The following is a 57,365-nucleotide window of genomic DNA, read 5'->3' as shown; positions in this document are numbered from 1 at the left end:
GTGATGTCTGAATGACGTTCAATAAAATAGCAAATAGACCGAACATTATTCAAATGATCAACCGATTGAGCCCCCCGGACCTAACCGTCCCATTCGACGCTATCCCGACAAGTCGCCTCCTTGGTGACGTCACACCGCAGGCGTTCGCCGAGGCTGTGAGCCGTGTCGGCGATCAAAGACAGCAAGTACCCATGCAGCGGGCCGTGCAGGTCATCGACGCTGCAGGCGCGGCAGTCTTGCGCAACATGGGTATCCCATCTACGGGGCGCCCGTTGAACGATGTGGTCGCCCAACTGTTGCAAAACATCAACCCCTGGCGAGCAAAGATGGACCACCCTCGCTTCTTCGCCTTCATTCCCGGCCCCGCATCGCCGCTATCGGCGCTAGGTGATTTGGCTACTGCCATGCACAACGTTCACGCTGGTAGTTGGCTTCAAAGTTCGGGACCCAGTGCGATCGAGGCGGGACTCATCGACTGGCTTGCCTCTCGTGTGGGTATGCCGGCATCGGCAGGCGGACTATTCGTATCTGGCGGCTCGATGGCGAATCTCACAGCGCTCACTGTGGCACGTGACCAGAAACTCGCGCCGCATGAGAGACCGTCTGCCGTGGCATACGTTTCGGAGCAGACGCATTCCTCCGTCGCCAAGGGCCTGAAGATCATCGGTTTCCTGCCCGATCAGATCCGACGGGTGCCGACCGACATAGCGTTCCGTATGGACATGACCGCACTGGCTAGCGCCATCGAGCAAGATCGCGCCATCGGGCTGAAGCCTTTCGCAGTCAGTGCCAGTGCGGGCACCACCAACACTGGCAGCATTGACCCGCTCCGGCCCATTCGTGCGCTCTGCGATCTGCATGGCATGTGGATGCATGTCGATGGCGCTTACGGTGCATCGGCAGCACTGTCGCCGGCCCACCAGGGTCTTCTTGATGGGATCGGCGAGGCCGACAGCTTGAGCTGGGATGCCCACAAATGGCTGTTTCAGACGTACGGTTGCGGAATGGTGCTGATGCGCAATCGCACGCATCTCACGCAGACATTTAACACCCGACCGGAATACCTTTGGGACGCACAGGCCGACGCCGATCAGATCAACTACTGGGACTTGGGCGGAGAGCTTACAAGGCCGGCGCGTGCGATGAAGCTCTGGCTGACGCTGCAGGTGCTGGGTTCACAGGCGGTTGGTGACGCGATTGCGAGAGGTTGTCAGTTGGCGCAATGGGCCGAGGACGAACTACACGGGCGTTCCAACTGGGAAGTCGTATCGCCCGCCCAACTAGCCATTCTGACCTTCCGGATGACGTATCCAGGCATGTCGTCGGAGGCCGCCGACGCGTTGAATCGCGCAATTTCACGGCGCGCACTTGACGATGGTTTCGCCGCGGTATTGACCACCCAGTTAAGAGGCCGCACGGTCCTGCGCATCTGCTCCATTCACCCGGATGCGACTGAGACGGATATGCGAGAAACCATTCGCCGGCTAGATGCCTATGGCGCAGCCGAGGTCTCTGCGACGGCGACCACGGCACTGCCGCGGTAATCGAAAGCCATTTCTCAAAAATCTTATAAAAATGGAGTAATCAAATGCTTGATAATGACAGCCCACTTATAAATAGTAAGGTTATTTACAAAGCCCTACTGCAAGAAGCAACCTATCACGTCGCGACTACAACAGTGCTGGCTGGCGGCGTAACGCTGTGGCACCGCCATACGAGTGTGTACGACCGATTCACTGTAGTGAGCGGTGTGTTGACAGTCGAGCTCAAAGTTGACGACGTCGTAACCAAAACGGAAGTGTGCGACTATTATGTTGTCGAGCCTGGCGTGAGTCATCGCGTCACAAATGAAACCGACAATGATGTTGTGTACGTTACGGTCCAGTCAGGAGGATCGAGAGATTTTGTGTTAGACCCTCGCTAGCAAGCTGCGGAAAGTAGGTCGCAGCGCAAATTCGGACAGTCAGAGAAGTGGAATGCTCCGGGTCTGAGCCTTCGTTAGAAACCGAACGCTGGCGCAGGTGGTCGCCGCCAAACTGATGCTGCAGTGGCGACCACGCTCCGCCTGCTAGCAAACCGCTGTTGCGGAAACCGCTATTAACTTAAACCAACCAGCCTCCACGGCTCCCGGGGCGGTTCATCCTGCCGCTTCGCGGTCTTGCCTTGCATCTCCTCGCGCTATTTTGCGAGGACGATGTCGCGCTCCCCTCCAGACTGGATGTTGATGTATACCACTTCGTCAAACGTCTCATTTTTGACGTGATGGATGACACCGGGTTCGATCGTGCAATGGTCATCGACGCGCCTTTTGTCGACCAATGCTCCTACCTGCGTTTCAACAGTGAGCACGCCTAGAACGACGAGGAAGCGGTCTTTCACATTTGTATGGTGATGCCATTCGGTTTCGCCGCCGGGAAGGACCGTGGTCTGGGACACGGCGTAATCGTCTTCTACCAGCAGCGCTTTATATAGTACCTTGCTGTTCGCGAGTGGAATGTCCTTGTCGTTCATTAAAGCCTCCAGAGAAATGAGACATTACTTTGGGGATGGTGTTCAAAACGACTTCCGCAGCGCTGAGTTGACCGTGTGAGTGCGGCCAAGCGAATTCGATGAGCGATTCCGCCCGAATTCAACGGAAGATTCGGTGCAAGCAAGCGCGCTATGGCCCGCGTTTCCGGCCGTCGGCCATTTTGACGCCGGCGGCAGAGACCAGGCGCAATGCGCGGGAACTTTGCCTTGCCGGCGTTTGCCGATGCGACCTATGTGTCATCCCATTGAAGCTCGGACGGATAGCCGCGAGAACGATACCCGTCGGGCGAGCGCGGCCTGCGCCGGCGCCTACGCCGGGCGCCGCTAAAATGTCTCGGCGTCCGGATGTCCACCGGTATCCATATGACGATGTTTGCCGGCAGCGTCGGGACCGTTGTTGGGAGCTGCGGCGCACATTCCACTGCATCGCCCGCGTCGAGCGCACCATGTAGCCGCATTTTTCGGCATGCGTACAACTGTTGAAGCATTGCCTCGATGTTCGGCCCGTGCGGCAGGTCGTTGGCCTGTTCGGCTTGAGTTAGCGAGTTTGCTGGGTCACGCGATGCCAGCGATGGCTTGATCTGTGCCTTCAGGAGGGCCTGAAAATTCTGACTTGAGGTAATCCCATGCGGGTTGTGATTGCCGCGTGGGACGCTCACAGAATTCGGCAACACGTAGAGAACCGGGGGCAGGGCGCGAACGCTAGTCATAGATGCTCCCTACCTAGGCCCGGCGCGGCGAACGCAGCATCCACAACAACTGCAGCACGGCCCCCACGATAAAGATTCCTGACCACGCCGCTAGGGCACCACGCACGATGGGGGAAGTAGGGCCGGTGGCCAGTGGATGTGCGACAGGCAGGCGGGTCAACGTCTCGTTGATGCCCGGCACCAGCAAAAGGAAGAAGGTGAATGAAAAGCCGAGTTGAGCCAGGTATCTACGCGCACGGCTCAAAAAGGACAGTCGTGGAACGAGCAACGCGCCAGTCATTGTCAACAACGCAAGGATGCCCAGGGCGTGGCCGGCATTGAAGCCACCGGTGCTGGACAAGCCGAACGACGTGAGCACGGACAGTGCCAAACCGCCCAGATAAATCCGGCCCGAGCGCCGGGCTGGGTCGATGGAGCGATAGCGCACAAAACTGTACAGGCCGGCAGCAAACGGCACCAGACTGATAGCGGTATGAACAGCGCCAAGGGTGGAAAGGGGATGTGGCATGGGATCTCAGTTCAATCAACAATCAGCCAACTAGTTGGTTGGTTGTTGGGATTAAAAAAATCGCTTGGCGCTGTTGAGCAGGCCAAACGATCCGTTTCAGTTACTCAAATGGCCTATGGCTGCATGTGCGATGGTTTGAAAGGACTCGGGATCGCCGAGTGCGCGAGCCGTCAGCATCGCGCCATGTACCGTGGACATGAAAGTCTGCGCTTCAACGAGCGCGTTGTTGCCCTGCAAGCGCAACTGCCCCTTGCCTTCGCCCCGTTCCAGAACCCCTGCGATCCAGGCAGTCAGGTCCTGGAAATAGCCTTGCACCTCGAATGCAATTTCAGGCGGAATCATGGGTGATTCGGCGGCCAGCATGGCGCAGATGCACATCGTCGAGGAACCGTCGCGTATGCATCGAGCCCAGTAATCTGCGTAGGCCTTCAATTGCGCCAATGGATCATCACCGACGTGGCGCTGCAATGCAGCCAGACCTTCCACTGACTGCTGACGGTGGCGCATGACGACAGTCAGAACGAGATCGACCTTGCTCGGGAAGTGATGATGGATGCTGGCTTTGCCGATACGCACCCGCTCGGATAGGTCCGCATAGCTGAAGCCGTTATAGCCGCCTGCGGCGAGCAACTGCCGGGCATGCTCGGCGATTTCGGTGGCCCGGGGTGAGAGTTCCACAATCATGAAATAAGGGGTCTTCGTCTTCGATTCGATGAACCATCCTACTAGTTGGTTGGTAGTCGTGTCAAGTCGTCGCGGTTCGTCGGGACCATAAAGTTGTCAAACGACTCAACGCCACGCTATTCGGGCTCGATCCCGGCAGCCTTTATCACGCGTCCCCACTTGTCAGACTCAATACGCTGAAAGGCGGAGAGTTCGGCAGGCGTTGTCGTCCAGGCTTGTGTTCCGGTCAACTGAAAGAAAGCCTTCGGTTGCTTATCTGTGACAGCCTGTACGAGTATGTCCCTGAGTTTCTGGGAGATCGAGGCAGGCGTATTCGCTGGCAGATAAGCGGCAAACCAGTAACCCATCTCAAAATCCTTGATGCCAGCCTCCTGCATGGTTGGCACATTGGGCAGTTGGGGAATACGGGTGGCAGTCGTCGCGGTCAGCGGTCTCAGTTTCCCCGCTGTGATCTGCGGCAGACCAACGATCGTGTCGACAAGCATCATGTCGATGTGGCCGMCCAGCAAATCGTTCATGGCGTTGGGATTACTGTTGTAGCCAACCCACGTGAGGTCAATCCTCGCCAATTGTTTCAGCATCTCGCCTGCAACGCGGCTCGATGAGTTTCCGCTGCCAAACGTCAGCTTCCCGGGGATCGATCGCGCCTGCCGGATAAGCTCGCCAAGATCCCTGTATTTGGCGTCCGCACGCACAACGAGCACCTGTCCGCCGCGTCCGAGCGCGGTCACCGGCTGGAAGTCGGTCAAGGGGTTGTACGGAAGCTTTCTGAACAGATGAGGATTCGCTGTCTGCGTTGTGTTGGTGGTAATGAGGACGGTATATCCGTCAGGCACGGCACGCGCAACGTGCTGTGCCGCGATGATGCCCGAGGCGCCTGGCTTGTTCTCGACCACGATCGCCTGGCCGGTTTTCCCCATGATGGCGGCGCCCAAGGCACGGGCCAACTGGTCGGTGGCACTCCCCGCGCCAAACGGCACGACGAAGCTGACGGGCTTTGACGGATATTCGGCTGCGAGCGCAGCCGTGGTGCTGAGCGATACCAAAGCCATGGCGGCCGCAACCGCGTGTGTGATCCTCATGTCGTCTCCTTTCTGGCAAGGGCACGGGCTGCCTTGCCGTTTTCATGAGATCAGGATACGAACCGGACGACACGCGCACCATCGAATTTCTCGCGGCCTGCTGTTGACCTTTTGTAAAAGCGCCTCAGCTCGCGACAGTGGAAGAGAGCCACTGGCGGAAGGCCCTCAGTGCGCTGGACTCGGGCCTGTCGGTCGCCCACGCGAAGTAGTAGGTGTGCTCGCCCCGGTCGAGTGAAAAATCAACTGGCGTCACCAACGTGCCATCCGCGAGCTCTTTGGCAACCAGGTCTCGCTGGGCGATCGCGATGCCGTGTCCCTCGACCGCAGCCTGATAGGCAAGCAGCGAGGTTTCATACTTCATGCCACGGGACGGATCGAGGTTCCTCACACCTGCCGCGTCGAGCCAAAGCATCCAGTCTTCGGGGCGAGCAAGGGAATGAAGCAGGCTGTGCCTGGCCAGGTCGCGCCTGGAGCGAATCTGCAGGGAGGGCGCTGCGACGACAACGAGCACGTTCGGGATCAAGCGAAGCGCGCTGAGTCCTCCCCAATGGCCATTTCCGAGCTGGACACCGGCATCGATGTCCTCGCGCTGGAAATCCAATGGCTGGAAGGAAGTCGTTAATTGAACGTCGATATCCTTGTGCTGCTGATGAAAGCTCGCCAGGCGAGGTATCAACCAGCGCACCGCGAATGTCGCGGGTGAGCGGATGCGGAGCGTGTTGCCGCCGTATCGGCTGCCGGTGACGGCCAGCGTTGCCTCTCGCAAGCCAGCAAAGAGAGGCATGAGCTCGGAAAGATAGCGGGCGCCGGCGGGGGTCAACTGCATGCGACCGCCCGGCGCCCGATCGAGCAGTGCGGTGCCGAGATAGCTTTCCAGCGTCCTGACCTGGCGGCTGACGGCCGCAGGCGTCACGCTGAGTTCTTCCGCGGCCTTCGTCACACTCAGTAGTCGACCCGTCGCTTCGAATGCTCGCGCGGGATTCAGCGGGGGAAGTAGATTACGGCGCGCCATAGCTGGAAAACGATCCGAGAATCTCGAATGCTCCAAGTCTATCCCACAAGTCAGCCCTCGACCCTACCGCGCTCCCTCGGCCTTCGCTTCGGCTTGCCGCTCCAGAAGCCGATGCACCGCCCGCTTGTGCTCGTCGCCACAAAGCAGGATGGCCTGCATCGAGGCGGCCATCTCCAGCGCCGCCGGTAGCGACATGCCGGCAGACTCTCTAACCAGGCTCTTTGCCATTCTCAGCGAAATAGGGGGCTTGCGCGCGATTTCCGCAGCCAAGGCAAACGCGCTCGCATCCAGATCGGCATCGGCCACCACTCGCGACACGATCCCGAGCCGGTGGGCTTCTCCCGCATCGATGAATTCACTGGTCAGCGTCAGTTCCAACGCCTTGGCGGGACCGACGATCCGCGTGAGGAACCATGCGCCACCGATGCCCGACACCAGGCCGAGGCGCAGGAAGCTTTCGGCAAAACTCGCGCTTATCCCGGCAATGCGGATGTCGCACATCAACGCCAGATCGCATCCGGCGCCGACGGCCGCACCATTGACCGCGCAGATGGACGGGACTTCGAGGCCAACCAGCGCACGCGTGATGCGATGTAACTCGCGACGAAGCCGGTCTTTCACCTCGCTCACGCTTCCTGCCATCAGATCACTGCCCTGCTTCATGTCCTTGACGTTGCCACCCGTACAGAAGTGGCGGCCGGACGAGCGGATCAGGACGCAATGGACATCCGCCATCCCATTGATGCTTTCCAGTGCCTCGGATAGACTTGCCGTCATCGCAAGGTCAAGGGCATTGCCATCCAAAGGGCTATTCAGCGTCAACGTCAGGACGCCGGACTCCAGCGTGCTGAGGACCCGCCCATTCTCCGGCGCATTGCTAGCGATCATGTTTTCTCCTGGTGCATGGGATTGGGTTAACGTCCGACGAAATTGGCCGGCCGCCGTTCGAGGAAGGCTGACATCCCTTCCTTCTGGTCACTGAGGGAAAAGCCCGCCTGAAAGGTTCTTCGCTCGAACAGGAGGCCCTCTGACAGCGAGTTTTCGAACGATCTGTTCACGGCTTCCTTGATAGCCATCACGACAGGCAACGAGTGTCTCGCAATGGATTTCGCGACTTCGATGGCCACCGGCACTAATTCCTCTCGTGATGTGAGCTTGGAAACAAGCCCCATGCTCAGCGCTTCATGCGCAGATATCGGTTCGCCAGAGAGACACATGAGCATCGCCGAGGACTTTCCAATGGCACGCGGAAGTCGTTGAGTGCCGCCAGCGCCGGGCACGATGCCAAGCTTGATCTCAGGTTGGCCGAATTTCGCATCCTCCGCGGCGATGACGATGTCGCATATCATCGCAAGCTCGCATCCGCCGCCGAATGCATAGCCGTTGACCGCGGCAATCACAGGCTTTCTCAGTGTGCGGAGAGTGTCCCAGTTGCGGCCGATGTAGTCCCGCTGGAATGCTGTCGGATAGTCCAGTTGCCGCATCGCTGCGATGTCCGCGCCGGCAGCGAAGGCGCGCTCGCTTCCCGTGATGACGGTGACCGCCACGTCCGGATCGGCCTCGTTTGCGAGCAGCGCTTCGACCAATGCATCGATCAGTCCATCGGTAAGCGGGTTAAGCGTATTGCTGGAAGCAAGGCGAAGCAGCACGACGCGATCATGCGCAAGTTGCCTGAAAATAGGCGCACTCATAGGGAATCCATTTCCATCTGGTAGGGCGGGGCGACCCGTGTGGATGTGTCAAGGACGGCTCCGCATCGGATGAGCTCTTCGATCTCATCGTCCCTCATGCCGTAGAGGCTCAGCACCTCGGCTGTGTGCTGCCCTGTCACAGGAGCAGGCGTAGGCCATTCATCCACTTCGTTCGATTCATGCTGCGGGCCCAGTGCGAACCGATGCGTGCGGAGGCGTCCTGCGACCGGATGCTCGACCTCGCACGACAGGTGGCTGGAGGCGTACTCAGGTGAGGCCATGACCTGGTCGTAGCTCAGCACCGGAGCGCAGATGATGTCCCTCGCGGTGAGGCTATCGACCCACTCCGCGGTAGTGCGGGCACGGAATCTCTCCGAAAGAATCTCCCGCAGCGCGTCGCGATTGGCTACCCGTCCATCGTTGGTCGAGAATCGGTCATCCGACACATCATCGGCAAGCGCCAAGAGTTCGCAGAGCGCGCGCCATCGTGCCGGATGATAGGCGACGACCATGATCCACCCGTCGGCGGTGGGATACGCTTCGTTGGGGCACGCGTAAGGGGCGGCACTGCCGGATCTCTCGGGCTCCTTGCCTGAAGCGAAGTAGGCGGCAAAGCTGGCCTGTTGCAGCATGATGGTTGCGTTGTACAGGCTGACGTCCAGATGTTGCCCGCCGCGCTCGGTCCGGGCACGCCGCAGGGCAGCGAGAACGGCGATCGTTGCAAGGTATCCCGTCACCATGTCGGCGATGGGGGTCGGGACTTTGGCGGGAGGGGAGCCCTGCTCGCCAAGCGTACTCATGAGCCCGCTCACCGCCTGGATAATGCCGTCAACACCGGGCCGCGAGCTTAGCGGTCCTTCCTGCCCGAATGCCGAGATCGAACAGTAGACGAGCCGCGGATTCTGCTCCGACAGCGATGCGAATCCCAGTCCCAGTTTATCCATGACGCCGGGTCGGAAGTTCTCGATAATGACGTCAGCGCTGCGGGCCATTTTMTGAATCGCCGCGCGTCCCTCGGGTGACTTGAGATCGACCGCGAGACTACGCTTGTTGCGATTGACGCTCATGAAGGTCGGGCTCTCGCCGTTCAGCCATGGCGGTCCGATGCAACGCCCAATTTCGCCATCGAGCGGTTCGATCTTGACGACGTGCGCGCCGAGGTCGGCGAGCGTCATCGACGCGACAGGTCCTGCAAGCACGTGGGAAAAATCAAGGACCTTCAGTCCCGTCAAGCTGTCTCCGAGCATGCTCGTCTCCATGAATAGGTCTTCTATTGCTGGAGCTTAGAGCCATGCCACCATGCCTCCAATCGACTTTATGGAACGCTGCGTTGACTTTTTGTTTCGGGGGAATGGGTCGCACTTCAAGACGTTGCTGCCGGATCGAATCTGCGTTGCGTGCGGTAGCGCGCTGCCCGGACGCGACAGCCTTACTTATCAAGCCCGCTCATTAGCACGTACTTGACGATTTCAGTGTTGGCCACTGTGATCTGATCGTTGAGATCTGAGAGACTGGTCGGCTCATAGAACAGACTGCCCTTCGCATGGGGCTTTCCACCCAAGACAACCCTGGCCCCGGCTTGCTTCGCATCCTCGACCAAGGCGGCGAGCTTATCCAGCGCAGCTTGGTTGATCAACGGCCCGACGACGGACTCCTCTTGAAGACCCTGATCCACGCGAATTCGGGCGACCCGTTCGGCGACCGCTTCGACGAATCGGTCATGGACGCCGTCCTGAGCAGGCGGTCGCCAAGTTTCCACGCGGGCAACAGGGTACGATTACGCAGCACCGTTGATGGGCCATTTGTCCCAAGACCGCTGCTTGCTGCTATCCGGCCATGGCCACGGAGCAAGTCACCGACCGCTCCTGGCCGCTCGCTGCCATAGACGCCCCTTAGCAAGGGCTTGGCAGGCGCCAAGCAAGTACCGCCCATCAGCGTCGTTCGACGCATCCGCGAAGTCGAGGCGGCGCAAGGATATCGTCCCGACTTATAGCGTGCCTGCCCTCCGGTTCGGTCAACGCACTTCCGTGCATCCCATTCTTGGTACACACGAAAGCGAAGATCTTGGTTCTTCAATTCGCGCGGTCGAGCGTACAGAATGCGGACATCAAGACGGTCTCCCAGTCACTCAGCCAGCGCCAAGTGAGACGGTCTCTAAGCCCTACGCCTTTGGAGAGCTGTCGTCATGGATCGTCTCGTCTCGATGCAGGCTTTCACGCGAGTGGTGGATGTCGGCAGCTTTGCAGGCGCCGCGGAATCTCTGAATCTTCCCAAGGCCACGCTTACCCGACTGATCCAAAAGCTGGAGACGCATCTTGCGGTCAAGCTGCTGCACCGGACCACGCGCCGCATCAGCGTGACCACCGAGGGCGCCGCCTACTACGAACGCTGCGTACGCATCCTGGCCGACATCGACGAAGCGGAGTACCTGCTGACAAGCCATAACAACTCGCCGCGCGGCACGCTGAACGTGGACACCACGAGCGGGATCGCGAAAATGGTCCTTATGCCGCAACTGCATGACTTCTGCAATGCGTATCCGGAGATCAGGCTCGAACTGACCAGCAACGGCAAGCCGATTGACCTGCTAAAAGAAGGCGTGGACGTGGTGCTGCGCGTGGGCGCGCTGGAAGAAGCCATGGTGGCGCGCAGCATCGGCTGGCTACGGCTGGCGCTCTACGCGTCGCCGATCTATTTGCGCCGCTTCGGCACGCCCCAGGATCTTACGGAGCTGGCGCAGCACAAGGCGGTGAGTCTTCTGTCTAACCGCACCGGACGCGCGACGCCGTGGTCGCTCGCTCGCGGCGGCGAACGCGGCGAAGTGCTGCTGCCCTCCGTAATTGCCACGAACGATACCGATGTCCATCTGGGCTGCGCGTTGGACGGCCACGGCATTGCATGCATGTCACGGGCGACAGCCGCGCCCTATGTCGACAGTGGCCGGCTGGTGGAAATCATGTCCGGCTGGCAGAGCGACCCAATACCGATCTCCGCGATGTATCCGCAGAACCGGCACCTGTCGGCAAAGGTGCGGGTGTTCGTGAACTGGGCTGCCGACATTTTTTCCCGGCATCCGCATTTCGGTGCCGAGGCGCCGAAGCTCGCGGCCTGATCCGGGCACATACCAACGCGTTACCCAACCTCGCATGTCACGCGCGGCGCACACCCGAGGCGCCGTGGCCTTCTGTGGCAAGTGCAGCATTCAACCTACTTCAAACTGATCCTTTCGGGCACTGATTTGAGCAAAAACAGCCTCGAAATCGCTATCTGACACCGCTAAAGTGGAGGCTCACAACCAACCAATGAAACGTCCGCGCCAGAAGTGCGCGCCGCCTTGCCGAGTGCCCTTCGGCGTATGGCTTCAACCTCGAAGATCAACATGACTACCGCAATCAACATGACCAACGCCGTTATCGAATGCATCCTGAATCGCAGCGCGGCCAAGTACTACGATCCGGCCGCCACCTTGAGCGACGACCAGATCCGCGAGCTGGTCCGCATCGGCACATCCGCGCCGACGTCGTTCCACATGCAGAACTGGCGATTTATCGCCGTGCGCACGGCGGCCGCCAAGGCCAAGCTTAGCCCGATTGCCTGGAGCCAGCCGGCAATCACCGATGCCGCCGTGACCTTCATCATCATCGGCCAACTGGCCGACGCCAGCGTGATTCCGGAACGCCTGGCGCCGCTGGTGGCGGCTGGCGTCATGCCGGCGGCGATGGTGCCCGAGTGGGAAAACCCCGCACGCAATCTGTACCAGGACTATCCGCAACGCCAGCGGGATGAAGCCGTGCGCACCGGCACGTTTGGCGCGGCGGCAATGATTTACGCGGCCCGTTCGCTGGGCATGGGGTCGACCCCGATGATCGGCTTCGATGCCGAGGCGGTGCACGGTGAATTTGGACTGGCGGCCAACGAGGTGCCGGTCATGCTGCTTTCCGTGGGCCCCGAGCGTCCGGGAAACTGGGCGCAGAAGCCACGCGTGCCCGTGGCCGATGTGCTGGATCTCGTTTAACCGTCAATCCCAGTCAATTTATCCAAGGAGTCCACAATGGCAAGAACCGCAGTGCTGAACCAGGAACAGGTACCCGCCGAATCGAAGGCGACGCTCGATGCATTCACGAAGAACATCGGCTTCACGCCGAACATGATGGCAAGCTTCGCGCAGAGCCCGATTGCGTTCAACGCATGGGCCACGCTGCTGGGCGGCCTGAGCAAGGCGCTCGATGTGAAGACGCGCGACGGGATCGGCCTGGCTGTGTCCGAAGTGAATGGCTGCAACTACTGCCTGACCGTTCACAGCTTTACGGCCGAGCATCTGGCCAAACTGCCGGCCGATGAGATTATCCTTGCCCGAAAGGGCCACGCCAGTGATCCGAAGCGCGACGCGGCGCTGCAGTTTGCGCGCAAGGTAATCGAGACGCGCGGCCAGGTGAGCGACGCAGACCTGAAAGCAGTGCGCGATGCGGGCTACACCGAACCAAACGTCATCGAGATTGTTGCGCTCGTGGCCATGTACTCGCTGACCAACTTCTTCAACAACGTGTTCGATCCGGACAAGGACTTCCCGGCGGTGGCGCCGGCCGGCTCGATCTGAAGCCAGCAGGGACGTAGCCTGTGCTGTGTAGCGGCTACGTCCCGTGTGCGATAGCGATGAGGCGTTCAAGTGGATCAATATTCCGACGGTAAAGTGTCCCGGATTGACTGGCTGAGCCAGCTCCTGCAGATGATCGACATCACCGGGCAACTGCAGGTGCGCTGCGTGTACGGCGCGCCATGGCGCGTGGCCTGGGACGAGTCCGCCGCGCACGAGATTCCCTATCACATGGTGCTGAAGGGACGGGCCGTACTTGAAGATCCGCAGACGCGCACGGTCACGGAGCTGTTGGCTGGCGATATCCTGTTGCTGCCTCACGGCGCGGCGCATGTGCTCCACGATGGTAGCGGGCATGTACCCGGGGCCACTTCCAATCGCCAGGGCTCCGCAGGCTGGACGCTTAGCGAGAATGACGGCAATGGCGAGCCCCTGGACATGCTCTGCGGACGGTTTTTCATCGGTCCCCCGCACGACCGGATGATTCGTGATTACCTGCCCGCAACGTTCGTGGTGCGGGCAACCGACGGCGGGGGTGCAGACAATGTCTTGTCCGCCACCAAGGATCTGGCAAGGCTGATGGGGCTCATGCGCATGGAATGCGCCACCGACAAGCCGGGCGGATACGCCATGCTCAACGCGTTGAGTTTTGCACTGTTCACACTGGTGCTGCGCGCGGCGAGTGAATCGCAACAGTCCCCGGCAGGCTTGCTGGCGCTTGCCGGCCATCCACGACTGGCCCCGGCGATTTCGGCCATGTTCGCGGATCCGGCCCGACCCTGGAACCTGGCGGAGCTCGCCGAGCTGTGCAGCATGTCTCGCGCTACATTCATGCGGCATTTCCAGTCAAGTCTTGGGCGGTCGGCCAATGACCTGCTGACCGATATCCGGATGAGCCTGGCGGCCAACGCGCTGAGAAAGCCCGGAGCGACCACCGAAGCAGTGGCTGACTCGGTCGGCTACCGGTCCGTGGCGGCATTCCGGCGCGTGTTCACCGAGAAAATGAGCATGACCCCAGGGCAATGGCGCCGCCTGGCACGCCAGGGAACGTGATGCGCGCCGTGTTGATCCTTTTGCGCAGCTTATTGCGCCGATGCAGTCTCGAAATCGGTATTGCGTAGAGCTAGATTGAAAGCTCAAGCATCCGAGCAATCTGAATGGAAAATCAAATGAGAACTCTTGCACACCAGCTTCGGCTGCAGATCGCCGAAAAGGGCGTTGAATCGCTGTCTCTTCTGGCTCCCCTTAGATGGACGCTCGTCATCGTGTTCCTCTGGTTCGGCGGCATGAAGTTCACTGCCTACGAGGCCAGTGGCATCGCGCCTTTTATCGCCAACAGCCCGATCATGAGCTGGATGCACATGCTGCTTGGCGTGCAAGGGGCGAGTTACGCAATTGGGATACTCGAACTGTCGACCTCGGTGGCGCTGATTCTTGGCGCGTTCCGGCCCATATTCTCGGCATTGGGCGCTGCCATGTCGGCGGCAACCTACCTGATCACGCTCACGTTCTTCTTGAGCACTCCGGGCGTGGCGGAAGGGACGGCAGGGGGATTTCCAGCCATCTCAGCGATGCCGGGTCAGTTCCTGCTCAAGGATCTTGTCTTGCTCGGTGCCTCGGTTTCCCTGCTTCTGGCGTCGGTCGCGGGCCATGGGAGAGTGGCAAGACCGGTCGATGATCTCGAACAGACGACGGCATGATGCACTGACCTCGGCTTCCGGCGCGGTTGCAACCCCCAGCAGGAGGCCCGACGCTGCGGGGGATGGCGTGGCGAACCACTTCGATAGCGGCGACGGCGCCATGCCGAAATCCATCGCCTCCCGGACGATCCGGGTATCGGGCGCGCCGTCCGGGAGCCTGAGCAGTATCGCCAGGCCCGCGGCTGTCCACGCGGCATCGCGGAGACGCAACTGCTCGCACAGCGCTTCACGTTGCGTGGAGTAAAGCCGCTTGAGACGGCGGATGCGACGGATGTAGTGGCCATCGCGCATGAACTGAGCCGTGGCGAGTTGGATGATCGGTGTGGGCGCAGGCGCAAGCGTTGCGGCGACTTCTGAGAGCGGGGTGATCAGTTCGGGCGGCGCCACGACAAATCCGAGCCGCAGAGCCGGGCTGATGGTCTTGCTAAATGTGCCGATATGAATGACCCGGCCGGCTCCGCTCAGCGATGCCAAGGCGGGAGCCGCCCGGCCATCGAGCTGCAGTTCGCTGAGGTAGTCGTCTTCGATAATCCAGGCGTCGCTGGCAGCCGCCCATTCAAGTAGGTGCCGCCGTCGCGTCAACGACAGCGTCGAGCCCAACGGCGCTTGCTGCCCGGGCGTCACGACGGCCAACGCGGCATGCGGCGCACGCTCGATGCCATATTCGACGTTGATGCCCTCGGCGTCCACGGGTACCGGAACGGTGGTCAGGCGTGCAAGCTCGAGGGCCTTGCGGGTGACCATGAAGCCGGGTTCTTCCATCCAGGCCTTTTTGCCGTCCAGCCCCAGCACCCGCAGTGCGAGACCCAGGCCAGAGATGTAGCCAGAAGTGATGAAGACCTGATCAGGCAGGCAGTGCAGGTTTCTGGAAATGGCGAGATAGCCTGCAATCTCCCGACGCAGTGCGAGCTCGCCACGGGGATCGGGATATATCAATGACGAGAACGTGCCCGTTTTCAGTAGATTCGAAGAACGCGCGCGTGCAAAGAGCCGGTCAGGTAGCCCTTCCAGCGCCGGTATGCCGATCTGGAAGATAGCCGGTCCCGTGTTCATCTGGAGATAGGTACTCATGAATGACCCGGGCCGCGGCGCTTTTGGCTGGGCCACCGGTACGCGTGGCCTAGGCGCGACGCGGGTGCCCCGTGCACCGAAGGTTTCGATGATCCGCGCGTCGGACAAACGCTCGTACGCCGCTTGTACCGTGCCGCGCGCTACACCGAGACGCGCGGCCAGGTCTTGCCATGAGGGCAGCCGGGTGCCAGGGGTGAGCACGCCCGAGTCTATCGCCCTAGCAATGCTCAGGCGAATCTGCTCCGACAGCGGAAGCTTGGCATTCCGGTCGAGACGAATTTGCAGCCTCGAATCCATATTGTCAGTACACAAGGTAGTTGAAAGTTGGCAGGAGACGGAAAGTGGTACGTATCGTCACGGACGTGCATCAGAGCCGAATCACCAGTACTTGGGCGAACACCGAGGTGGAAGTCTTCGAATACGGCGAGCTGCAGGACGTTGCCCGCCCGATCGGATCGCGGCGCGTGAGCCTGCGCGCAGCCTTGCGTGAGACCGGCGGTCGTATCGAGGCGCGCTACAAGCCATCGCAGTCGCTTGCCGACTACTATCGCGGCAGCGACCACCTCAGCCTCATCGAGCAGGGCGGCGAGGCGTACGGCTATACCCGGTTCATTCGCGGCTTTCGCTGTGTGGCGATCCATTTCGACGATGCGCTGCTGGGCGAGGCTTGCGGCGTCGCCAGCGCGGCGGCCAATTTCCCGTCGCGCCTGATGTTCGAGAACAAGCCGATCTGGGCCATGGCCGACCGTCTGGCACTGGCGTGCGTCACGCCACGCAACGGGCAACAGCTCTACTGCGAAAGCCTCGTCGGCATGCTTGCCGTGGAAATTGCAGGACTGGGGACCACCGCGCCGCTGCTGAGCTGCAAGGGCGGACTCGCGCCGTTCAGGTTGCGCCGCATCCTCGACTACATCGAAGACCATCTTGGCGACAGTATCGCCATCACGGAACTGGCGGCGATGGCGGAAGTCAGCCTCCCGCATTTTATGCGGGCCTTCCGCGCCTCCACAGGCGAAGCGCCGTTGCGCTTCATCATGCGGCGACGGGTAGCCCATGCCACGCGGCTACTGTTAGAAACTAGTAGGCCGCTGGCCACTATTGCGAATGTCTGCGGCTTCGCGGACCGCTCGCACATGACTACGTGCTTCCGGCGCATCGCCGGCAATACGCCAGCGCGCATTCGTCGCGAACGCTCGTGAGTAACATGGCAAGGCCACGCGTAGGTTCGATATGGAGAAAGGGGCGGCGGCTTCATGGCAGGAAGTTGTGTTGTGCATGATGGCGTGGTAGCCGATGGTATGCGAAGACGTTGGCGGGCTGTAGGCCCCATCGTCATTTAGCAGCACACTCGTGAACAACGTGATCAAGGAAGAAAACGCCAGCCAGGCCCGCCAGTCAATCGATAGTGGCAAAGAGTGGAAAGTGTGCTGCGGTATTTGTCAGAAGTGGCGCTGTCGGGTAGCGCCCGAATGCGGCATACAGAGTGGTAGCACCAGCGTCTAACGGGCGAACGGGCGGAAGCTGAGACTGTCGCAGAACGACCCATCACGGTCGTTGAGGGAAAGCGGTTGGATGACCGAAGCCAACCCCGCTCCAGCCGTTCGCTCAGGACAGTAACGACCCCCCGTGCCGCCCGAAGAACCAGTCCCCGTCTCGTAGGGAAAACCATTATTTGACTGGGTGTCAAAAAATCCGTAACGTTAATTGTGTGTATGTCAATTACTGGCGTGGGCGCGGCCGGCAGGGCGCCAAGACCGCCAGCGCAAGACAGCACGTCGCCGGGCCGATATCCGGCCGCGACCCAAGACCAATACGGAGAGAGACATGAAACGGAGCCTGGCAATCGCCGGTGCGCTACTTGCCATCGGTGTGACAGCGCACGCCCAGAGTTCGGTGACGCTATACGGCGTGGCCGATGCAGGGATCGAGTACCTGAACCACGTGCCGAATTCGGCTGGGCGAAGCTCGAGCCTGGTACGGATGACCTCGGGGAACATCGCTGGCAGCCGCTGGGGGATGCGCGGTGTAGAAGACCTGGGTGGTGGCCTGAAGGGTGTGTTCCTTCTCGAGGGCGGCATGGTGCTCGATAGCGGCGCAGCCGCGCAGGGCGGTCGCTTGTTCGGCCGCCGCGCTTACGTGGGTCTGGACAGCCCGTATGGCCAGTTGACCATGGGCCGGCATCACAACCTGACCTTCGACCTGATCATCCCGTTCGATCCGATGTACTTCGCACCGAAATACTCGTCGTACTCGCACGATACCTGGCTGGCAGGTCGCACGGACAATGCCGTGAAGTACACAGGCAAGTTCGGGGGGCTGACTGCCGCCGCGCTGTATAGCTTTGGCGTCGACTCGACGGTACCGAATGGTTCCGAAGTACCGGGCAACAGCCGAGTCGGGCGCGAAATGAGCGCCGGCTTCTCCTACAGCATGGGCAACATTCGATTCGGTGGCGTCTACGACCAATTGAACGGCCGATCGGCTGCAACGGCTGGCAACACGGAGCGCCGCTACGTGGCTTCCATGGCAGGCGACTTCGGGCCGGTTACCGCGTACTTTGGATACCGTCGCCTGGTGAGCCAACTGCTGGCCTCGATGACCCGCACTGACCTGTTCTGGCTCGGTGCCAACTACAACTTCACGCAGGCATTTGCGCTGACCGGTGCCGCCTATAAGACCAATGACCGCACTTCGGCGAAAGACCCGTTGTCGATCGTACTGTCGGCCGACTACCGCTTCTCGAAGCGCACGGACGCCTATCTGACAGCGTCGTACACGCTCAACAAAGGCGGATCTGCCCTGAGCGCGAATGGCTACGACGGTTCCGTGATTGCGGGCGCAAACCAGTTTGGCGCCGTGATCGGCCTGCGCCACAATTTCTGATCCTTGTTGTCAACTGGCGCGCCTGCTGGGTCGCGTCTTCGCTGGCGTGCCGCGTTTGCGGCATGCCCTTTTTTCACGCAAATGCGCCACGCTGAAATTATTTGACAGTATATCAAATAGTCACTAGATTATTGAGACAGTAGCATTTATGAAGGAGACATCGTGACTGAACAAGACAAGCCGCAGGTGACGGCTGGCATGCGAGGCGCCTCTTGGGACGCTCGCCTGATGAATCGCCCGTATCAGATGGTGCCCTACGCGTTGGGCACCGCGGACGGACAGCGCACGCTCGGCTTCCTGTTCAGCATGACCGGAAAGGAGAAGACCGTCGTCTCGCTGATGCATCCTCGCGAGATGGCGATCACGCACTATCTGGTGCCGTTCGTGCTCGACGCGGGCTGCGCATGCTGGGTGCAGGGACCGCGCTCGATCGGAAACGATCTGCGTCTCGAGCATGAGATTGCGCTGTTTGACGTGGCAGCCGGCATGGCCCATCTGCGCGACCTGGGCTTTGAGAAGATTGTGATGCTCGGCAACTCGGGAGGCGCGGGGCTCTACACGTTCTACAACCAGCAGGCGCTGACGCCACGGGAGATGCGCATTGCGCGTACCCCCGGTGGCCGTCCGACGAATCTCGGCGAGCTGCACATGCCGGAGGTTGACGCTTTCATCCTGGTGTCTCCGCATCCGGGACAGGGCAAGCTGCTGATGACCGGCATCGACCCGTCCGTGATCGATGAGAACGATCCCATGCAGACCGATCCGACGCTGGACCCGTTCTCGAAAGCCAATGGATTCGATGCGGAGGCAGGCAAGGGCCACTATGGACCCGAATTCATCGAGCGCTACCGCACCGCGCAAACTGCCCGCGTGGCCCGCATCGACGATCGCGCGAAGGCGATGCTGTGGGCCAAGCACGAAGCCCGGAAGCAGGTGAAGGCAGGCAACGGTACGGACGCGGACCGCCGCGTTGCCGCGCACGCGCCGATCTTCCAAGTCTGGCGCACAGATGCCGACTTGCGGTCGTGGGATATCACCCTGGATCCTTCGGACCGAAAGACCGGATCGCTATGGGGAAAAGATCCCTTCGTCTCGAACTGGGGCAGCGTCGGATTCGGCCGCGTCGTCACGCCGGAATCGTGGCTGTCCACATGGTCGGGGATATCGTCGAATGCGGCGCTCGACAAGACCCTTAGCGCCCTGCACCAGCCCACGTTGCTGCTCGAATACACGGGCGACCAGTGCACGTTCCCGGCAGACATTCGCCAGATCTACGCCCAGATACCGGCGCAGCACAAGCGCCACATTCGAGTGCGCGGAAACCATCATGGCATGGCTCTTAGCCGCGACGAAGAGCCGGGCCAGCATGTTGCCGGCCAGCACATCGTCGAGTGGCTCCGCGAAACGATGGTGTGAGTGCGATAACAACGATAGAAACACAGGTAGACAGACATGCTCCAACCCTCCCCCGTGCGTCCGTCAGTCTTGCTTGACGGCGTACGCTATCCCGACGAAGACCGCCTGCGTCGCTACCTGACGGATGGCCACCTGACCGACGAGACCCTGGTCGGCGCGTTCCGCCAGTCGTTTCGCGACCACAAGGATCGCCTGGCGCTGGTCGGTCCCGAAGGCGAGATCACGTACCAGCAACTCGATGCGCAGACGGATCGGCTCGGCGCCGCGCTGCTGACCCTGGGACTGAAGCCCCTTGACCGAGCAGTCTTCCAGTGTGGCAACAGCAATGAACTGCTGCTGGCATTTTTCGGCTGCCTGAAGGCAGGCATCATCCCGTTGTGTTCGCTACAGGCATTCCGCAAGCTCGAGATCGGCTACCTGGGCAATCTTTGCGGAGCGCGATTGCACTTCGTGCAGGGCGACGACCCCAAGTTCGATGACGTGGCGTTTGCCGAAGAGATGCAAGCTGAGGTGCCGAGCCTCCGGTTCGTCCTGCAGGCGCGTGGTGAACGTCGAGGCCGCGCTGTGCTGCTGGCAGACCTGATTCGGGATATGCCGCTGGACAAGGCGCAGGCCTTGCTGGCCGCGGTCACGCACGAGCCGTTCCAGGCGGCAGTGTTCCAGTTGTCCGGGGGCACGACGGGCGTGCCCAAGATTATCCCGCGCTTTCAGAACGAGTACCTGTACAACATGCGCGCCGTGGCGGCCTGCAACCGCTACACCGCGGAAGACGTGTTGTTCTTCCCCACGCCGTACATGCACAACCTCAATATGGGTTGCTTCTTCGGCCCGTTCCTGTTGAGCGGCGCCAAGGTGACTGTGGCGCCCGATATCTCGGAAGGCACGCTTCAGGCGTTGGTGCGTGACTACGAGCCCACGTGGTTTGGCGTGGCCGGCCCGATCCTGAATCGCATTGCGCCTGAGTTGCTGCGCGGCACGCCTTCGGACAAGGCACGCCGCAATTTCATCGCTCCCAAGAACGCGGCGAATCTCGCGCGTATGACAGGCTCGCCAACGCAGCACATCTTCGGCATGACTGAGGGCGTGATCATGTTCACGCGGCCGGAGGATCCTGCCGAGATTCGCGATCAGTCGGTCGGCTATCCCGTTTCGCCCGCCGACGAGGTCCGCGTCGTCTTTCCCGGCACGGAGGACGACGTGCCGAACGGCGAAGTCGGCGAGGCCCTGTTTCGGGGCCCCTATACGATCCGCGGCTATTACAAGTCCGAGAAGGAGGACGTCACGCGCTTCACCGCCGACGGCTTCTACCGATCGGGCGACCTCATGTCGTGCAGCGTGGTTGAAGGAAAGCGCTACTACTTCTTCCGCGGTCGCATCAAGGATGTCGTCGATCGTGGCGGCGAGAAGATCAACGCCGAGGAACTCGAAAACGTCATCAATCAGCATCCGGCGATCCTGGCTTCGGCAGTCGTCGGCATGCCGGACAAGGTCTATGGCGAGCGCGTCTGCGCGTTCGTGCTGCTCAAGCCGGTTGCTGTTTCCGATGGGCTGACGCTGGCGGCGCTGACGCAATACCTACAGGAAGCGGGGCTGGCCAAGTTCAAGTGGCCCGAGCGCCTGGAAATCATCCCTGAGTTTCCCATCACCGCCTCCGGCAAGCTCAGCAAGGTCTTGCTGCGCGACCGCATCGTACAACTTCTCCAGGCGGAAACAGGCACCGCCACCATCCAGCAGAGCCAGTGACATTGGAAAGCGACATGAACTCTTCGACCCAAGCCAACATTCCCGCTGTTGCCCTGCACGGCGTCCATCACACGGCACGTCCTACCTGGAAGCTAGAGGAGACCGTGCATTTCTATCGCGATCTGCTGGGCCTGCGGCTCGTACATGCCATCTCCGCCAAGGGGTGGGGGCCCGACAACCACGCCGACTTCCTGCACTTCTTCTTCGATAGCGGCAACGGAAGCACCATCGCGTTCTTCTACTACATCGGTACGGAGCGCCCTGAATGGTTGACTGTCCGTGAGCACTATCAGGACCGGGCCACGCACACCGCGTGGCGTGTGCGGGATGAGGCAGAACTTCTGCAGTGGCGTCAGCGCGTGGAAGCGGTAGGCATTCCGCTGCGCTACCAGATTCGCCATGAAGTTATCGAATCGATTTACTTCAACGACCCCAACGGCTACCCGATCGAGATTACGTGGCAGATCCGCCCGTTCAGCGATGCCGACAAGCTGGACGCCGCGTTCACGATCGATTCGGCTATCGAGCTGGAGCGCGCGCGCGAAGGAGGCGCCGCATTCACCTCTATCGAACCGGTGTGGCAGCGCAAGGCGGAGCGAATCGAGCAGGCGGCGCCGGCCATGGACAAAGCCTCGGTCTATGTACTTGATGTCCCGGAGTTCGCCGCGCTGATTGATGCGGCCCGCACGACGGAGGGATACCAGGCCACTGCGCTCGGAAACGGCTATGTACGCATCGACGGAAACCCGACGCTTGAATTTCGCCGCAAGGCACTCGGCTTCAAGCCCGCGGTCTGGTACGGCGCCTTGACGGGGGGGCTCGCAGGCCAGATTCGTCAGTTCGATATGGATGCGCTGATCATTGGTCCGGGAGGCGCGCAATGAAGGTAGCCATTATTGGCGGCGGACCGTCTGGCTTGTTCCTGGCGATCTTGCTGAAGGAAAGAATGCTGGACGTGGACATCGACGTCTACGAGCAGAACCCGGAAGATGCCACGTTTGGTTTTGGCGTGGTCCTGGCCGACACCGGACTGACCAACCTGCGCTCGGCGTCCCAAGTCGTCGTGGACCGCCTCGCGAAGGTCATGCGATTCAACGACCAGCATTCGATCGTGAGCCACGAACATCCGATCATAATGAAGAAGCCCGGCGCGGGCGGGGGGGCGATACCCCGCATCAGTCTGTTGTCCGTGCTACAGGAGCGTGCGCGCGAGCTTGGCGTGAGGGTGACGTACAACACGCGCATTGCGGATTTCGACGCGATCGACGCCGACCTCGTAGTCGGGGCCGACGGCATCAACTCGCAACTGCGCGCCGCCAACGAAACCGGATTCGCAACAACGCGCCGCACGCTGACCAACCATTTTGCGTGGTTCGGCGTGGAGAAGCCATTTCCAAGCCCGGCGCTGGTATTCCGCAAGTACCAGGGCGGATACTTTGTCGCGCACTACTATCCATACTCCGACTCGATGAGCACCTTCGTGGCCGAGTGCGATCACCAGACGTGGGTCGATTTTGGCATGGAAGCGATGAGCGCTGAAGCGCGTCAGGCGCTGTTCGAGACGGTCTTCGCACCGGAACTGGCGGGATACGGGCTGGTGTCGAACAACTCGATCTGGCGGCAGTTCCCTGTCATCCTCAATGCCAACTGGCACGTTGGCAAGCAGGTTCTGATCGGCGATGCGCTGACGAGCGCGCATTTTTCGATTGGCTCCGGCACGCGTATCGCCATGGAAGACGCAATGGCGTTGGCCGATGCCATCGTCGCCCATCCCGACGACGTGGCCGCCGCGTTGCAACAGTACGAGGATGTGCGCAAACCGGAAAAGGCCAAGCTCATCAGCGCGTCGGAAGCCTCATACAACTGGTACGAGCGTATCCGGGAGTGGATGGATCTGCCGACGCCGTATGAGTTCGTGTTCCGCTTCATGACCCGAACCGGTCGCGTGGACGCGGAACGGTTGCGCGCCCAGTTCCCCGCCCTGATGGCGGAGCTTGCCGCGGGTGGTGTGACCGGTGTATCCACGGCAGGCCAACCATGATCCAGGCCACGGAGTATGTGCTGAGCGAAAGCCCGTTCGTCGTTCGGCGCGCCGTGCGCTGGGGCGATTGCGATCCGGCCGGCGTGGTCTACACGGGCCGCTTCACGGACTACCTTCTCGGCGCGGTTGGCCTCTATACCGCGCACATGGCCGGTGGAGAAGGCCGGCTCGGCGAGGCGCACGGCGTCGGCACACCGTGCAAGGCCATGCGCTTCGAATTCATCGGCACGCTCTGGCCCGATGATGTCATCGATATCACCTGCGTAGTGGAGGCTATCCGTACGCGCTCGTTCGATATTCGCTGCGTCGCGCGCCGTCCTGATGGCGCGCCGGTCTTCGATGCCATGTTCTCGCCGATCTGCGTACGGTTAGACCGGCGTGAAGGCACGCCAATTCCCGACTCGATGCGCGCCGTGTTAAGCCGTTTCTTGCCTCCCGCCCTCTGAACACTCTGGAATCACCCATCATGAAGTATCGAATCGGACAAATCGTGCCCAGCTCCAACATCACCATGGAGCGCGAGGTGCCTACCATCTTCGCCGGCCGCATGCAGGTGTTGCCGGAGCGGTTCAGCTTTCATTCGAGCCGCGTTCGCATGCACCGCGTGGTGGCGGAGGAACTTGAAAGGATGAATCGCGATATGGGCCGCTGCGCCGCGGAGCTGGCCGACGCACGCGTGGATGTGATGAGTACCGCGTGCCTGGTGGCCACGATGTGCATGGGCATGGGGTATCACAGGCAAGTCATCGACGACCTTGGCAGCGCGATTGCCGATGCACCGTATCGGCCGCAGATCATGACGTCGGCCGGCGCCCTTGTCGATGAACTGAAGGACTTCGGCGCCCGCCGTATCTCGTTGATGGCGCCATACAGCGACGCCCTGACCAAGACTGTGGTGGACTACATCGAGCACGAAGGCATCGAAGTCAAGGACGTGATCAATTTTTCGATTCTCGACAACCTGGAAGTCGGGGAACGTGATCCGCTCCAGTTGCTGGAGGACGTCAAGCGGCTTGACGTGAAGGGCGTGGACACCGTGGTGCTGTCCGCGTGCGTGCAGATGCCGTCGCTGGCTGCCATCGAGCAGGCGCAGCAAGCACTTGGCATTCCGGTGACATCCACGGCGATCTGCACGGCGCGCCAGATGCTGCGCACGCTCGGTCTCGCGCCGCAGGCTCCGGGTGCCGGGGCGTACCTTGGCAGCCAGACGGGCCTGAACTGAGCACCAGCGAACCGAGAACAGCGGCCGCCTATGGCAGGCGGGTCCGAGACAAAGAAGGAGACAGCTTCATGCAAACCGCCCCCGTCGCGCCGTCGCGCGTATCTGCCTGGATCTATGCCGGTGTGATTCTGGGCGCTGCGCTCGGCATGCTCGCCGGCTATGCGCCGTTGTTCAATGCCACGGCGGGCGTGTTTGTCCGGCCGCTCGCCAGCGAGTTTGGGTGGGGACGTTCGCAGGCTTCGCTTTCCTACGCGGCGTCGATGTTCGGGCTGGCCGTCGTCAGTCCCATCGTCGGGGCAATGATGGATCGCTTTGGCATCCGTCGCGTGATTGTATGTTCGGCCATTGTGTTCGGGTTGGCCACGGCCGCAATGTCACTCCAGAACGGTAGCCTGATTCTCTGGGTGACCTTGTCGGTGGTGGTTGGCGTATCGGGTGCGGCCACGTCGGTGCTGGGCTATCTCGCGGTCTTGCCGCAGTGGTTCGACCGGCGGCTTGGCCTGGCGTTAGGCATTGCCATGTGTGGCCTCGGCGCGGGCACGGTAGTCCTTCCCATGACGGCCCAGTATCTTGTGACAGCGTTCGGCTGGCGCATGGCGTACATTGGGTTGGGAGTCGGCTCGATTGTGCTCTCGCTGGTCGCCTGCGGCCTCCTGAGGGAGCGCATCAGCGCGGGCGCCCGCGCGTCACGTGTCTCGGCGCTGCCCCCGGGTGTAGCACTCCGTGGCGCGCTGCGCAGTTACAGGCTCTGGGCTATCTGGTTCGTATTCGTGCTCAGTTCGGCCGCGACGCTGTCCCTGGGGCCGCACCTGCCTTCGCTATTCGCGGACCGGGGCTTCGATGCCGCCATGGCGGCGCGCAGCGCCTCGATGGTCGGCATCGGCCTGCTGGTCGGGCGCCTGGCCACCGGGCTGTTGATCGACCGCATCCACGCGCCGTTCGTTGCCAGCGTGTTCTTCGTCGGCGGAGCCATCGGCGTATTCCTGCTGCGCGGCACACACGACTACGGCACGTTGCTGATTGCGACCGCGCTGATCGGCCTCACCATCGGTGCCGAAGGGGACCTCATCTCCTTCCTGGTCCGTTCGTACTTCGGCCTGACGTCGTTCGGCGCGTTGTTCGGCATGGCCTTTTCCGGGTATGCACTTGGGGCTGTGATCGGTCCGATTGGCCTGGGAGCGTGGTTCGACCGCCATGGCAGCTATGACGTGCCGCTGCTCGTGTTGCCGGCGATGCTACTGGCGGCCGCGGCATTGGTGCTGTCGTTGGGGCGCTATCGGGCCGCGGGCCACGCGGAAACAATGCCCGCCACAGCGTCGGCATGAAGCGTGGCAAGCGGGAAGATCCCGGATAGAATTGGCACACCACCAATTTCGAGCGGGCCGGCCGGGCCTGCCCGCTTGCCTCGACCATGCCTGCCCCCCGCAAAACGCCAGCCGCCAAGTCCGCCACCGAGCCACCGACCAATCCCGTGGCACGTCGCCGCGGGCGACCGCCCAAGACGGAATCGCCGATTGGCGCCGAGCCGACGCTGAGCCGTGTGACGATTCTTCAGCATGCGATCGAACTGACCAAGAAGATGCCGCTAGACCAGATATCGATGGTTCAGCTCGCCAAGGACTTCGGGGTGGCGCCAGGCCTGATTCACTACTACCTGGGCGGGCGGGACCAACTGGTCTCGGGAGTTCTGAACGACTACTACCGGCAACGTCTGCTGCGGGTTCCGGCCTTGACCGGCGACTGGCGTGGCGATGTGGAGCGAATTGCCCGGCTCAGCTTCCAGGTTGCGGTGGAGAACCCGGGCGTTAGCAACTATGTGGCTTCGCATAACCGGTATCGCCTGTTCCAGGACGTGCAACCGGGCGAGATCGACTACGGCCTCGAATTTTTCAATCGCATGACGTCCGCCATCATGCAGGGCGGCTTCAGCGCGGAACAGGTGGCGCTCGGCTATCACTTGCTGGCGCAATATCTCGTCGCGGCCAGCATGGCGGAAGCATCCCGCCAGTTGCCCGCCTATCACCAGTCATTCATCCAGAATAAGCTCGAATCCGTGTCGGCCGAGCAATATCCCGGCGCCCGCTTCGTGAGCAAGTCGTTCTCCCATCTCTCTTCCGACACGGCGTTCGAGGAAGGGCTGCGCATTACGCTCGATGGCATCGCGGGATGGCAGCGCGATGCGAAGCCGGCAAAGAAGAAGAGCGCGCGCGCTGCATAGGACGCGCGCTTTCGGCTCGTCGCTCCCAAGTCCGCGGCGCTAGTGGTATGTACTTATTTGAGATGCAGTCAATAAAACTACAATCGCTAATTGACGATATATCAAATAATGTCCGGCGACACGCCGGCTCCACAGAACGGAGACAACATGAAGCGCCCCTTGTTCACCCTCATCGCACTTGCCGCATCGCTCGTCGGCACGTCAGCACAGGCCGCGTCGTATCCCGACAAGATGGTGCGCATCCTGGTGCCATCGATTGCAGGTAGTGCGCCGGACATCATTGCGCGACAGGTGGCCGAACGCCTGACCAACGCCTGGAAGCAGCAAGTCATCGTCGAGAACAAGCCTGGCGGCAATGGCATCGTTGCCATGGGCGCGCTCAAGCAGGCGCCCGCCGACGGCTACACGCTTGCGATCTTCCACGCGGCCGCTGCAGTTACCACGCCGGTGATGTACAAGGAAGCGAAGTTCGATATCCAGCGCGATACAGAGGTGGCGGCCACGCTTGCCTATACGCCGATGATGTTCGTGGCCGGGCCATCGACCCCATACAAGACGCTGTCCGATCTTCTCAAAGACGGAAAGGCGCGACCGGACGATGTCGCCATCGGCAGTCCCACACGGGGCTCGGTGCCGCATCTCACGGCCGAGATGATGGGGCAGTTGCAAACAACGAAGTTCCGTCAGATCAGCTTCAGCGGTACCACGCAGGCCATCCAGGCCGTCGTGAAGGGTGACGTATCGGTGTATGTGGATGGCATTGCGCCGCTTGTGCCACTGGTCAAGGCTGGGCGGCTCAAGGCACTGGCCGTGACATCGGACGGGACCTTGCCGGGCTTGGAGGGCATACCGCTGGCCAAGGATGTGGCGCCGGGGCTGGTGGCGAAAGGCTGGTTCGCCGTGTTTGCGCCGAAGGGAACGCCGGGGCCAGTGCTGGACCAGATCAATGTGGCCGTCAACCAGAGCCTGGGCCAGCAACCGTTCGTGGACCGCCTGAAGGATCTGGGTACATATCCGATGCCGATGTCTCGCACGGAAGGTGCGAAGTTTATCGAGTCGGAAAAGCTCCGCTGGGAAAAGGTCATTGCAGAAGCGGGCGTGAAGCCCGAGTGACCCGCTGACTCTTCCTGTATGGAGACAAATAATGCTCAAGATTTTCTGCCGGTCGAATGCCTGGCGCGCGTGGGTTCGTTGGCATGTGGGTATCGGTTTGGGGGTGGCGCTTGCGATGACGGGGCAGTCCGCCGGCGGACAGCCCGTGGCGGAAACCATGGCGCCAACCCTGAAACGGCCTGGCACCAGCCTGGTATTGCTGGGTACGGCGGGCGGTAGAACGTCCTGGCGTGGCGTGCAGTCGGCGGGCATTTCGTCAGCGGTGGTCGTGGATGGACAGGTGTATCTGGTCGATTTTGGGGAAGGGTGGCTGCGTCGTTATTTCCAGGCCGGGCTTGGCGCTCCGGCCCCGGCGCGTGGTCTCGAGTCGTTGCGCGCGGCCTTCGTCACCCATTTGCATGCGGACCATATCGTCGACTACCCGGCCCTGGTCCTGTTCGGGGCGTCGGACGGACTCGCGGAGCGCAAACAGACGCTCAAGGTCTTTGGACCCGGGCCGCGGGGTGTGCTGCCGCCTGCCAGTGGTGGTAAGGCAGGCATTGGTGAGGTCGTTGCACCGGATCGGCCGATGCCTGGCACCCGGGAAATGACCGATGCCATGTACCGGGCCTTCGCTGCCGACATCAACGACAACATCCTCGACAGCCGCAAGCCGAATCCATACACCCGGGTGGAAGTGGCGGACATCGCGCTGCCTCCCGGGCTTGTAAAAGACCCCAATCGCGACCCGGCACCGCCGATGGAGCCTGTGGAAATCTATCGTGACGAGAACGTGAAGGTGACGGCGACCCTGGTGAACCATGCTCCGGTTTTCCCTGCCTTTGCATTCCGATTCGATACCCGGGACGGATCTGTGGTGTTCTCTGGCGACACAAATCGTAACGACAACCTGATTCGCCTGGCTCAGGGCGCTGACGTGTTGGTGCATGAAGTCATCGACACAGCGTGGGTCGATTCGCTCTATCCACCGCCACGCAACGCCGCGCAGGAGGCGAAGGCGCACCACCTTGTTCATTCGCACACGGCCGCCGAAGAGGTCGGTGCGATTGCCGAGGCCGCGCACGTGAAGACGCTGGTGCTGTCGCATCTGGCGCCGGCGGATAGCGATTCGGCAAGATGGACTGCCGCGAGTCGCGGGTTTTCCGGAAAAGTCATCGTCGGTCGCGACCTGGCGTGGATTCCGGTGGGGCGAGAGCGGCCCACGTCCGATCCGTCGCAAGTCATCCCCATCCGCTAGCGGCACCTCTATCCCATTTCCGCATACCGCGCGCCCGAGAGGGCGTGCCGCCGTTCGTCCGTACGAAAGACGTGTTGTCGATTCACGCAGCCAGATGTGTACAACAACAAAGGAGACAGTGGTGAAACTGAGTCGATTTGCTGCAGTGGCGTTACTCGCTTGTTCTTGCTCCGCGTGGGCGCAGTCGAGCGTGACGCTTTACGGGGTGGTGGATGCCAGTATCGAGTACGTGAACAACGTCGGCGTGGTGCCGAACGCCGCCAATGGTTTCAACGGCGGCCAGGCGCACGATGTGGTGCGTATGAATTCGGGCGGGCTGTCCGGATCGCGCTGGGGGATTCGCGGGGTCGAAGACCTGGGCAATGGCACCCAGGCCGTGTTCGTACTCGAGAATGGTTTCAATGGGGATACCGGAACCATGCAGCAATCTGGCCGATTGTTCGGGCGTCAGGCGTTCGTTGGCCTGAAAAGCGCCCGGTATGGTCAGTTGAGTCTCGGACGCCAATATACGTCGCTGTTTGATGGCATCGTAAATTTTGTGCCAGCGTACTTTGCCACGCAGTATGAACCGATCACGCTGTTTACCGGGGCGAACTTCCGCGAAGACAATACGATCAAGTACAGCGGGACATACGGAGCGTTCACCGGCATCGCACATTATTCATTCGGCACCGGCGTGGCGCTGCCGCAGGTGGCTGCGGCCGGGCTGGCACTGGGTGGCAACGGCGAGATTCCGGGCCAGGCGCGTCGCGATAGCGCCTATGGTGCGTCGTTGGCCTACACAGGCGGATCAGTCTGGGCGGTTATCGCGTACGACCAGTTCAATCCGACGATGGGCACCGCGACAAGCGTCAGTAGCGGCACCTTCAGGAAAGCTACGGCGGCGCTCAGCTACAGCTTGCCTTGGGGTCGCGTCATGGGCGGCTACCGATGGGGCCAGAACAAGAACCCCGCAGGCGCCACTATAGGTCGGGATGACTTTTTCTGGGTGGGCGGAATCTACCAAGTGACACCCGCATTCAGCCTGACCCTCGAATATGACTACGACAGGGTGAAAAACGTCTTCGGCAATACGAACGTCTCTAATCCGTGGCAAGTCAATCTGATTGCCGACTATAACTTTTCGAAGCGAACCGATATGTATCTGTCGGCGGCCTATGCGAAGAATGCCGGCCTGATGTTCGATTCTGCCGCCATTGCCTACGCGAACAGTCTCGCACTGGGGAACAGTTACGTCCTGGCCAATGGCAAGTCGTCGATGTTGGGTGTGTCGGTCGGCCTGCGACACAAGTTCTAAGGCTCGGCTGCATTACTGTGCAGGATCGATGTCCGCTTCTCGGAGCGAACCGGACATCGATGTTTGGGCGATAGATGTCTGCATCTGGCCGGACTCGGCCGCCGGGCTAGCTGGGACGGGGCTCGCCGGCGCCAGCGGCGACTTCCGACCCAAAGCAGGCGTTCGTACTGACATCCTTCAATGACCGTAGAGTGGTGCAGTTCGGTCGCTGCGAGCCGGACTGGAGGGAATGCTGACTGTGCTTCTGCCTCCATGATCTAGTAATTCGAGCTTCATATCGAGGCCGATGCGCATCTCCCCTAAGAATCTCCGTTTTGGCTGGGCACGATGTATCGATATACGCCCGAGACGCCGTTTCCCGTGCAGATCAGAATGCGGCAATATGAACCGGCCGGCCAATGGTGAAACGGCCGACTGGCGCGGAAAGCGGCGTGGATTAAAGCAAATTGATGGCAGGCTTGGAGGGCTACGACCCGGTATCGTTGGCGGGCAAAAAAAGCGCAGCTCGCGCTGCGCTGACCCATGCGGCCACGCATCTGGACTCATGCGTGGCCCATCCGGAGGAGAAAACGAGCGCCCTTGCACGCGCTCCGGGCACCGGGAGAGAGAACGGTACCCGGAACCTACTGTAGCGGCTCCGCCCCGGCGATTGAAGTGCCTGCCGTGGGCAACAGTTTTCAGATTTACTCAACAGCGCATCAGGCGTTGGCACCGCCGTCGATCTGCAGCACAGTTCCCGTCGCGAAGCCGTTGGCCATCAGGAAGAGGCCAGCCTGCGCGAGTTCCGATGCCGTGCCCACGCGGCCGACCGGCAGGCCCTCGCCGATGCCTTGCAGCACGCCGGCACGGGCGTCGGACGGCAGGAAGTCCCAGGTCGGGGAATCGACCACGCCCGGCGACACGACGTTGACGCGGATCGGCGCCAGCTCGACGGCCAGCGTGCGCGCCAGGCCGTCGAGCGCGGCGTTGACCGCCGCCACGATGCTGGCACCCGCGTTGGCCTTGTAGGCGGCCAGGCCGCTGTAGAACGTGATCGAACCGTCGCTGGCGAGGCGCGGCGCCAGATGCCGGACCAGATGGATCGGCCCCAGCAGCTTGGAGCCCAGCATCGCGTCGATCTCGGCGCGCGTCGTTTCCAGGAAGGGCTTGAAGACCAGCGCGGCGGCCGTGGTGACCAGATGGTCGACCTTCGGGATCGCGCGGGCCAGCGCTTCCACTTCGGCTTCCACGCCGATATCGGCGCAATGCGTGGTCACGCTGGCGCCCAGGCTTGCTTGCACGAGCGCCAGCCGCTCGGCCGAGCGGCCCACGACGTGGACATGCGCGCCGAGTGCGACGGCCTGCTTCGTCAGTTCCAGGCCGATGCCGCTGCTACCGCCGGCGATGACCACCACCTTGTTTTCCAGATTCACGGACATGATGTTCTCCATTGAGGCGTCAGACGCCGGTTTGCTCGGCGGCGCCGAGTGCGTCGTCGTCGTTGCTGTCGCCAGTGCGGCTCAGGAAGCCGAAGACGGCGCCGGCCGACAGCACGGTAATCACCGTCATGATGTGCAGCAGGCTCTCGAACGCATCGCCGTAGCCCGCCAGCAGACGGTCCGCGCCGATTTCCGGCAGCGCGGACACGGCGTGGGCGAGGTCGCCCGTCGCCAGGCGCTGGGCGCCTTCGGCAAGGCGTGCGGCGCTGATGCCCGCCGTGTCACCGGCCACGGCCGTCAGGCTCGTGTAGGCGAGCGCGGCCAGAATGGCGCTGACGATGGCCAGGGCGATGCCTTCGCCGGCCACGCGCGTCGTATTGAAGATGCCCGCGGCCATGCCGGCGCGCTCCTTCGGCACGACGCTGACGGAAAGGCCGTCCATCAGGCCCCACGGCATGCCGGCGCCCACGCCGATCAGCAGCATCGGCAGGGCCACCGTCATGCCGGTGGCGCGGACGTCAACCGTGCTGAGCCAGTGCAGGCCGGCCGCCGCGATCAGGAATCCGATACCCGACAGCACACCGGGCGACACCCAGCGCGTCAGCGTGGCCACCACCGCCGGCACCACCAGCATCGGCAGCGACAGCGCGATCATCAGGATGCCCGCGTCGATTTCGCTCAGGCCGACCACGCCGATAAAGCGCAGCGGCAGCATGATGATGAGCACGATGTAGCAGTAGCAGGTGCCCACCGGCAGCATCTGCACGCCGATGAAGCGCGCGTACTTGAACAGGGACAGGTCCAGCATCGGACGCTTCACGCGCGTCTCGACCACGACGAAGACCAGCAGCATCAGCGCCGAGGCGGCCAACAGCGTGATGACCAGCGGGTCAGTCCAGCCCAGTTCCGGTGCCTCGATCACGCCATACGTGAAGAGCACCAGTGTGGCCGTGAAGGTGATCGTGCCGGGCCAGTCCACGCCCTGCGCGTTCGGGTCCTTTGTCTCGCGCATGCGCGGCGCGCCGAAGATCAGCGCGATGAGGCCGGTGATGGCCGTCGACAGGAACACGGCACGCCAGCCGAGCGTGCTGATGAGCGTGCCGGCCAGCAGGGGGCCGAATGCCAGGCCGATGCCGAAGCTCGTGCCCAGCATGCTGAACGCGCGGGTGCGCGCATGGCCTTCGAATTCCTGGGCCAGCGCGGCCGAGCCGCCCGAGAGTGCGGCGGCGGCGGCGATGCCTTGCAGCGCGCGCAATACGTCGATCCAGAAGACCGACGGCGCGGCGGCCAGGGCCAGCGAGAACAGTGCGAACAGACCGATACCGGTCGAGAACATGCGCTTGCGGCCGAAGACGTCGGCCAGTGCGCCCGCGGCCATCAGCAGGCTGCCGAAGCTCAGCATGAACGCGTTGGTGATCCAGGTCAGCGAGGTGGCGCTGCCGCCGAGTTCGCGGCCGATGGCGGGCGTGGAAACCGCGCCGCCCGAGAACGACAGCGGCAGGACGATGGCCGCCAGGCATACCGAGGCCAGGATTAGCGACTTGCCATGCCCTTCGGCATGGCGATGGTGGGTAGTCATGAGTAGATCGGAATGACGTGAAGGAACGCCCCTCCCGCCTGCCGGTGCCTCGGATGGCAGCGGCAGGACAAGGACGGACGAGTGAGTGGGCGAATGTGCTGCCGTGGCGGCTAGCGTTGGGCGACGGGTGCGTCTGCGGCGGCCGGGGCGGGCTTGTCCAGCCCATCCCAGCCGCCACCGAGCGCGCGGATCAGGTTGACGGTGGCGGCGGCCTGCACGCTTTGCAGTTGCACCGCACTCTGGCGCGTCTGCAGCGCCGTGCGCTCTGCGTCGATGACGTCGAGGTAGTTCACGGCGCCTTCGGTGTACTGCGTGCGCGAGATGTCCGCCGCGCGGGATGCCGCGGCCACCGCGTCCGACTGCGTGCCCGTCTGGGCTTCCAGGATGCGCAGGTCGGACAGGCTGTCCTCGACTTCCCGGAACGCCGTCAGCACCTGCTGGCGGTACTTGGCGACTTCCTCCTCGTGGCGAGCCCGGGCGTTGTCCAGGTTGGCCGTGCGCCGGCCGCCATCGAAGATCGGGATATTCAGCGCCGTGCCGGCCAGCGGCCCCAACAGGAACGCGCGGCTGCTCCACTTGAACAGGTCGCCCAGCGTGGCCGACTCGAAGCCGCCCATGCCGGTCAGCGTCAGCGACGGGAAGAACGCCGCCTTGGCGATCCCGATGCGGGCGTTGGCGGCCGCCATGGCGCGCTCGGCTGCGGCGACGTCGGGGCGACGTTCCAGCAGCGACGAAGGCAGACCGGCCGGAATCCGCACATTCACGGCCTGCAGTGGCGTGGCAGGCATCGAGAACTCGGCCGGGGCCTTGCCGAGCAGCACCGCAAGGCTGTGCTCGGACGCGGCACGCAGGCGCTGCACCGTCATCGCATCCGACCGGGCCGTGGCCAGTTCGGCGCGCGCGCGGGAGACGTCCAGCTCGCTGATATCGCCTTCGGCAAAGCGCCGTTCGACGAGCTTCAGCGCTTCCTCGCGCAGCTTCACGGTGGTCGTGAAGACTTCGGCTTCGGCATCCAGACCCCGCAGCGCGAAGTAGTTCTGCGCCACATCCGCCTGCAAGGCGAGCTGGACGGAGCGGAACAGGGCGTCGCTTTGCTGCGCATCGGCCTTCGAGGCATCCACCGTCGACGCCACGCGGCCGAACAGGTCCACTTCATACGAAGCGCTGGCCTGCGCGCGCCACAGCGTCTGCTGCGGAATATTCGTGCCGTCCGGCTGGAACTGGGATGCGGCCGAGGTCTGTTGCCGGGTGGGGCCGAAGCCCGCATCCAGCGTCGGGAACCAGCCCGCCTTGGCCGCCTGCACCATGGCGCGGGCTTCCTTCAGCCGCGCGGCGGCGGCCTTGAGATTCTGGTTCGCCTCCAGCGCCTGCTGTTCCAGCGCGTTGAGCTTGTCGTCGCCGAAGATCGTCCACCATTCGCCACGGGACAGGGCTTCCGACGGGCTGGCAACCTGCCATGCGCCGGCTTCCTCCTTCTTCAGTTCGGCGCGCGACCAGTCCGGCGAGGCTTCCTTGAAGGCCACCGATTGGCCCTGGTCTTCCGGCACCTCGTAGGTGGGGGCCAGCGAGCACCCGGCCAGGACGAGCAGGGATGCCATCAGCATCGAACCCTTTGCCAGCCACCGTGTGCCGGGCTTGAAAGCGATCTTGTTCATCATGTTCTCCTTGCGTCCAGGCTTACTCGGCCGACGGGGCGGCGGGGGCCGCGCCGTGCAACGGCTGCGTATGGGTGTGATGCTTGTCGACGATCGGCTTGCCGCCAGTCAGCTTGCGCAGCGCCACGTAGAAGACCGGGGTCAGCAGCAGGCCGAACAGCGTCACGCCGAGCATCCCGAAGAACACCGCGATACCCATGGCGCGCCGCATCTCGGCACCGGCACCGGTCGACATCACCAGCGGCACCACGCCCATGATGAAAGCGATCGACGTCATCAGGATCGGGCGCAGACGCAGGCGGCTGGCCTCGATGGCGGCCTGCACGATGCTGCGGCCTTGCATTTCCAGTTCCCGGGCGAATTCCACGATCAGGATCGCGTTCTTCGCCGATAGCCCCACCAGCACCATCAGGCCGATCTGCGTGAAGATGTTGTTGTCGCCCCGCGTGACCCAGACGCCAAGCAGCGCGGACAGGATCGACATCGGCACGATCAGCAGGATGGCCAGCGGCAGCGTCAGGCTTTCGTACTGCGCGGCCAGCACCAGGAACACCAGCAGCACGCTGATCGGGAACACCCAGAACGCGGCGTTGCCGGCCAGCACTTCCTGATAGGTCAGGTCCGTCCACTCCATGGCGATGCCGCGCGGCAGGGTTTCGGCCGCGATGCGCTCGATGGCGGCCTTGGCCTGGCCCGACGAGTAGCCCGGTGCCGGACCGCCGTTGATGTCGGCGGCGGTGAAGCCGTTGTAGCGGACCACCATTTCCGGGCCGTACGTCGGCGACACCGTGACGAGCGACGACAGCGGCACCATCTCGCCGGCGGCGTTGCGCGTCTTCAGTTGCAGGATGTCGGCGGCCGTGGCGCGGAACTGCGAATCCGCCTGGGCACGCACCTGATACACGCGGCCGAACTGGTTGAAGTCGTTCACATACAGCGACCCCAGGTAGATCTGCATCGTGTCGAACACATCGGTCACGTTCACGCCGAGCTGCTTGGCCTTGGTGCGGTCCAGGTCGACGTCGAGCTGCGGAACGTTGATCTGGTAGCTCGAGAACATCGGGCCCAGTTCAGGCGCCTTGGCGGCGGCCTTCATGAACGCCTGCGCCGCATCGTTGAGCGCCTCGTAACCGAGCGCCCCACGGTCTTCCAGTTGCAGCTTGAAGCCGCCGACAGTCCCCATACCCTGCACCGGCGGGGGCGGGAATGTGCCGGTCACGGCGTCCTTGATGGCTTCGGCAAATTTAGCGTTCAGTGCGGCGGCGATTTCGTCGGCGGATTCGCCCGGAGCGCGTTCCTTCGACGGCTTGAGCACCGAGAAGACGAGGCCGCTGCTCGACGAATTGCTGAGGCCGTTCACCGACAGGCCCGGGAAGGCCGGCACACCGACCACGCCCGGCTGCTTCAGCGCGATCTCGGTCATCTTGCGCACCACTTCCTCGGTGCGTTCCAGCGACGAACCCGGCGGAAGCTGGGCGATGCTGACGAGATAGTCCTTGTCCTGGGCGGGAATGAAGCCGCCTGGCACGACCTTGCCCATCAGGATGGCGCCGGCCAGCAGGACGCCGTAGATGGCGAACATCACCGTCTTGCGCTTGATGGCCCCGCCCACGCCCTTGCCGTACGAATCCGAGCCACGGTTGAACGCCTTGTTGAACCACGCGAAGAACGGGCCGAACGCCTTGTTCATGCCGCGTGTCAGCGCGTCCTTCGGTGCGTGGTGATCCTTCAGCAGCAGCGCGGCCAGTGCGGGGGACAGCGTCAGCGAGTTGAAGGCCGAGATCACCGTCGAGATCGCGATGGTCATCGCGAACTGCTGGTAGAACTGGCCGCTCAGGCCCTTCATGAAGGCCAGCGGCACGAACACGGCCACCAGCGTCAGCGCGATGGCGACAATCGGGCCGCTCACTTCCTGCATGGCCTTGTACGTGGCCTCGCGCGGCGTCAGCCCTTCCGAGATGTTGCGTTCGACGTTTTCCACCACCACGATTGCATCGTCCACCACGATCCCGATGGCGAGCACCAGGCCGAACAGGGACAGCGCATTGATCGTGAAGCCGAAGCCGAGCAGCAGGGCGAAGGTGCCGACGATCGACACGGGCACGGCCAGCAGCGGAATCAGCGACGCGCGCCAGGTCTGCAGGAACACGATCACCACCAGCACCACGAGCGCGATGGCCTCGAACAGCGTGTGGATGACGGCGTCGATGGACTCCTTCACGAACTGCGTGGGGTCGTACACGATATCGGCGCGCACGTCCTCGGGCATTTCCTTCTGGAGGTCGGCCATGATGGCGCGCACATCGTCGGAAATCTGCAGCGAGTTCGCATTCGGCTGCTGGAAGATGATGATCTGGACGGCTTCCTTGTTGCTGAGCAGTGCACGCAGCGCGAATTCCGCCGACGACAGCTCGACACGGGCGACATCGGAAAGACGCACCACGCCGCCATCCGGATTCGTCTTCAGGATGATGTGGCGGAACTGGTCCTCTGTCTTCAGGCGGCCCTGTGCGTTGATCGAGAGCTGCATCGGCACATTGGTCGCCATCGGCGCGCCGCCGACGATACCGGCGGCCACCTGCACGTTCTGCTCGCGGATCGCCTTGACCACGTCGCTGGCCGTCATGTTCTGACGGGCCACCTTCTGCGGATCGAGCCAGACGCGCATCGAGTAGTCACCCGCGCCCCACAGCACCACTTCGCCGACGCCCGGCACCCCTGCCAGTCGGTCCTTGATGTTGATGAGCGCGTAGTTGCGCAGGTAGGTCAGATCGTACTTGCCGTTCGGCGAGACCAGGTTGACGCCCATGGTCAGCGTCGGCGACGACTTCACGGTGGTCACGCCCAGCCGCTGCACGTCTTCCGGCAGGCGCGGCAGCGCCTGGTTGACGCGGTTCTGCACGAGCTGCGCCGCCTTGTCCGGATCGGTGCCGAGCTTGAAGGTCACCGTCGTGGTCATGTTGCCGTCGCTGTTGGCCTGCGACTGCATGTAGAGCATGTCCTCGACGCCGTTGATCTTCTCTTCCAGCGGCGACGCCACCGTCTCGGCGATGACCTTCGGGTTGGCGCCCGGATACTGGGCGCGGACCATTACGGAAGGCGGGACCACCTCCGGATATTCGGCGCTGGGCAACTGCACCAGCGCGATCAGGCCGGCCAGCAACACCACCACCGACAGGACGCCCGCAAAGATCGGGCGGTCGATGAAGAACTTGGAGATGTTCATGATGAACTCCGTGGGCTGGCCCGATCAGGCCGCCGGCTTCGTGACGCGCGCAACGTCAACCATGTTCACGGCGCGGGGCTTCACGGCGTCATTGGGACGCACGCGCTGCATGCCGCCGACCACGATCTGGTCGCCTGCCTGCAAGCCCTTCTCGACGATGCGCAGGCCGTCGTGGAGGTTGCCGATCTTGACTTCGCGGTACTGGACGCGGTTGTCCTTGCCCACCACCAGCACGTACTTCTTGGCCTGGTCGGTGCCCACGGCGGCGTCGTAGATCATCACGGCGTCGCGCGGCTGGCCGCCGCCGACCTTCACGCGGGCATAGAGGCCCGGCACGAGCGCGCCATCGGCGTTGTCGAAGCGCGCACGCACGCGGATCGTGCCGGACGAGACATCGAGACGGTTGTCGACCGAGACGATGGCGCCCGTGCGCGAGTAGCCGCTTTCGTCGGCCAGGCCCAGTTCCACCGGCACGTCCTTCTTGCCGGTGCCGCGCAGGTAGCGCAGGTAGGTCTGTTCGTCGACCTCGAACGAGGCGTACATCGGCGACACGGACACCAGCGTGGTCAGCAGCGGGGCGCTGGCGCCCGTCGAGACGATGTTGCCGACGGTGAGTTCGGCGCGCGACACGCGGCCCGCGACCGGGGCGACGACGTCGGTGTAGGAGAGGTTCACGCGGGCGGCGTCCAGCGCGGCGCGGGCGGCCTTGACGCTGGCCGACGCTTCGCGGGAGGCGTTCTGCTTCTCGTCGTAGTCGCGCTTCGCGATGGCGTTGCTGCCGATCAGGCGGTCCGCACGCGCGGCGTCGCTCGATGCGTAGGCGGCGCGTGCTTCGGCAGCGGCCAGTTGCGCGGCGGCGCGGTCGACTTCCGCCTGATACGGGCGCGGGTCGATCGTGAAGAGCGGTTCGCCCTTCTTCACGAGCTGGCCGTCCTTGAAGTGCACGGCAACGATCTTGCCCGGTACCAGCGGACGGATGTCGACCTTGTCGATGGCTTCCAGCCGGCCCGAGTAGCTCTGCCACTCGGTGATCTGGCGGGCGACCACGCTGGCGACGTCCACGTCGGCGGCCGGTGGCGTGCTGGCGTCGGCTTGCGCCGTGGCGACGGGGCTGGCGTCGATGCCGAAGTGATGGGTGGCGGCACCGATGGCACCCAGGACTAACAGCGTGCCCAGTGCGACGGAAAGCCGTTTGCGGTTGGCGTTCATGTCAAAAGCTCCAATCAATTGTTCACAGAGTCGAGGGCGAAGATTCGCTGTGGCTCGCCTTTGAAATCAGTATGGTTGTCATTGTTTTGCGGATAAAGGATCGAGATGTGGATTCACTGTGTCCATTGGGGAGACAATTGAGGTCGCGATGTGACGGGTACTCGATGGCGACGCCTGGCGTTGGCCGCGCGGCCGCAGGGATGGATCAGAGGAGTCGTCGGAAAAAGTCGGCGACTTCGTCGACGGCCTGCGGATGGCGGATAAGGTCGCGATGGCACATGCCGTGGTGCCGGGTGGCTTCCGTGCGCACCCCGGCGGCGATCAGCTTGCCGGCATAGCTTTCACCTTCTACACGGAAGGGGTCGTTGCCGGCCGTGACGATCAGCGTCGGGGGCATGCCGCCCAGGCGGCACGATTCCAGCGGGGCGGCATAGGGATGGACCAGCAGGGCGGAGCGGGGCAGCCATTGCCGATAGCGGCGCGCGGCGGCCACCGCATCGAGGTGCATGGCGTCCGTGCCGGATGCCGTCGCGATGCGTGTCAGGCTGGGATCGAGCAGCGGGGCGACCAGCGCCAGCGCACCCACGGTTGCGTCGCGGGGCCCCCGGCTGCGGTCCCGGCACATCGCGGCCAGGCCGTTGGCAATGTTCCCGCCGGCCTCGTGGCCCGCCACGGCGACGCGGCGCGCATCGGCCTTGAAGTGCCGGGCGTTGTCCACGGCCCATGCCAGGGCCAGGTAGGCGTCTTCCGTCGCGGCCGGAAAGGGATGCGATGGGGCGAGCGAGTATCCCACCGAGATGACCCATGCCGGGGTGGCCTCGGCCAGCGCGGATGCCTGCTGGTGGGCTTCGTCGAGGTCGCCATCCGTGAACCCGCCGCCGTGGAAGTACAGGATGATCGGCAGCATCCGCTTCTCGAACGTAGGACGATAGTGGCGCAGCACGATGTGCTGCGCGTGTCCTGAAATCGGTACGTCCTGGATTTCCAGCTTCGGGTTCATGGTGACGCCTTGCCCCTGCTTCAAGGCGGAGGGAGTGAGAACTTGGATGCCCGCACTGTACGGCTTGCCGCGTTCAAGATCAGCCGCTTTTGGCAGGGAAGAGAATTCATGTAAATGGAAAAATCGGCGAGGCAGCGCGCTTTTTATGCGGCAATTGGAGCAATCGCCTCCCCGGCCCCCTTCCTGGCGCGGCCGATGCCGCTGAAGTTCGGTTGCACGGCGGGGCAGCGCGCGAACAGTTCGGCGGTCCAGTCGACGAACGCCCGCACCTGCGGAGACAGATGCTTGTTCTGCGGGTAGACGGCGGAGATGGGCAGCGGGGCGGGACGGAAGCCCGGCAGCACCTCGACGAGCGCGCCGCTGTCGAGGAAGGGCTGGGCGATGACGCGGGGCACCTGGATCAGGCCCAGGCCCATCACGCCGCACTGCAGATGTGCGTCGCCATCGTTGGCGGACAGGCGCGAGCGCGTCCTCACATTGACCGCCTTGCCCTCGACCTGGAAATTGAGGTTGACCATGCGGCCCGTGCGCGTGGAGAAGTAGTTGACGGCGAGATGGTCCTGCAGCGCGTCGAGGTCGGCCGGCTTGCCGTATTGCTCCAGGTAGACGGGACTCGCCGCGGTCACGAGCTGGAAGACGCCGAGGCGCCGGGCGATCATCGTCGAGTCGTTCAGTTCGCCGATCCGGATCACGCAGTCAATGCCTTCCTGGATCAGGTCGACCAGCCGGTCGCCAAAGCCGAGCGTGAGATCGATGTCGGGGTAGCGCGTATGGAACTCATTGAGCGCAGGCACGACGATCAGCTTGCCCAGCGTGCCGGACATGTCCACGCGCAGCTTCCCGCGCGGCGCGCGCGTAATGGCGGCGAATTCGGCTTCCGCGGCATCCACCTCGCCAAGAATGCGCACGCATTTCTCGTAGTAGGCGGCGCCTTCTGACGTCACGCTCAGGCTACGGGTGGTGCGGTTCAGCAGCCTGACGCGCAGGAAGGCTTCCAGTTCCTGGATGACCCGCGTGACCGATCCGCGCGGCACGCCCAGCGTATCGGCCGCGCGCGAGAAGCTGTTCGTATCGACGACACGTGTGAACACGTGCATTGCATGAAACTTGTCCATGTCATGCCTCTGGCAACAGGCGCCGCAGTTCGGCGGCAAGGGATTCGATATAGACGTCGCGCAGCCCGCTGTCGCGCAGGGCGTCTTCCAGCCTGAAGACATAGTCGGCATTGCTGCCGAAGGAACCCGCCGCGCGCGCGATGACCGGGGCCACGGTGGCGATCGAGGCGTCGCGCTCGAAGAGCGGGCGGCCGGCGTCGACGACGAAGGCGATGGCCTGTGTCTGCGTGCCGTCGTCGAGCGTGACCGCTGCCCAGGTCGGGCGGTACGAGCCGCCGACCATCTCGCGTCGCCATACCACGCCAAGCTCCTCGTCGCGGCGCGCCGCCGCCAGCCGCAGGGCCACGCCTTGCGTCGAACCGCCGGCCTCCAGACCGAGCATGCGGCCCGGGCGTTCCGGGCTGCCCCGGCCCGCGATGCTCCGCATGCAGAAGCTGCGATGCCAGCCGTGCAGGGTGGCGACCGACCGCCGGTCGAAATCGAGCAGCGGATTCCACATCAGCGAGCCGTAGGCAAAGATCCAGACATCCTCCCCGTCGTCGGGCCGGTCCGCGAGGGTGTCCGTCAGGGAGGCGTCGATGCGGTCCTGGGTCCAGCGGAACTCGGCGGGCAGTTCGATGTTGTCGAGGTAATGCCCGGACTGGAGCGATTCTCTTGTCAGCATGCGCGTGGGAGGAAAGAGGGGGCGTGCTGATATTGTGGTTGCTGCATCGTGGCTGATAAACTGCGCAAATTGATTTTCTTTGTCGCCAAGAGGGAAACAATGGTGGATCGGGTGGAAGCGCAGGTTCAGGACATCGAGTCATTCCTGGCGGTGGCCAAGACTGGCAGTTTCACGCGCGCGGCCGAGGATCTCGGCACCAGCAAGTCGAACGTCGGCAAGGCCGTCCAGCGCCTGGAAAAGCGGCTGGGCACGCGCCTGTTCCAGCGCACCACGCGTGCGGTGCGGCTGACTGAGGACGGCGAGACCTACATGCTTGCTGCGCAGGCCGCGCTGGAAGGGCTTCGCGAAGCCGAGCAGGCGCTGGCGGCGCGGCGTGCCGAACCGATCGGGCGCGTCCGGCTGGACGTACCGGCTGGCTTCGGCCGGCTGCTGCTGCCCTTCCTCGCGACCCTTCGCCGCCGCTATCCGAAAGTCACCCTGGACATGGCGCTGACGGACCGCATGTCGGACCCGGTGGCCGAAGGCTGGGACATCGTCGTGCGCATTGGAGAACTGCCTGCCGAAGGCGACATGACGGTGCGAAAGCTCTGCGACCTCCGGCTTGGCCTGTATGCCTCGCCCGAGTATGTCCAGCGCAAGGGCGCCATCCACACCGTGGCGGACCTGAGCCACCACGACGCGGTAATCTTTCGCGGCCCGACCGGGCGCCATCGCGCCTGGACCGTTTCCGACAACGGGCATGTGCGCGATATCGTCATGGAGCCGGTGTTGGTGCTCGCCGACGGGCAGGCGCTCGTCGACGCGGCGATCAGCGGATTCGGCATCGCGCAGATCTTCGACCGCGTGGCGAAACCGCACGTGCAGGCCGGCAGGCTGGTCCATATCCTGCCGGCGTCCGACGTCGACGGCCCACCCGTCCACGCGATCATCCCCGTTGGCCGACGGATGGCGGCAAAGACGCGCGCCGTGCTCAATCACCTGGCTGACAGCCTACGCGACGAAGCCGCGCAGGGCTGAGCCGCCGCCTCGACGCCTACGCTTACGCCAGCGACGACAGGACCTGCCGGTTCCACGGCCGGAGCGCGTCCAGGCGGCCTCCGCGCACCAGTTGCGGCCAGTCCGCATTCATCAGCAGCCCCCGGCCCACGGCGATCAGGTCGAAGTCGCCCCGGTCGATCATCTCCAGCACCAGGTCGATGCCGGCCACGCCGCTGTCCTGGCCCATCAGCGAATCGATGTGCTCGCCCGTCATGGCGACCGAGCCGACCGAGATGGTCGGCTTGCCCGATAGCTTGCGGGTCCAGCCGGCCAGGTTGCGGTCGGAGCCAAATTCGTATTCCCAAAACCGGCGCTGCGAGCAATGGAAGACGTCGACGCCCGCGTCCGCCAGCGGCTGGACAAAGGCTTCGAGATCGGCCGGCGTCTCGAAGAGCTTCGAGGTGAAATCCTGCACGCGCCACTGCGAGAAACGCAGGGAGATCGCGAAGTCGGGCCCGGTGGCGGCGCGGATCGCGCGCACGGTGTCGACGGCCAGCCGGATACGGTTGTCGAGCGATCCGCCGTAGTGGTCCGTCCGCTTGTTGGTGCCCGGCCAGAAGAACTGGTCGAACAGGTAGCCGTGGGCGGCATGGATCTACGAGAAGCTCTCCGCATGGTCGGACAGCAACGAGAATCCCGAATCCGTGCTGTCCTATGACCAGATGTTCGACAACATCATGTTCTACTGGGTGACGAATACGGGCGCTTCGTCGGCGCGTATGTACGCGGAGAACGCCGACCTGACGTTTGCGTCGGTGCCGCTCGATATCCCGGTTGCCGTCACGGTGTTCCCGGGCGAGATTTACACCCCCCCGCGCCACTGGTGCGAGCAGACGTACAGCAGGATGTTCTACTGGAACCGCGCGCCGAAGGGCGGCCACTTCGCCGCGTTCGAGCAGCCGAAGATCTTCGTGGAAGAGTTGCGCGCCGCATTCACAAGCCAGCGCATTGGCTGACGGGCAGCGTTGCCGAGAAAGAGGGGCGTTCCGTAAGGGACGCCACTTTTTTCGAGGCCATGGCGGCGAGAGGGAAAAAAGCGGCCCGGCGTTTGCCGGGCCGATCAGGAGTGCCCGACGAGCGCAACGCCAGTTGGAGGATGGAGAACGGAGCGTTGTCGGATGCAGGTCTGGCGAGCCAATGTCAGAGCCTGGGATTCACGATAGCGGCCTTCCGTCGTGGCATCCACGGACCGGACCGTGGAACTGTTTTCCTGCCCGACGCACAATCCGCGGGGCGACCCCAAATGACCAGCTTTCGACAAACAGGGTGATGACGCCGAGGATCAGCGCGATGCCGCCGACGGTGACCGCGCAGAGCACCGCCGGATTGGCGAGCGCGTCCGCCCCGGGTGCGATGGTCTGCTCGATGCACAGCCCCAGCATGGCGATCAGCGTACCGGTGCCGAAGCTGCCGACTGCAGTCTGCAGCAACAACATCGCGCGCCGCAGTAGCGTGACGCGACGGGCGGCATCAAGGTCCACGACTGCCGGCTTGCTGGCCTGCCTGTCGAGGGCCATGCCCAGGCGATTAGTCGCACCCAGCAGCAGGACCGTGGAAGCATTGGTCAGCAGGGCAGGACCGGTGATCAGCGACAGTGTGGAGGCAAGGCTGGCTGACATGGTGTGGGACGCGGTCTCCCGGAGCCGAAGGGGCTCCGGGCATTGCGCGGAAGGGAGGAGATCAGGCGGCGGCCTTTAATGCGTCGTGCTTGGCGACCATTTCGGCTTCGTCCTTGAGCGCTTTCTTCACGGAAGTGCGTGCTTCGATGCGGGCGATGTAGTCGAAGAAATTCTTCAGGTGCGTGATCGGCGCGCCTGAGCGCTCGTGCCACAGCGTGGCCCAGACGTAGGCGTCCGCCACGGTGAACTTGTCACCGGTCAGGTAGGCACGGCCGTCGGCCAGTTGGGCGTCCAGCGTCGCGTAGGCCGTTACCAGCTTGTCGCGTGTCCACTGGGTGCCGAACTCCGTCTGCAGCTTGCGCATCAGCGGGATGTGCTTCTGCGCGATCTCGGTGGCGATGAAGGTCAGCAACTGGTCGAACTTCACGCGCTCCAGCGTGCCGTGCTGCGGGATCAGGCCGGCGCCCAGATGCTGGTCGGCCAGATACGACGTGATGACGATCGTCTCGGTCAGGTGGCTCTTGGCCTCGTCGTCGAGCACCAGCACCGGCACGTAGCCGAGCGGGTTGACCTGGCTGAAATCGTCATTGGCCGACGTGCTCTTGCCGAACACGTCGTAGTGCACCAGCTCGGGCTCCAGACCCAGTTCGTTGGCGATGACCTGAACGGCGAGCGAGCAAGTAGCTTGGGCGATATAGAGTTTCATGGCGATGGTCCCTTCGGGTTGAGTAACTGGGTGCGTGGCGCTTGTCCGGAGATCGGCATCGGCGCCATGGAAGCCACTGTACTAACGACGATCGGGGCGATAAAGACGCCATCAGGCGTCAGACCGTATCCATTTTGGAGACAAATTTCGGCAACTTTGGACGGAGATCTGGGTACGCAGCCTGGCCATATTGGCCCGTAAAGTGGCCCATCCACCAGCGGCTTCCGTCTGTGCAGCCGACAAACTCATATCAAGCGTGACTGCGCGCAATGCATTTCGTCAATTCGAACCACCGACGCGCGCAGTACCATTTTGTGGCTTGCCGAGCGATGAGGCCCTCTGTGTCCGTCTATGACGGCAAAGCAGACGACTGCCGAGCATGTGGGCAATAGCGCCTTATGGCCGAACTCGGAAGTCTGTCGCCGGCCGGCGATCCGGCCGGCCATCTCGCGCTGCGGTACTTCCGCTGTCGACCCTTCTCTGTCGTTCGTCGACAGAGTGCCGCACTGTCTCTTTTTGAAGTGAAGCGGCCAAACACATGTGCCGAGTGGTACTGCTAATCAAAGATCGCAGAAGTTGCCGCCGCTTCGGTCTTCGGCGGCTTTACCGCCAAGCCAAAATCCTTGGGTGCGACAAGTGCGCGAACCCCTCTACATTAGCCTTCCCGGGGGAAAATCTCCCGGCGCTTTAGTTCTTCCACGACCGCCCGATAGTGGCTCAGCAGTTCTTTTGCGCTCTGGTCCTTCAGCTCCAGAGGCGGAAACCCACCTCCCAACTGCGCGACGATCTGCTTCTGAAAGCGAAATAGCAGTTGATCAAGGCGAGCTGGCTCGATGCCTAGCGGCAAACATATGTTCTTGATCAGATAGCGCTCAATTTCCTCATAGGCCGCCGGTGGCACTTTAGCCGGAAAACCGGGAACGATTCGATTCACCACCCCCATGACACGGACATCTAGCGCGATACGATCCATCACCAGCCCAAATCCGGTGGTCAGAAAATCGCGGGCGCCTTTGTTCCGGATGTAGGCGAGATGCTTCTCCACATAACGCAAGCGCTCCTGAGAGGTCGGCTGCTTTGCCACGTCCCGCATGAATCCACCGGGCCCGTCGGGGTACGTCTTGAGAAAGGTTAGGTTCTTCGCGAGCGCTATCACTTTCGGAGATGCTTCCGGCTGTTCCTTCGGCACCATTCTCGTCCCGATCTGTGCCAACGCCTTGCCGATGCGCTTCGCCGCGCCGGCAGGGGGCATCGAGGACAGGGTCGCAAAGTCGAGGGCCTGCTGCATTTCCTCGTCTTTGAGGCGCTCTGCCGGTGCCGCTCGTCCAACCACTACAACCTGGCTCACTACGCGAAGCCAGATCTTCTGTGCGCTCATGGACTTCCAAGTCTCGGGAGAGGGCAGTCGCACAAGATGGCCGAATCGCTCATTGATCTTCCGGAATTCGGCAAGTTGGTCAGGAGTAAGTCGCGGTAGTTGCACGGCGAATTCCTAAGTCGGGGAAGGCCCCAATTCTGCCATGTCAAGCACACGACCATGGAGCCAAACAACCACGGTCAGAACACGGCCCGACACGCGCCACCGCTGCGAGCTCGCGTAATCTATCGTGCTCGTGCTCGTGCTCGTGCTCGTGCTCGTGCTCGTGCTTGCCTCATATTGCGCGTTCTACTACGGCGCCATCGGGCAAACTGTGCCATCGTACACCCGTAAGAAGTACGGATGTCGCAAGTGTGCGCGGCCAGCCCTGCCGGTAGAATCGCCGTACCGTCACTCGGGCCGGCGCCATCCGGCCGTCCGCCGCCATGTCAAAGGCCATCGCCTTTTTCCCGTGGGTTGCCATCAACGAAGCGCAGATCTTCGGGCCGCTTCGGCTAATTCCCTATGAAGTCGGCAGCGCGCCGGGCGATCTTCCCCATGCGACGCAGAAGGATATGGACGCGGTGCTCGGCGCGTATGCCGAGCATCCGGGGCGCCCGATCCGAGTCGCTACCCTGGTCGAGTTCGGCGATTGGCAGACGGGCATGGATATTGAGGACCGGTGGCAAGGGCTATGGGCGTCCCAAGAACTCATCGCCTTCGCAGCGCTTGCGAAGCGGCGACTGTTCACTGTGGCCTACACGAATACCGATGCCTACAGGTTGGTCATCCAGCGGTATCGGGAAAACGACGCAACTAGGTTCGCGTTTCGCACAAGACGGCGCGACGGCTACGGGCGGCATAGTTGGAGCAACGATGAATTTGCGTTTCATCGCCCCCACCATGTCAGCAGTTCGTGGTTCCATATTGACGATTACTTGCTGCGCGCGTTGATGGAATTGCCCAAAATGCAGCCGCACTCGCGCAATGCCATCGAAGATTACTGCGCCGCAAATACTGATTCGCCGGATATCTCAGAGCATACCGAGGTCGTCTTGACGCTCTGCGCTTTTGAATGGCTGTTCGGCTTTAGCAGCAACTGCAAGAAGTTCACAGAAGCGCTCGACCGAACGTTTCCCTACCACGCAGAGTTGCAAGGTGTCGGCCCGCTTGCTGATGCCTGGAAACAGAAGTTTCAGCACGCAACGAGGCCGCTAGACGCATGGGCGCGCGAATTTTGCCGAGTGCGCGGTCAGTCTGCACACGGTATCTCGCGTGATGCCAGCCGCTTCGTTTGGCCAATCCGTTCGCATCTTGCATTCGCATCGATGCTGTTTCCCTTGGCGTTTAAGAAGACGCTCGCTGATACCGGTCACGTCGGAATGTCCGACGCGGACGCCCATCGAATCCGGCAGATTGACACCTACGTATTGCATGACCCGTTCGCTTTCGACTTTGCGAATGAAACCGAAGATAACAAGCATCCGTGGCACGACCTCGACGAGAGGATTTTACGTGCCGTCATCGAGCAAAGCATGCGGGAAGTCATCGCGAGGGAAGAGCCCAAGGCGCAGGCAGAGGCCTAATGGCTTGAGGCATATCCTCACGTTACTTACGTTCACTTTTCAATCCGTCGCCGTTCGACGCGGCCTCTAAGCGGAATGTCTCGGGGAAATCGAAGTCTAGGAAATCGTCGGTTCTGAAACGATGCGTCAAGTATTGGCGCGTATTAATTTTTGCGTCTTTCAACTTCTGGAACGCACGCTTCAGCGTCAAGATGCAATTGTCGGTGGAGTTAACTATCCATCCATGTAGCTGTACCCCGAGTGCATTGAGCAGCTCATCTTCGGTAGTTGCAGCCCCATTGACAATCCTCGAGGCAGCCATCGCCGGTTGGATTTTTCCTAGGTGCAAATCGGAGCGCATGTTCCACTGGTTGAGCGCTTCAACGTAGTTTTCCTGCGCTATATACAACTCATAGAGAATCGCGCGTCCCTTCTTTTCCTCGAGAAGGAACGACAGATCAGAGATTTCCAAGACGTTCTTGTTTGTATCGAATGGCGGCGTCGCGGGTATAGAGAGGAATCTTCCACGATTGTCGATCTCTGCGAAAACGTAGTCACGCTGGATAAGGACAATGGTATTGATCTGTTGCAGCAATGAGAACATCAGGCGGTGAGCTGCCAACAACGAGTTTCTATGCTCGATGGACTTTTGAAACTTGCGTTGTAGCACATAGGCTAGCATCGCCCCGATCAGTGCACCAATCAGAGTTGCAAAGCCGTTGGCGAATGCGTCCGGCGTAAACGGTTTCACCAACGTCGCAAAATCTACGGCCGAAGCTGCCAGCGATTTCGCCGTTGCCGCAGACGCAGCAACGGATGCATTAGGACTTGCCGCAGCGGAGGCTGCCATCGACATCGTCGGCATATACAAGCGCCCTGAAAGAGTATTTGCGTGAAAGCATACACCGGCGTCACAGCCAACCAAACAAGTAGGGATTCCATGGGAACGATCTATCGTCGACATTTCGTAACGATGATCCCTCCTGCATCGTGACCGGTCTGCAGCCGTCGCGGGCAAGGAAGCCAAGTAGTTAGCGGCCGAAGCCGTGACGATAGCGTTCATTGGAACGCCTGCAATAGGACGCTTGCGCGGGACCGCATTTGGCCGGCAAGCGCCCGCTCGTCGGCCATAAACAGTCACACTTCGGTTTGCTCCGCCATCTCAAGCGCGTCATCGACCTCAATGCCAAGATAGCGAACCGTGCTCTCCAGCTTCGTGTGGCCGACCAACAATTGGACAGCTCGAAGGTTCTTGGTGCGCCGGTAGATGAGCGGCCCGCTCACGCTGATCCTATGGACCCAACTACGAGGGGCTCCGGCTCATTCGATCGGCGCAATCGCGCTTGCACCTCGACATTGCAACGGTCAGTTCTCGCGCGCTAGCCGGTTACAATCGGCCGAAAATGGGAGACGTCCATGACGGGTATCGACAAGCAGTGGCCTCTGCCAGCCCACTGGGAAGACTTTGAAGACATGTGCTATCGGTTGGCCTTGGCAGAACGAACTATCAAGTCTGGTCGTAAGTACGGCCGGCGTGGTCAAGAGCAGCACGGTGTTGATATCGTCGGACACACCGAGGACCCCGCGTATTGCCACGTAGGGATTCAATGCAAGTTGAAGACCGAACATCTTGGCGGCAAGCTCACTGAAGCTGATTTCAGGGACGCCTACGAGCTGGCGAAGACGTTGAGCCCACATCTGGACAAGCTCTATATCGCCACGACAAGCGCGCGCGACACAGCGGTCGCCGATCTGATCACCCGGATCAACGAATCCTGGCAACGCCATCATTTCGTGGAAGCTTGGTGCTGGGAAGACATCTGTGACTTGCTGGATAAGCATGGGACCGTCGCTGCGCGCTACTACCCCGATCTCGTAAAGACCAACGAACTACAACGAACGCCGAAAGATCCCGTGGAGCTGTTCCTTGGTGCAGGCTCGGTGAGCGAATCCGGCGAGCGCTTGAGCAAGCTTTTCGACCACGAAGTGTTCATTCGGCAGTTCGGTGACGCGCGTTATGAAGTCACAAACGCACTGACCGAATACGTCCTGAACTGCCTTCATGTTCGCAAGGGCAAGGCGTTTCGCGTCGCCATCATCCTAGATGGCGCAGAGTTGGTGGTTGAGGACGACGGGAATTCGTTCGATCCACTTGATGCGCAGTTCGAGCCTGCCCCCGCGCAGATGGGAATTCGAACGATCCGAGGACTGGTGCGCAATCAACCGGGGCTCGACGTGAAGTACATCTCGAGAGACAAAGACGACGCTCGCGCGTTCAATCGATTCGTCATTCGAGTTTGTAGCATGGAGGGTATCGCCACCAAAAGCTGCACTGTTCATGTGGACGCCAGCAAGCTGTTCTCTCGAATGGATGGCTATGCGTACTTCGAGCAAATGAACATTCCCTCCGATTGCGATCCATTCACGGTGCACCTGGGAACATTCAGGCACGTGACGTCCTCGGGCTCGCACGAAGTCCTTAAACACCTCAGGGACTATCTTGGCGGGAGGAAACTCGTCGTCGTGATCACACCGCTTCGGGTGGACCTCTACGAAGCACTTGCGCCGCAGGTAAGAGATTGGGCGAATGTCTCACTAGTCATGGGTTGACGCTCGAGACCTGCAGCGAGCCCAAGACAGCGCCGACTACCGCGGCCCGTTGTATCCAGAAGGCACTGAGCAATTGCGATGTAATTGGGCAACCAGGAATGCTGGGTGGCAGCAAGAGGCTCCTACCGAGACAAGTCCACAGGTATGTCGAACGTCGGCTCCTGGCCGGTCTCCGTCCTCGAGCTGCTAGGTGGCAGGTATCTAACGACCCTTTAAAAATAGTTCGACGTCGCAAAGTGACCGCCTTTTTGCCCGTCAGCGGTCAGTCTGACCTATCGATCGTAGCGATCGAACGCCGGTAACCCTCCGGGAGAAGTAGTCGGAGCAAACGGACCCCTCGTCGCCAATCGACAAGGCCGAAAGCTGCCATTCGACGTTGTTAGGAAAGGGCCACCTAGCAGCATATTGATCTAGCGTCCTCTAAACCGGAGGCCTATCCGCGGTTCCGAGTTTGGCCAGTCTCTTTCAAGGCTTGTCATTCGATTCCGCTCTTCATGTGGCGCGTCGCAGTGGCCCGATGCGTTGGAAAGCTTATAGGAGTAGGCGATTAACGTGTCGTCAAGAGCTAGGTTTGATGCAGGCGATTTCGCCTGCAGACTTGTCAACGACTTCAAGGTGCGCAGCATCGGTAATGTCGGAACGGGCAATTCCATCATTTCCCTGCGTTAGCTGAAAAATCCGAGTTGTGCAGGATCCGGGTTCGACGGCGTACGTAATTTCATACTGCTCTCCAGCTTTAGGAACCAATACTGGAGCTCGGCACTTGCCCGGCTGCTTATCGCGGATCTGATTCCCCATTGCAGGACTCAAGGCAAACATTATTTCTGCGAAGTTCAATTTCGCGACATGGACGATCTGGCGCGCCGCCATCGGCTTACCAGCTGGTACTACAAATTCAACTGCGCCTTCCTGCCCAGAAGGAAGAGGGGCCAGCATGCCCACACGTTTTTCGTAGAAATCCTCCCTGCCGCCGGCGACCCAAGCAAAGATAGCCGCTTGCTGGCACGTCTCGACATCCACAGACGCCAAAAGAAGGTTCGAAACCACCGGAGACTCCATCTTGATGCGAAGCTTCGCCGTATCTGAACCTGATGCGTCCTCATACAAGCCCGACGCACATCCGGTCATTGCAAGCGTAAATGCCAGCACACCCGTTTGCTTCATTGCACACCTGCCGGTCCTATCGTTTTTCATTCGTCGCCCGCATAAAGAATTCGGATTCATAATCTCTGGCGGCGAATTTTGCGACAGAGCGTCTGCAGGACGGCACCCCTTATCAGAAGGGGTATACTTTCCCATTCTGCCGTCGAGCGGAAAGCGGGACATTCTAGCATCCGGCCAAAATTATTTTCCATGGGAAACGCATTCTTGAGCGTAGTTGCCGCGGTGATTGCATACAATCGAGATCCGGGTTCTCAATGGCGGATTTTGATTGCAACTCAGTCACCGGTCAGCACGCTGAATCCCGCACCCAAACGTCGATCATAAGTTCGGCATTCAGCATGGAGAGCTCAACAAGACTGGCGGATCCAGTACTCACACCCGCATTGGGCACATCTGTTTCCACAAACACTGCGCACCGAATCCACCCTCTTGAGCCAAGCTCTTGCCGGATCGAGGTGTGCATCCCGCGAATTTGAGACAGACACCAACCAATATGTTCGTCTGGGACTAACGAGGTGATTTCATGCTGCGAAGTAAATCCCAACATTGTCGTAGCGGCGACGTTGCCGAGTGCCAACGGAGCCCCTTTCATAACCTGACTATAGTCATCAAGCTTTAAGACTTTTGCCAATCGCTCTGGCACGAGATCGTCGGAGTAAAAATAAAGCCCCGCATAGGTCCTGACAATTGTCATGAGTTCGCCTGAGAGGTCTTCGCGTTGCTAAGCTCGTGCCAGCCTAGCAAAACGAGCGAAGAAGAGCATCACTCTGACGAGGGGCGAATGTCAGATATCGGTATTGAAGTCGGATGACCTCTTTTGGCCGATCACTGCCGGCCCGTACTGAGTCAGGCAACTGTCACCGGACCCTGGGCGGTTTTTCGCGTTTTCCGAACCCGCGAGCTCGGAGAAGTTGATCTTTCATTGTCGAAACGAGACAGCGTGCGACGAGAAGCCTGCGCTGATTTTGCTACTCACATGCGCCCGGAGAAAAATCAATTGGATAGATGTGTCCGGCAGCGATCTTGCTCATTGCAATGTATGTCTTAACACGCAGCGCGGTATTCAACATCTGGACGCGTATCTCTTGGGCATGCCTCGTCCAGTGGCCCGGTCCAAAGAGATCGCGCAGGCATTGGGCGGATCGATCGAAGTTGGTCCAGTTGAGCTGGACCTCCGCGATGTCAGGTGAGTTCAAATAGTAGCGTTGGGCTGCGCGGGCATGTTGCAACAGTCCTTTGGCCTCTCGGCTGTTCGTGTAGTTTGCGATGATGTACTGTTGAATGTCATCGCGAACGCCATCCTCATCACGGTCAATTCCATTCACTGTGTCTGTAAAGTCTTTCGATCTAACTCCAGGTCTCCCGGTTTGATCATCATCGATATTGGCTTTCGTGGAGTGAATCAAATCGCCGGTATCCGCAAAAATTGGACGGAGTAAGGCAGGCTGCTGATAGTGCATGGCAGGTCCATCGACGAGCGTATCGGCCGCTACGCTTGCCGATCCAATTGCGGCAATGAGTGCGATGAGCATGTTGGTAGGAAATCGTAACGATCAGCCTACTGTAGGCGGTTTGGATACTCAGGGATTCCCTCAATTTGGGGGKGGGACTATGTTAGATGTTCGCCGAGCCGGGAGTTGACAGTCTACCTGCCCTCCTTTTTACATGGATTTCTGCGTCGGACCCGCCCATCAGAAACCGGACGGCCGTTGATTCGCTTGGATGCAGTGCGATTCTCCGCGAGGCTTGCTGATGACCGGCCGATTAGTGACGGAGCTGGCCGGTGACCGACGACTCGGATCGACCTAATTGGCTGTCCCCGACCCCTGGCGGCCGATCGGCCTGACTTGGTGAGGACGCACAATCTACGACATCAGCCGCTCGGCCGATCCTCAGAGATGTTGCAGTTTCCGTTTGGCCGAACTCCGCGCAATGAGCCAGGAGACTCGGCGCGGCACCTGGCGAAACGAAGAGTGGATTCCCGACAGAACCCGGGTACTGTAGAATGCACGCAGGCGATCCGTCATCGCCTGCTGTCCACAATTGCAGACCCTCACGGGATGACGAAGAAACTAATTATGGCCGATTCCCAACCTGTGGCGAATCCCGGCAGTGGGCACCGTCGATTCGCATCACAGACAAGGAATCTGTCATGCGCTACATCCCCACGTCCGCCGCGAAGGTTGACGACCTCAAGAAGCAAGCCAAGAAGCTCCAACGCAAAGGCGGCGGAAAACACGCCGACCTGCTGAACCGTGTCGCGCGCAATGCAGGGTACGACCATTGGCACCACGTCACGCTCTGCCTCAAAGAATTCGAGGAACGGGCAGGCTTCGGCAAACTCAACGCTGAGCTGGACCTCATCGTCAGTTCCGCCCAGGCGGGCGAAACAAGGATCGTCATCACCGGCCCGGAAACGATGATGGTGCCGCTCGTGCTGTTCACGAGCCAGGGCGACGCATGGATGCTGGATGCCGACGAGGAGCTAGCAATCTGCCTGATCTGGCACGGCGAGGTGTTGCCACGCAACATCAAGGACGCCGGAAGGAATATCGAGATCGAATGGGAGGGGCGCTTTGCGCTCGACGGCGACGCATTCCTGGTAGATACCGAACATCCATTGATCGGAACGCGCGCCATCCTCGGCTACCCGATTCACGAGTTGCGCCAAGCCATCGACAAGGCGCAGTCGTTTGACAAGAGGGCAAACACGATCTTCGGGCAGGACGGCGCGGAAGATCTGACGCCTGGTTTGATCGACCACCTTGTCGCACAAGGCTGGGAGCGCCAGTCGCTAGAGAATGGCGCACGCGATGGCGCGCGCTACAACCCGAGCCGCGACAGCCTGCTCTATCCGGCGTTCACCGACAGCGACTTCGAGGACTAAGGCATTGACGGGGCTCCGGTGGAAGACCTCTCAAGATCGTCTGCGTGAATCTACCGGATCTCGGACGCAGTCGCCGGGCTGGGAGGCTCGGCGCTCCTTTTGGGTCTTGGGTCGCAACCATGCTATATCCTTGCTGCACGATTGATTCCCAGCGACGTGAGAGACAAGATGAAGGTTTTTGTCAGTTCCCTGATCCGCGGGTTCGAGCCATTCCGCGAGGCCGCCCGCTCCGCTGTCACAACACTTCGGCACGAGCCCGTCATGGCGGAAGATTTCGGCGCGCAGCCGAGCTCACCGCAAATCGCCTGCATGCAGGGTCTGCGCTCGGCGGACCTCGTGGTGCTGGTTCTCGGCGAGCAGTACGGCTACGTGCAGGGGACGTCCGGCGTTTCGCCGACCCACGAAGAATTCCTGGAAGCACGTGACACCAAACCGATCCTGGCTTTCGTTCAGGAGGGAGTGACGCGCGACACGCAACAGGCCAAGTTTGTGTCCGACGTACAGGGCTGGCAGCAGGGCTATTTCCGGGGCGGCTTCAAGACGCCAGAAGAGCTAAAGGATTTGGTGACGCGGGCAATTCACGACTATCAGCTCGCGCATGCCACCGCTCCGCTTGATGTAAATATGCTTACGCAGTCCGCGATTAGCGTGCTGCCCCGCAGCCGAAACGGTCATTCGACCCAGTCGCCAATGCTGGACCTGGCGATCGTGGGTGGCCCCCTTCAGCGCATCTTGCGGCCTGCCGCACTGGAACATCCGAAACTGCTCACCGATCTGCACCAGCGCGCGTTGTTCGGCGACCCCAGGCTGTTCGACAGCAGCAAGGGCATGAATTCGGACATCGAAGGCGCGGCCCTCTATCTCGAACAGGACGGCGGTGCCAGGATTCAGCTTAATGAGCAAGGCGCGTTGGTGCTGCGCTTGTCGCTCGAACGCCCCGGTCCGCGTAATCACGGTGGCTTCAGCGCCAGCTTCGCATTGATTGAGGAAATCGTCGTGCGGCAATTGACGGCAGGCATTACCTACGCCGATTGGGCTTTAGAACTAATTGACCCGACCCAAAAGCTGACCCACGTCTCGCTGGCCGCGCGCATCGATGCAAGCGAGCATTTGGGATGGCGGACTCAGGCCGAGGACGACGCAAGCCCTAACTCCGGAACCATGGGTTTTGGCAACGGCGAGGAAAGGTCTCCGGTCACAGTTGACCGCCCACGGGCCGCTCTGCGCTTTGACACTGCCAGTCTTGCTGAGGACCTGATGGTTCCGCTTAGGCGACAGCGCAAGTCGCGGTAGGGGCCCCGCCGACGGTGCCCCTGATTTGAGCAGGGCGACCGCGCGTCACCTATCTCACGTACCTACGCCTCCACCCGCGCGCTCGACATAAGCGGCGAGCGCGCGTGACAGATTCGGGCAACTGCCCCTCGACCGCCTTCGCCGGGCTTTGCCTATTGGGTCCGGCCGCCATGTCCAGCAGTCTCGGGGCGACCCAATGCCGATATTTTTGGGATTAACCCATCAGATAACGAAGGCGCCCGAAATCTCCCCGCTAGCGAAGCGCCACAGATTCAATGTCCGATTGTTAGCGTCGAACCGACGTTCGAACTATCGATCTTCAGTGCGAACGAAAGTCGGTTCATGGCCGGAAAGGGACCTCGACGCGCCGCGATCTTTATCGTAGCTAACAGTTACGTTCGCCGTCGGCGCCATCGACCAATCCACTTCCAACCTGTAGGGCGATTCTAAACGTGCCGACGCACACGTCTTAGGACGTCGCCAAGTAGGACTGCGACCTGCAGTACCAC

51 protein-coding genes and 2 pseudogenes are annotated in these 57,365 nt (G+C 61.8%); 26 read left to right on the top strand and 27 right to left on the bottom strand.

Annotated elements, in window-relative coordinates:
* The first annotated feature begins 11 nt into the window (after positions 1 to 11).
* Positions 12 to 1,544 (top strand): pyridoxal phosphate-dependent decarboxylase family protein, encoded by a 1,533-nt coding sequence (locus tag AC1DP9_RS13575; RefSeq protein WP_477107653.1) that lies wholly within the window; start codon positions 12 to 14, stop codon positions 1,542 to 1,544.
* A gap of 44 nt (positions 1,545 to 1,588) precedes the next feature.
* Positions 1,589 to 1,924 (top strand): cupin domain-containing protein, encoded by a 336-nt coding sequence (locus AC1DP9_RS13570; protein WP_477107652.1) that lies wholly within the window; start codon positions 1,589 to 1,591, stop codon positions 1,922 to 1,924.
* A gap of 254 nt (positions 1,925 to 2,178) precedes the next feature.
* On the opposite strand, the gene AC1DP9_RS13565 is transcribed toward AC1DP9_RS13570, so the two are convergent.
* The 9 genes from AC1DP9_RS13565 to AC1DP9_RS13525 all read right to left on the bottom strand — a co-directional run bounded on the left by AC1DP9_RS13565 (position 2,179) and on the right by AC1DP9_RS13525 (position 9,975).
* Positions 2,179 to 2,511 carry a cupin domain-containing protein gene (locus tag AC1DP9_RS13565; protein WP_477107651.1) on the bottom strand — a complete coding sequence of 111 codons (333 nt, stop codon included), beginning with the start codon at positions 2,509 to 2,511 and terminating at the stop codon, positions 2,179 to 2,181.
* A 741-nt stretch (positions 2,512 to 3,252) separates the two neighbouring features.
* Positions 3,253 to 3,747 (bottom strand): hypothetical protein, encoded by a 495-nt coding sequence (locus AC1DP9_RS13560; protein WP_477107650.1) that lies wholly within the window; start codon positions 3,745 to 3,747, stop codon positions 3,253 to 3,255.
* A gap of 96 nt (positions 3,748 to 3,843) precedes the next feature.
* Positions 3,844 to 4,431: a TetR/AcrR family transcriptional regulator gene (locus AC1DP9_RS13555; protein ID WP_477107649.1), complete on the bottom strand. Its 588-nt coding sequence runs from the start codon at positions 4,429 to 4,431 to the stop codon at positions 3,844 to 3,846.
* Between the two features lie 116 nt (positions 4,432 to 4,547).
* Positions 4,548 to 5,513, bottom strand: a complete 966-nt coding sequence (locus AC1DP9_RS13550; protein ID WP_477107648.1) for a Bug family tripartite tricarboxylate transporter substrate binding protein — start codon at positions 5,511 to 5,513, stop codon at positions 4,548 to 4,550.
* A 124-nt stretch (positions 5,514 to 5,637) separates the two neighbouring features.
* On the bottom strand, positions 5,638 to 6,525 hold the full coding sequence (locus tag AC1DP9_RS13545; protein ID WP_477107647.1) for a LysR substrate-binding domain-containing protein: 888 nt from the start codon (positions 6,523 to 6,525) through the stop codon (positions 5,638 to 5,640).
* A 63-nt stretch (positions 6,526 to 6,588) separates the two neighbouring features.
* Complete coding sequence (locus AC1DP9_RS13540; protein ID WP_477107646.1) at positions 6,589 to 7,413, bottom strand: enoyl-CoA hydratase-related protein; 825 nt, start codon at positions 7,411 to 7,413, stop codon at positions 6,589 to 6,591.
* A 26-nt stretch (positions 7,414 to 7,439) separates the two neighbouring features.
* Positions 7,440 to 8,216 carry an enoyl-CoA hydratase-related protein gene (locus AC1DP9_RS13535; RefSeq protein WP_477107645.1) on the bottom strand — a complete coding sequence of 259 codons (777 nt, stop codon included), beginning with the start codon at positions 8,214 to 8,216 and terminating at the stop codon, positions 7,440 to 7,442.
* Positions 8,213 to 9,475: a CaiB/BaiF CoA transferase family protein gene (locus AC1DP9_RS13530; RefSeq protein WP_477107644.1), complete on the bottom strand. Its 1,263-nt coding sequence runs from the start codon at positions 9,473 to 9,475 to the stop codon at positions 8,213 to 8,215. Before AC1DP9_RS13530 ends, AC1DP9_RS13535 begins: the two co-directional genes overlap by 4 nt.
* A 170-nt stretch (positions 9,476 to 9,645) precedes the next feature.
* Positions 9,646 to 9,975, bottom strand: a complete 330-nt coding sequence (locus tag AC1DP9_RS13525) for an aldehyde dehydrogenase family protein (RefSeq protein ID WP_477107643.1) — start codon at positions 9,973 to 9,975, stop codon at positions 9,646 to 9,648.
* A gap of 426 nt (positions 9,976 to 10,401) precedes the next feature.
* Between AC1DP9_RS13525 and AC1DP9_RS13520 the strand changes: the two genes are divergently transcribed.
* The 5 genes from AC1DP9_RS13520 to AC1DP9_RS13500 all read left to right on the top strand — a co-directional run bounded on the left by AC1DP9_RS13520 (position 10,402) and on the right by AC1DP9_RS13500 (position 14,510).
* Positions 10,402 to 11,328: a LysR family transcriptional regulator gene (locus tag AC1DP9_RS13520; protein WP_477107642.1), complete on the top strand. Its 927-nt coding sequence runs from the start codon at positions 10,402 to 10,404 to the stop codon at positions 11,326 to 11,328.
* 267 nt (positions 11,329 to 11,595) lie between these two features.
* Positions 11,596 to 12,231, top strand: a complete 636-nt coding sequence (locus AC1DP9_RS13515; protein ID WP_477107641.1) for a nitroreductase family protein — start codon at positions 11,596 to 11,598, stop codon at positions 12,229 to 12,231.
* 36 nt (positions 12,232 to 12,267) lie between these two features.
* Positions 12,268 to 12,813, top strand: coding sequence for a carboxymuconolactone decarboxylase family protein (locus AC1DP9_RS13510; RefSeq protein ID WP_144196839.1), 546 nt, complete (start codon positions 12,268 to 12,270; stop codon positions 12,811 to 12,813).
* A gap of 93 nt (positions 12,814 to 12,906) precedes the next feature.
* Positions 12,907 to 13,863 (top strand): AraC family transcriptional regulator, encoded by a 957-nt coding sequence (locus AC1DP9_RS13505; RefSeq protein WP_441645433.1) that lies wholly within the window; start codon positions 12,907 to 12,909, stop codon positions 13,861 to 13,863.
* Between the two features lie 116 nt (positions 13,864 to 13,979).
* Positions 13,980 to 14,510 carry a YkgB family protein gene (locus AC1DP9_RS13500; RefSeq protein WP_477107640.1) on the top strand — a complete coding sequence of 177 codons (531 nt, stop codon included), beginning with the start codon at positions 13,980 to 13,982 and terminating at the stop codon, positions 14,508 to 14,510.
* On the opposite strand, the pseudogene pdxR reads toward AC1DP9_RS13500, so the two are convergent.
* A pseudogene (gene pdxR / locus AC1DP9_RS13495) lies at positions 14,472 to 15,878 on the bottom strand (MocR-like pyridoxine biosynthesis transcription factor PdxR); the annotation flags it as partial. The gene AC1DP9_RS13500 and the pseudogene pdxR sit on opposite strands and share 39 nt — an antisense overlap.
* A 44-nt stretch (positions 15,879 to 15,922) precedes the next feature.
* Between pdxR and AC1DP9_RS13490 the strand changes: the two are divergent.
* From AC1DP9_RS13490 to AC1DP9_RS13430, 13 genes are all read left to right on the top strand, one after another.
* Complete coding sequence (locus AC1DP9_RS13490) at positions 15,923 to 16,780, top strand: helix-turn-helix domain-containing protein (protein ID WP_477107639.1); 858 nt, start codon at positions 15,923 to 15,925, stop codon at positions 16,778 to 16,780.
* A gap of 625 nt (positions 16,781 to 17,405) precedes the next feature.
* Positions 17,406 to 18,464: a porin gene (locus AC1DP9_RS13485; RefSeq protein WP_455155315.1), complete on the top strand. Its 1,059-nt coding sequence runs from the start codon at positions 17,406 to 17,408 to the stop codon at positions 18,462 to 18,464.
* 228 nt (positions 18,465 to 18,692) lie between these two features.
* A complete protein-coding gene (locus AC1DP9_RS13480; protein WP_477107664.1) occupies positions 18,693 to 19,880 on the top strand; it encodes an alpha/beta hydrolase in 1,188 nt (395 codons plus the stop codon).
* Between the two features lie 36 nt (positions 19,881 to 19,916).
* Positions 19,917 to 21,623: an AMP-binding protein gene (locus tag AC1DP9_RS13475; RefSeq protein ID WP_477107638.1), complete on the top strand. Its 1,707-nt coding sequence runs from the start codon at positions 19,917 to 19,919 to the stop codon at positions 21,621 to 21,623.
* A gap of 14 nt (positions 21,624 to 21,637) precedes the next feature.
* Positions 21,638 to 22,507 (top strand): VOC family protein, encoded by an 870-nt coding sequence (locus AC1DP9_RS13470; RefSeq protein WP_455155313.1) that lies wholly within the window; start codon positions 21,638 to 21,640, stop codon positions 22,505 to 22,507.
* A complete protein-coding gene (locus tag AC1DP9_RS13465) occupies positions 22,504 to 23,664 on the top strand; it encodes an FAD-dependent monooxygenase (protein ID WP_477107637.1) in 1,161 nt (386 codons plus the stop codon). Before AC1DP9_RS13470 ends, AC1DP9_RS13465 begins: the two co-directional genes overlap by 4 nt.
* Positions 23,661 to 24,110: an acyl-CoA thioesterase gene (locus AC1DP9_RS13460; RefSeq protein ID WP_455155311.1), complete on the top strand. Its 450-nt coding sequence runs from the start codon at positions 23,661 to 23,663 to the stop codon at positions 24,108 to 24,110. Before AC1DP9_RS13465 ends, AC1DP9_RS13460 begins: the two co-directional genes overlap by 4 nt.
* 20 nt (positions 24,111 to 24,130) lie before the next feature.
* Positions 24,131 to 24,886: a maleate cis-trans isomerase family protein gene (locus AC1DP9_RS13455; RefSeq protein ID WP_455155310.1), complete on the top strand. Its 756-nt coding sequence runs from the start codon at positions 24,131 to 24,133 to the stop codon at positions 24,884 to 24,886.
* A gap of 68 nt (positions 24,887 to 24,954) precedes the next feature.
* Positions 24,955 to 26,211 carry an MFS transporter gene (locus AC1DP9_RS13450; protein ID WP_455155309.1) on the top strand — a complete coding sequence of 419 codons (1,257 nt, stop codon included), beginning with the start codon at positions 24,955 to 24,957 and terminating at the stop codon, positions 26,209 to 26,211.
* 146 nt (positions 26,212 to 26,357) lie between these two features.
* Entirely contained in the window at positions 26,358 to 27,104 is a 747-nt protein-coding gene (locus AC1DP9_RS13445; RefSeq protein WP_477107636.1) for a TetR/AcrR family transcriptional regulator, read from the top strand.
* Between the two features lie 108 nt (positions 27,105 to 27,212).
* Complete coding sequence (locus tag AC1DP9_RS13440) at positions 27,213 to 28,217, top strand: Bug family tripartite tricarboxylate transporter substrate binding protein (RefSeq protein WP_477107635.1); 1,005 nt, start codon at positions 27,213 to 27,215, stop codon at positions 28,215 to 28,217.
* Positions 28,218 to 28,248: 31 nt separating this feature from the next.
* Positions 28,249 to 29,454, top strand: a complete 1,206-nt coding sequence (locus AC1DP9_RS13435) for an MBL fold metallo-hydrolase (RefSeq protein WP_477107634.1) — start codon at positions 28,249 to 28,251, stop codon at positions 29,452 to 29,454.
* Positions 29,455 to 29,575: 121 nt separating this feature from the next.
* Positions 29,576 to 30,751, top strand: coding sequence for a porin (locus AC1DP9_RS13430; RefSeq protein WP_477107633.1), 1,176 nt, complete (start codon positions 29,576 to 29,578; stop codon positions 30,749 to 30,751).
* 698 nt (positions 30,752 to 31,449) lie between these two features.
* On the opposite strand, the gene AC1DP9_RS13425 is transcribed toward AC1DP9_RS13430, so the two are convergent.
* The 8 genes from AC1DP9_RS13425 to AC1DP9_RS13390 all read right to left on the bottom strand — a co-directional run bounded on the left by AC1DP9_RS13425 (position 31,450) and on the right by AC1DP9_RS13390 (position 42,617).
* Complete coding sequence (locus AC1DP9_RS13425; protein ID WP_477107632.1) at positions 31,450 to 32,169, bottom strand: SDR family oxidoreductase; 720 nt, start codon at positions 32,167 to 32,169, stop codon at positions 31,450 to 31,452.
* Between the two features lie 19 nt (positions 32,170 to 32,188).
* On the bottom strand, positions 32,189 to 33,748 hold the full coding sequence (locus AC1DP9_RS13420; RefSeq protein WP_477107631.1) for an MFS transporter: 1,560 nt from the start codon (positions 33,746 to 33,748) through the stop codon (positions 32,189 to 32,191).
* 110 nt (positions 33,749 to 33,858) lie between these two features.
* On the bottom strand, positions 33,859 to 35,403 hold the full coding sequence (locus tag AC1DP9_RS13415) for an efflux transporter outer membrane subunit (protein WP_477107630.1): 1,545 nt from the start codon (positions 35,401 to 35,403) through the stop codon (positions 33,859 to 33,861).
* Positions 35,404 to 35,425: 22 nt separating this feature from the next.
* A complete protein-coding gene (locus tag AC1DP9_RS13410) occupies positions 35,426 to 38,629 on the bottom strand; it encodes an efflux RND transporter permease subunit (RefSeq protein ID WP_477107629.1) in 3,204 nt (1,067 codons plus the stop codon).
* A gap of 24 nt (positions 38,630 to 38,653) precedes the next feature.
* Complete coding sequence (locus tag AC1DP9_RS13405) at positions 38,654 to 39,838, bottom strand: efflux RND transporter periplasmic adaptor subunit (protein ID WP_477107628.1); 1,185 nt, start codon at positions 39,836 to 39,838, stop codon at positions 38,654 to 38,656.
* Between the two features lie 205 nt (positions 39,839 to 40,043).
* Positions 40,044 to 40,838: an alpha/beta hydrolase gene (locus tag AC1DP9_RS13400; RefSeq protein WP_477107627.1), complete on the bottom strand. Its 795-nt coding sequence runs from the start codon at positions 40,836 to 40,838 to the stop codon at positions 40,044 to 40,046.
* Between the two features lie 143 nt (positions 40,839 to 40,981).
* Entirely contained in the window at positions 40,982 to 41,953 is a 972-nt protein-coding gene (locus AC1DP9_RS13395) for a LysR family transcriptional regulator (protein ID WP_477107626.1), read from the bottom strand.
* Position 41,954: 1 nt separating this feature from the next.
* Positions 41,955 to 42,617, bottom strand: a complete 663-nt coding sequence (locus tag AC1DP9_RS13390) for a gamma-glutamylcyclotransferase (protein ID WP_477107625.1) — start codon at positions 42,615 to 42,617, stop codon at positions 41,955 to 41,957.
* A gap of 99 nt (positions 42,618 to 42,716) precedes the next feature.
* On the opposite strand from AC1DP9_RS13390, the gene AC1DP9_RS13385 reads away from it, so the two are divergent.
* Complete coding sequence (locus tag AC1DP9_RS13385; RefSeq protein WP_477107663.1) at positions 42,717 to 43,634, top strand: LysR family transcriptional regulator; 918 nt, start codon at positions 42,717 to 42,719, stop codon at positions 43,632 to 43,634.
* 22 nt (positions 43,635 to 43,656) lie between these two features.
* On the opposite strand, the gene AC1DP9_RS13380 is transcribed toward AC1DP9_RS13385, so the two are convergent.
* A complete protein-coding gene (locus tag AC1DP9_RS13380) occupies positions 43,657 to 44,229 on the bottom strand; it encodes an oxidoreductase (protein WP_477107662.1) in 573 nt (190 codons plus the stop codon).
* 70 nt (positions 44,230 to 44,299) lie between these two features.
* Between AC1DP9_RS13380 and AC1DP9_RS13375 the strand changes: the two genes are divergently transcribed.
* Positions 44,300 to 44,611: a hypothetical protein gene (locus tag AC1DP9_RS13375; RefSeq protein WP_477107624.1), complete on the top strand. Its 312-nt coding sequence runs from the start codon at positions 44,300 to 44,302 to the stop codon at positions 44,609 to 44,611.
* A gap of 198 nt (positions 44,612 to 44,809) precedes the next feature.
* Here AC1DP9_RS13375 and AC1DP9_RS13370 read toward each other — a convergent pair whose 3' ends face one another.
* The 3 genes from AC1DP9_RS13370 to AC1DP9_RS13360 all read right to left on the bottom strand — a co-directional run bounded on the left by AC1DP9_RS13370 (position 44,810) and on the right by AC1DP9_RS13360 (position 47,358).
* Positions 44,810 to 45,274: a hypothetical protein gene (locus AC1DP9_RS13370; RefSeq protein WP_477107623.1), complete on the bottom strand. Its 465-nt coding sequence runs from the start codon at positions 45,272 to 45,274 to the stop codon at positions 44,810 to 44,812.
* A 61-nt stretch (positions 45,275 to 45,335) separates the two neighbouring features.
* A complete protein-coding gene (locus AC1DP9_RS13365; RefSeq protein WP_061959246.1) occupies positions 45,336 to 45,980 on the bottom strand; it encodes a glutathione S-transferase family protein in 645 nt (214 codons plus the stop codon).
* A gap of 655 nt (positions 45,981 to 46,635) precedes the next feature.
* Positions 46,636 to 47,358 (bottom strand): hypothetical protein, encoded by a 723-nt coding sequence (locus AC1DP9_RS13360; RefSeq protein ID WP_477107622.1) that lies wholly within the window; start codon positions 47,356 to 47,358, stop codon positions 46,636 to 46,638.
* Between the two features lie 425 nt (positions 47,359 to 47,783).
* On the opposite strand from AC1DP9_RS13360, the gene AC1DP9_RS13355 reads away from it, so the two are divergent.
* Entirely contained in the window at positions 47,784 to 48,923 is a 1,140-nt protein-coding gene (locus tag AC1DP9_RS13355; protein ID WP_477107621.1) for a hypothetical protein, read from the top strand.
* 22 nt (positions 48,924 to 48,945) lie between these two features.
* Here AC1DP9_RS13355 and AC1DP9_RS13350 read toward each other — a convergent pair whose 3' ends face one another.
* Both AC1DP9_RS13350 and AC1DP9_RS13345 read right to left on the bottom strand, forming a co-directional pair.
* Positions 48,946 to 49,752 (bottom strand): hypothetical protein, encoded by an 807-nt coding sequence (locus AC1DP9_RS13350; protein ID WP_477107620.1) that lies wholly within the window; start codon positions 49,750 to 49,752, stop codon positions 48,946 to 48,948.
* A gap of 287 nt (positions 49,753 to 50,039) precedes the next feature.
* Positions 50,040 to 50,174 (bottom strand): annotated as a pseudogene (locus tag AC1DP9_RS13345) (integrase); the annotation flags it as partial.
* 144 nt (positions 50,175 to 50,318) lie between these two features.
* Between AC1DP9_RS13345 and AC1DP9_RS13340 the strand changes: the two are divergent.
* Entirely contained in the window at positions 50,319 to 51,512 is a 1,194-nt protein-coding gene (locus AC1DP9_RS13340; RefSeq protein ID WP_477107619.1) for a hypothetical protein, read from the top strand.
* A 558-nt stretch (positions 51,513 to 52,070) separates the two neighbouring features.
* Here the strand turns inward: AC1DP9_RS13340 and AC1DP9_RS13335 are convergent.
* The 3 genes from AC1DP9_RS13335 to AC1DP9_RS13325 form a co-directional block, all read right to left on the bottom strand.
* Positions 52,071 to 52,676: a hypothetical protein gene (locus tag AC1DP9_RS13335; protein WP_477107618.1), complete on the bottom strand. Its 606-nt coding sequence runs from the start codon at positions 52,674 to 52,676 to the stop codon at positions 52,071 to 52,073.
* A gap of 286 nt (positions 52,677 to 52,962) precedes the next feature.
* Positions 52,963 to 53,370: a hypothetical protein gene (locus AC1DP9_RS13330; RefSeq protein WP_477107617.1), complete on the bottom strand. Its 408-nt coding sequence runs from the start codon at positions 53,368 to 53,370 to the stop codon at positions 52,963 to 52,965.
* Between the two features lie 274 nt (positions 53,371 to 53,644).
* Positions 53,645 to 54,208 carry a hypothetical protein gene (locus tag AC1DP9_RS13325; RefSeq protein WP_477107616.1) on the bottom strand — a complete coding sequence of 188 codons (564 nt, stop codon included), beginning with the start codon at positions 54,206 to 54,208 and terminating at the stop codon, positions 53,645 to 53,647.
* Between the two features lie 620 nt (positions 54,209 to 54,828).
* On the opposite strand from AC1DP9_RS13325, the gene AC1DP9_RS13320 reads away from it, so the two are divergent.
* Together AC1DP9_RS13320 and AC1DP9_RS13315 are read left to right on the top strand one after the other, a co-directional pair.
* Entirely contained in the window at positions 54,829 to 55,563 is a 735-nt protein-coding gene (locus AC1DP9_RS13320; RefSeq protein WP_477107615.1) for a hypothetical protein, read from the top strand.
* Positions 55,564 to 55,731: 168 nt separating this feature from the next.
* Positions 55,732 to 56,856 carry a DUF4062 domain-containing protein gene (locus AC1DP9_RS13315; RefSeq protein ID WP_477107614.1) on the top strand — a complete coding sequence of 375 codons (1,125 nt, stop codon included), beginning with the start codon at positions 55,732 to 55,734 and terminating at the stop codon, positions 56,854 to 56,856.
* Positions 56,857 to 57,365: the final 509 nt, after the last annotated feature.

This window comes from Cupriavidus sp. 01L43 (assembly GCF_056399925.1).
This window is presented reverse-complemented; position numbering and strand designations above follow the sequence as displayed.

Bases quoted from the DNA above. Each gene is read 5' to 3' on its own strand.
- AC1DP9_RS13575 (WP_477107653.1), top strand. From the start codon at position 12: ATGACGTTCAATAAAATAGCAAATAGACCGAACATTATTCAAATGATC.
- AC1DP9_RS13570 (WP_477107652.1), top strand. From the start codon at position 1,589: ATGCTTGATAATGACAGCCCACTTATAAATAGTAAGGTTATTTACAAA.
- AC1DP9_RS13565 (WP_477107651.1), bottom strand. From the start codon at position 2,511: ATGAACGACAAGGACATTCCACTCGCGAACAGCAAGGTACTATATAAA.
- AC1DP9_RS13560 (WP_477107650.1), bottom strand. From the start codon at position 3,747: ATGCCACATCCCCTTTCCACCCTTGGCGCTGTTCATACCGCTATCAGT.
- AC1DP9_RS13555 (WP_477107649.1), bottom strand. From the start codon at position 4,431: ATGATTGTGGAACTCTCACCCCGGGCCACCGAAATCGCCGAGCATGCC.
- AC1DP9_RS13545 (WP_477107647.1), bottom strand. From the start codon at position 6,525: ATGGCGCGCCGTAATCTACTTCCCCCGCTGAATCCCGCGCGAGCATTC.
- AC1DP9_RS13540 (WP_477107646.1), bottom strand. From the start codon at position 7,413: ATGATCGCTAGCAATGCGCCGGAGAATGGGCGGGTCCTCAGCACGCTG.
- AC1DP9_RS13535 (WP_477107645.1), bottom strand. From the start codon at position 8,216: ATGAGTGCGCCTATTTTCAGGCAACTTGCGCATGATCGCGTCGTGCTG.
- AC1DP9_RS13520 (WP_477107642.1), top strand. From the start codon at position 10,402: ATGGATCGTCTCGTCTCGATGCAGGCTTTCACGCGAGTGGTGGATGTC.
- AC1DP9_RS13515 (WP_477107641.1), top strand. From the start codon at position 11,596: ATGACTACCGCAATCAACATGACCAACGCCGTTATCGAATGCATCCTG.
- AC1DP9_RS13510 (WP_144196839.1), top strand. From the start codon at position 12,268: ATGGCAAGAACCGCAGTGCTGAACCAGGAACAGGTACCCGCCGAATCG.
- AC1DP9_RS13500 (WP_477107640.1), top strand. From the start codon at position 13,980: ATGAGAACTCTTGCACACCAGCTTCGGCTGCAGATCGCCGAAAAGGGC.
- AC1DP9_RS13485 (WP_455155315.1), top strand. From the start codon at position 17,406: ATGAAACGGAGCCTGGCAATCGCCGGTGCGCTACTTGCCATCGGTGTG.
- AC1DP9_RS13480 (WP_477107664.1), top strand. From the start codon at position 18,693: ATGAATCGCCCGTATCAGATGGTGCCCTACGCGTTGGGCACCGCGGAC.
- AC1DP9_RS13475 (WP_477107638.1), top strand. From the start codon at position 19,917: ATGCTCCAACCCTCCCCCGTGCGTCCGTCAGTCTTGCTTGACGGCGTA.
- AC1DP9_RS13470 (WP_455155313.1), top strand. From the start codon at position 21,638: ATGAACTCTTCGACCCAAGCCAACATTCCCGCTGTTGCCCTGCACGGC.
- AC1DP9_RS13465 (WP_477107637.1), top strand. From the start codon at position 22,504: ATGAAGGTAGCCATTATTGGCGGCGGACCGTCTGGCTTGTTCCTGGCG.
- AC1DP9_RS13460 (WP_455155311.1), top strand. From the start codon at position 23,661: ATGATCCAGGCCACGGAGTATGTGCTGAGCGAAAGCCCGTTCGTCGTT.
- AC1DP9_RS13455 (WP_455155310.1), top strand. From the start codon at position 24,131: ATGAAGTATCGAATCGGACAAATCGTGCCCAGCTCCAACATCACCATG.
- AC1DP9_RS13450 (WP_455155309.1), top strand. From the start codon at position 24,955: ATGCAAACCGCCCCCGTCGCGCCGTCGCGCGTATCTGCCTGGATCTAT.
- AC1DP9_RS13440 (WP_477107635.1), top strand. From the start codon at position 27,213: ATGTCCGGCGACACGCCGGCTCCACAGAACGGAGACAACATGAAGCGC.
- AC1DP9_RS13435 (WP_477107634.1), top strand. From the start codon at position 28,249: ATGCTCAAGATTTTCTGCCGGTCGAATGCCTGGCGCGCGTGGGTTCGT.
- AC1DP9_RS13425 (WP_477107632.1), bottom strand. From the start codon at position 32,169: ATGTCCGTGAATCTGGAAAACAAGGTGGTGGTCATCGCCGGCGGTAGC.
- AC1DP9_RS13420 (WP_477107631.1), bottom strand. From the start codon at position 33,748: ATGACTACCCACCATCGCCATGCCGAAGGGCATGGCAAGTCGCTAATC.
- AC1DP9_RS13415 (WP_477107630.1), bottom strand. From the start codon at position 35,403: ATGAACAAGATCGCTTTCAAGCCCGGCACACGGTGGCTGGCAAAGGGT.
- AC1DP9_RS13410 (WP_477107629.1), bottom strand. From the start codon at position 38,629: ATGAACATCTCCAAGTTCTTCATCGACCGCCCGATCTTTGCGGGCGTC.
- AC1DP9_RS13405 (WP_477107628.1), bottom strand. From the start codon at position 39,838: ATGAACGCCAACCGCAAACGGCTTTCCGTCGCACTGGGCACGCTGTTA.
- AC1DP9_RS13400 (WP_477107627.1), bottom strand. From the start codon at position 40,838: ATGAACCCGAAGCTGGAAATCCAGGACGTACCGATTTCAGGACACGCG.
- AC1DP9_RS13395 (WP_477107626.1), bottom strand. From the start codon at position 41,953: ATGGACAAGTTTCATGCAATGCACGTGTTCACACGTGTCGTCGATACG.
- AC1DP9_RS13390 (WP_477107625.1), bottom strand. From the start codon at position 42,617: ATGCTGACAAGAGAATCGCTCCAGTCCGGGCATTACCTCGACAACATC.
- AC1DP9_RS13385 (WP_477107663.1), top strand. From the start codon at position 42,717: ATGGTGGATCGGGTGGAAGCGCAGGTTCAGGACATCGAGTCATTCCTG.
- AC1DP9_RS13370 (WP_477107623.1), bottom strand. From the start codon at position 45,274: ATGTCAGCCAGCCTTGCCTCCACACTGTCGCTGATCACCGGTCCTGCC.
- AC1DP9_RS13365 (WP_061959246.1), bottom strand. From the start codon at position 45,980: ATGAAACTCTATATCGCCCAAGCTACTTGCTCGCTCGCCGTTCAGGTC.
- AC1DP9_RS13360 (WP_477107622.1), bottom strand. From the start codon at position 47,358: ATGAGCGCACAGAAGATCTGGCTTCGCGTAGTGAGCCAGGTTGTAGTG.
- AC1DP9_RS13355 (WP_477107621.1), top strand. From the start codon at position 47,784: ATGTCAAAGGCCATCGCCTTTTTCCCGTGGGTTGCCATCAACGAAGCG.
- AC1DP9_RS13350 (WP_477107620.1), bottom strand. From the start codon at position 49,752: ATGGCAGCCTCCGCTGCGGCAAGTCCTAATGCATCCGTTGCTGCGTCT.
- AC1DP9_RS13340 (WP_477107619.1), top strand. From the start codon at position 50,319: ATGACGGGTATCGACAAGCAGTGGCCTCTGCCAGCCCACTGGGAAGAC.
- AC1DP9_RS13335 (WP_477107618.1), bottom strand. From the start codon at position 52,676: ATGAAGCAAACGGGTGTGCTGGCATTTACGCTTGCAATGACCGGATGT.
- AC1DP9_RS13330 (WP_477107617.1), bottom strand. From the start codon at position 53,370: ATGACAATTGTCAGGACCTATGCGGGGCTTTATTTTTACTCCGACGAT.
- AC1DP9_RS13325 (WP_477107616.1), bottom strand. From the start codon at position 54,208: ATGCTCATCGCACTCATTGCCGCAATTGGATCGGCAAGCGTAGCGGCC.
- AC1DP9_RS13320 (WP_477107615.1), top strand. From the start codon at position 54,829: ATGCGCTACATCCCCACGTCCGCCGCGAAGGTTGACGACCTCAAGAAG.
- AC1DP9_RS13315 (WP_477107614.1), top strand. From the start codon at position 55,732: ATGAAGGTTTTTGTCAGTTCCCTGATCCGCGGGTTCGAGCCATTCCGC.